Origin of the sequence: Leptospira ainazelensis (assembly GCF_016918785.1) — a bacterium.
Lineage (GTDB): Bacteria > Spirochaetota > Leptospiria > Leptospirales > Leptospiraceae > Leptospira > Leptospira ainazelensis.
The window spans coordinates 57,672-115,342 of sequence record NZ_JAFFPT010000013.1; the positions used below are offsets into that span (position 1 = coordinate 57,672).

The 57,671-nt window shown below is 41.4% G+C and carries 47 protein-coding genes, 1 tRNA gene, 1 other RNA gene and 2 pseudogenes (2 of these 51 cut by a window edge); 32 read left to right on the top strand and 19 right to left on the bottom strand.

The window, feature by feature from the left end; translation table 11 throughout:
* Together JWG44_RS03360 and prfA are read right to left on the bottom strand one after the other, a co-directional pair.
* On the bottom strand, positions 1 to 1,329 hold the 5' portion of the coding sequence (locus JWG44_RS03360; RefSeq protein ID WP_205273549.1) for a PLP-dependent transferase. 174 nt of this gene lie to the left of the window's left edge; 1,329 of the gene's 1,503 nt are visible here — the first part of the coding sequence; it begins with the start codon at positions 1,327 to 1,329; the stop codon falls past the left edge of the window.
* A 66-nt stretch (positions 1,330 to 1,395) separates the two neighbouring features.
* Positions 1,396 to 2,460, bottom strand: a complete 1,065-nt coding sequence (prfA, locus tag JWG44_RS03365; protein WP_205273550.1) for a peptide chain release factor 1 — start codon at positions 2,458 to 2,460, stop codon at positions 1,396 to 1,398.
* A gap of 40 nt (positions 2,461 to 2,500) precedes the next feature.
* On the opposite strand from prfA, the gene JWG44_RS03370 reads away from it, so the two are divergent.
* Complete coding sequence (locus tag JWG44_RS03370; protein ID WP_205273551.1) at positions 2,501 to 3,106, top strand: hypothetical protein; 606 nt, start codon at positions 2,501 to 2,503, stop codon at positions 3,104 to 3,106.
* Between the two features lie 26 nt (positions 3,107 to 3,132).
* Entirely contained in the window at positions 3,133 to 4,293 is a 1,161-nt protein-coding gene (locus JWG44_RS03375; protein ID WP_205273552.1) for a hypothetical protein, read from the top strand.
* A 3-nt stretch (positions 4,294 to 4,296) separates the two neighbouring features.
* Here JWG44_RS03375 and JWG44_RS03380 read toward each other — a convergent pair whose 3' ends face one another.
* The 4 genes and pseudogenes from JWG44_RS03380 to JWG44_RS03395 all read right to left on the bottom strand — a co-directional run bounded on the left by JWG44_RS03380 (position 4,297) and on the right by JWG44_RS03395 (position 7,308).
* Positions 4,297 to 5,343, bottom strand: a complete 1,047-nt coding sequence (locus JWG44_RS03380; protein ID WP_205273553.1) for a hypothetical protein — start codon at positions 5,341 to 5,343, stop codon at positions 4,297 to 4,299.
* Positions 5,344 to 5,354: 11 nt separating this feature from the next.
* Positions 5,355 to 5,789: an NUDIX hydrolase gene (locus tag JWG44_RS03385; protein ID WP_205273633.1), complete on the bottom strand. Its 435-nt coding sequence runs from the start codon at positions 5,787 to 5,789 to the stop codon at positions 5,355 to 5,357.
* A 164-nt stretch (positions 5,790 to 5,953) separates the two neighbouring features.
* On the bottom strand, positions 5,954 to 6,619 hold the full coding sequence (locus JWG44_RS03390) for a rhomboid family intramembrane serine protease (protein ID WP_205273554.1): 666 nt from the start codon (positions 6,617 to 6,619) through the stop codon (positions 5,954 to 5,956).
* Positions 6,597 to 7,308, bottom strand: a pseudogene (locus JWG44_RS03395) (TetR/AcrR family transcriptional regulator). Before JWG44_RS03395 ends, JWG44_RS03390 begins: the two are co-directional and overlap by 23 nt.
* A gap of 512 nt (positions 7,309 to 7,820) precedes the next feature.
* On the opposite strand from JWG44_RS03395, the gene JWG44_RS03400 reads away from it, so the two are divergent.
* Positions 7,821 to 8,624: an LA_3696 family protein gene (locus tag JWG44_RS03400; protein WP_205273556.1), complete on the top strand. Its 804-nt coding sequence runs from the start codon at positions 7,821 to 7,823 to the stop codon at positions 8,622 to 8,624.
* Between the two features lie 182 nt (positions 8,625 to 8,806).
* On the opposite strand, the gene JWG44_RS03405 is transcribed toward JWG44_RS03400, so the two are convergent.
* Positions 8,807 to 8,890: transfer RNA gene (locus tag JWG44_RS03405), tRNA-Leu, on the bottom strand.
* Between the two features lie 117 nt (positions 8,891 to 9,007).
* Here JWG44_RS03405 and hisB point away from each other — a divergent pair.
* From hisB to JWG44_RS03440, 7 genes are all read left to right on the top strand, one after another.
* Positions 9,008 to 9,589: an imidazoleglycerol-phosphate dehydratase HisB gene (gene hisB, locus JWG44_RS03410; protein WP_408611865.1), complete on the top strand. Its 582-nt coding sequence runs from the start codon at positions 9,008 to 9,010 to the stop codon at positions 9,587 to 9,589.
* Positions 9,586 to 10,218, top strand: a complete 633-nt coding sequence (gene hisH, locus JWG44_RS03415; RefSeq protein WP_205273558.1) for an imidazole glycerol phosphate synthase subunit HisH — start codon at positions 9,586 to 9,588, stop codon at positions 10,216 to 10,218. Before hisB ends, hisH begins: the two co-directional genes overlap by 4 nt.
* On the top strand, positions 10,215 to 10,940 hold the full coding sequence (gene hisA, locus JWG44_RS03420; protein ID WP_205273559.1) for a 1-(5-phosphoribosyl)-5-[(5-phosphoribosylamino)methylideneamino]imidazole-4-carboxamide isomerase: 726 nt from the start codon (positions 10,215 to 10,217) through the stop codon (positions 10,938 to 10,940). Before hisH ends, hisA begins: the two co-directional genes overlap by 4 nt.
* 93 nt (positions 10,941 to 11,033) lie before the next feature.
* Positions 11,034 to 12,254: a vitamin K epoxide reductase/DsbA family protein gene (locus JWG44_RS03425; protein ID WP_205273560.1), complete on the top strand. Its 1,221-nt coding sequence runs from the start codon at positions 11,034 to 11,036 to the stop codon at positions 12,252 to 12,254.
* 16 nt (positions 12,255 to 12,270) lie between these two features.
* Complete coding sequence (locus JWG44_RS03430; protein WP_205273561.1) at positions 12,271 to 12,795, top strand: zinc ribbon domain-containing protein; 525 nt, start codon at positions 12,271 to 12,273, stop codon at positions 12,793 to 12,795.
* A gap of 6 nt (positions 12,796 to 12,801) precedes the next feature.
* Entirely contained in the window at positions 12,802 to 14,214 is a 1,413-nt protein-coding gene (locus JWG44_RS03435; RefSeq protein ID WP_205273562.1) for a PP2C family protein-serine/threonine phosphatase, read from the top strand.
* A gap of 99 nt (positions 14,215 to 14,313) precedes the next feature.
* Positions 14,314 to 16,125 (top strand): DUF885 domain-containing protein, encoded by a 1,812-nt coding sequence (locus JWG44_RS03440; protein WP_205273563.1) that lies wholly within the window; start codon positions 14,314 to 14,316, stop codon positions 16,123 to 16,125.
* Positions 16,126 to 16,138: 13 nt separating this feature from the next.
* Here JWG44_RS03440 and thiD read toward each other — a convergent pair whose 3' ends face one another.
* From thiD to JWG44_RS03455, 3 genes are read right to left on the bottom strand one after another with little or no spacing between them, the layout of a single operon-like run.
* Positions 16,139 to 16,948: a bifunctional hydroxymethylpyrimidine kinase/phosphomethylpyrimidine kinase gene (thiD, locus tag JWG44_RS03445; RefSeq protein WP_205273564.1), complete on the bottom strand. Its 810-nt coding sequence runs from the start codon at positions 16,946 to 16,948 to the stop codon at positions 16,139 to 16,141.
* Between the two features lie 47 nt (positions 16,949 to 16,995).
* Positions 16,996 to 17,370 (bottom strand): MGMT family protein, encoded by a 375-nt coding sequence (locus tag JWG44_RS03450; protein WP_205273565.1) that lies wholly within the window; start codon positions 17,368 to 17,370, stop codon positions 16,996 to 16,998.
* A gap of 47 nt (positions 17,371 to 17,417) precedes the next feature.
* Positions 17,418 to 19,220 (bottom strand): sensor histidine kinase, encoded by a 1,803-nt coding sequence (locus JWG44_RS03455; RefSeq protein WP_205273566.1) that lies wholly within the window; start codon positions 19,218 to 19,220, stop codon positions 17,418 to 17,420.
* Between the two features lie 18 nt (positions 19,221 to 19,238).
* Between JWG44_RS03455 and rsgA the strand changes: the two genes are divergently transcribed.
* The 5 genes from rsgA (at position 19,239) to JWG44_RS03480 (ending at position 27,927) form a co-directional block, all read left to right on the top strand.
* Entirely contained in the window at positions 19,239 to 20,195 is a 957-nt protein-coding gene (gene rsgA, locus JWG44_RS03460; protein ID WP_205273567.1) for a ribosome small subunit-dependent GTPase A, read from the top strand.
* Positions 20,192 to 21,502: a hypothetical protein gene (locus JWG44_RS03465; protein ID WP_205273568.1), complete on the top strand. Its 1,311-nt coding sequence runs from the start codon at positions 20,192 to 20,194 to the stop codon at positions 21,500 to 21,502. The genes rsgA and JWG44_RS03465 overlap by 4 nt, the downstream gene beginning before the upstream one ends.
* Before the next feature lie 132 nt (positions 21,503 to 21,634).
* A complete protein-coding gene (locus JWG44_RS03470; RefSeq protein ID WP_205273569.1) occupies positions 21,635 to 22,564 on the top strand; it encodes a FecR family protein in 930 nt (309 codons plus the stop codon).
* Positions 22,565 to 22,717: 153 nt separating this feature from the next.
* Positions 22,718 to 24,337, top strand: coding sequence for an LIC10124 family lipoprotein (locus JWG44_RS03475; protein ID WP_205273570.1), 1,620 nt, complete (start codon positions 22,718 to 22,720; stop codon positions 24,335 to 24,337).
* Positions 24,334 to 27,927 carry a tetratricopeptide repeat protein gene (locus tag JWG44_RS03480; protein ID WP_205273571.1) on the top strand — a complete coding sequence of 1,198 codons (3,594 nt, stop codon included), beginning with the start codon at positions 24,334 to 24,336 and terminating at the stop codon, positions 27,925 to 27,927. The genes JWG44_RS03475 and JWG44_RS03480 overlap by 4 nt, the downstream gene beginning before the upstream one ends.
* A gap of 15 nt (positions 27,928 to 27,942) precedes the next feature.
* Here the strand turns inward: JWG44_RS03480 and trmB are convergent, their stop codons facing one another.
* Positions 27,943 to 28,596, bottom strand: a complete 654-nt coding sequence (trmB, locus tag JWG44_RS03485) for a tRNA (guanine(46)-N(7))-methyltransferase TrmB (RefSeq protein ID WP_205273572.1) — start codon at positions 28,594 to 28,596, stop codon at positions 27,943 to 27,945.
* A 49-nt stretch (positions 28,597 to 28,645) separates the two neighbouring features.
* Here trmB and JWG44_RS03490 point away from each other — a divergent pair, with 49 nt between their 5' ends.
* The 3 genes from JWG44_RS03490 to JWG44_RS03500 all read left to right on the top strand — a co-directional run bounded on the left by JWG44_RS03490 (position 28,646) and on the right by JWG44_RS03500 (position 30,867).
* Positions 28,646 to 29,584, top strand: a complete 939-nt coding sequence (locus JWG44_RS03490) for an MBL fold metallo-hydrolase (RefSeq protein ID WP_205273573.1) — start codon at positions 28,646 to 28,648, stop codon at positions 29,582 to 29,584.
* Positions 29,585 to 29,713: 129 nt separating this feature from the next.
* Positions 29,714 to 30,064 (top strand): PilZ domain-containing protein, encoded by a 351-nt coding sequence (locus JWG44_RS03495; RefSeq protein WP_205273574.1) that lies wholly within the window; start codon positions 29,714 to 29,716, stop codon positions 30,062 to 30,064.
* A gap of 125 nt (positions 30,065 to 30,189) precedes the next feature.
* Positions 30,190 to 30,867, top strand: a complete 678-nt coding sequence (locus JWG44_RS03500; protein WP_205273575.1) for a hypothetical protein — start codon at positions 30,190 to 30,192, stop codon at positions 30,865 to 30,867.
* Between the two features lie 8 nt (positions 30,868 to 30,875).
* Here the strand turns inward: JWG44_RS03500 and yihA are convergent, their stop codons facing one another.
* From yihA to JWG44_RS03515, 3 genes and pseudogenes are all read right to left on the bottom strand, one after another.
* Positions 30,876 to 31,541 (bottom strand): ribosome biogenesis GTP-binding protein YihA/YsxC, encoded by a 666-nt coding sequence (gene yihA / locus JWG44_RS03505; protein ID WP_205273576.1) that lies wholly within the window; start codon positions 31,539 to 31,541, stop codon positions 30,876 to 30,878.
* Positions 31,538 to 32,838 (bottom strand): annotated as a pseudogene (tilS, locus tag JWG44_RS03510) (tRNA lysidine(34) synthetase TilS). The gene yihA and the pseudogene tilS overlap by 4 nt, the downstream one beginning before the upstream one ends.
* A 20-nt stretch (positions 32,839 to 32,858) precedes the next feature.
* On the bottom strand, positions 32,859 to 34,898 hold the full coding sequence (locus JWG44_RS03515; protein WP_232371459.1) for a GAF domain-containing SpoIIE family protein phosphatase: 2,040 nt from the start codon (positions 34,896 to 34,898) through the stop codon (positions 32,859 to 32,861).
* A gap of 194 nt (positions 34,899 to 35,092) precedes the next feature.
* On the opposite strand from JWG44_RS03515, the gene JWG44_RS03520 reads away from it, so the two are divergent.
* A complete protein-coding gene (locus JWG44_RS03520) occupies positions 35,093 to 37,135 on the top strand; it encodes a sigma-54-dependent Fis family transcriptional regulator (RefSeq protein WP_205273578.1) in 2,043 nt (680 codons plus the stop codon).
* 775 nt (positions 37,136 to 37,910) lie between these two features.
* Positions 37,911 to 39,134: a DUF3095 domain-containing protein gene (locus tag JWG44_RS03525; protein ID WP_205273579.1), complete on the top strand. Its 1,224-nt coding sequence runs from the start codon at positions 37,911 to 37,913 to the stop codon at positions 39,132 to 39,134.
* Here JWG44_RS03525 and JWG44_RS03530 read toward each other — a convergent pair.
* Positions 39,123 to 39,521 (bottom strand): SET domain-containing protein, encoded by a 399-nt coding sequence (locus tag JWG44_RS03530; RefSeq protein ID WP_205273580.1) that lies wholly within the window; start codon positions 39,519 to 39,521, stop codon positions 39,123 to 39,125. The genes JWG44_RS03525 and JWG44_RS03530 overlap by 12 nt on opposite strands.
* A 54-nt stretch (positions 39,522 to 39,575) precedes the next feature.
* Positions 39,576 to 41,408 (bottom strand): ABC transporter ATP-binding protein, encoded by a 1,833-nt coding sequence (locus tag JWG44_RS03535; protein ID WP_205273581.1) that lies wholly within the window; start codon positions 41,406 to 41,408, stop codon positions 39,576 to 39,578.
* Between the two features lie 183 nt (positions 41,409 to 41,591).
* Here JWG44_RS03535 and JWG44_RS03540 point away from each other — a divergent pair, with 183 nt between their 5' ends.
* From JWG44_RS03540 to JWG44_RS03565, 6 genes are all read left to right on the top strand, one after another.
* Positions 41,592 to 42,206: an ACT domain-containing protein gene (locus JWG44_RS03540; RefSeq protein WP_205273634.1), complete on the top strand. Its 615-nt coding sequence runs from the start codon at positions 41,592 to 41,594 to the stop codon at positions 42,204 to 42,206.
* A gap of 158 nt (positions 42,207 to 42,364) precedes the next feature.
* On the top strand, positions 42,365 to 43,834 hold the full coding sequence (locus JWG44_RS03545) for an HD-GYP domain-containing protein (protein WP_205273582.1): 1,470 nt from the start codon (positions 42,365 to 42,367) through the stop codon (positions 43,832 to 43,834).
* 331 nt (positions 43,835 to 44,165) lie between these two features.
* Positions 44,166 to 45,647, top strand: a complete 1,482-nt coding sequence (locus JWG44_RS03550; RefSeq protein ID WP_205273583.1) for an HD-GYP domain-containing protein — start codon at positions 44,166 to 44,168, stop codon at positions 45,645 to 45,647.
* Between the two features lie 65 nt (positions 45,648 to 45,712).
* Positions 45,713 to 46,855 (top strand): chorismate synthase, encoded by a 1,143-nt coding sequence (aroC, locus tag JWG44_RS03555; RefSeq protein ID WP_205273584.1) that lies wholly within the window; start codon positions 45,713 to 45,715, stop codon positions 46,853 to 46,855.
* 163 nt (positions 46,856 to 47,018) lie between these two features.
* Positions 47,019 to 48,479 carry a 2Fe-2S iron-sulfur cluster-binding protein gene (locus JWG44_RS03560; protein ID WP_205273585.1) on the top strand — a complete coding sequence of 487 codons (1,461 nt, stop codon included), beginning with the start codon at positions 47,019 to 47,021 and terminating at the stop codon, positions 48,477 to 48,479.
* Positions 48,466 to 48,993, top strand: coding sequence for a NuoI/complex I 23 kDa subunit family protein (locus JWG44_RS03565; RefSeq protein WP_205273586.1), 528 nt, complete (start codon positions 48,466 to 48,468; stop codon positions 48,991 to 48,993). The genes JWG44_RS03560 and JWG44_RS03565 overlap by 14 nt, the downstream gene beginning before the upstream one ends.
* A 62-nt stretch (positions 48,994 to 49,055) precedes the next feature.
* Here JWG44_RS03565 and JWG44_RS03570 read toward each other — a convergent pair whose 3' ends face one another.
* Positions 49,056 to 49,304 (bottom strand): DUF433 domain-containing protein, encoded by a 249-nt coding sequence (locus JWG44_RS03570; protein ID WP_205273587.1) that lies wholly within the window; start codon positions 49,302 to 49,304, stop codon positions 49,056 to 49,058.
* Positions 49,305 to 49,922: 618 nt separating this feature from the next.
* Here JWG44_RS03570 and JWG44_RS03575 point away from each other — a divergent pair.
* From JWG44_RS03575 to JWG44_RS03585, 3 genes are read left to right on the top strand one after another with little or no spacing between them, the layout of a single operon-like run.
* Positions 49,923 to 50,447, top strand: coding sequence for an RNA polymerase sigma factor (locus JWG44_RS03575; protein ID WP_205273588.1), 525 nt, complete (start codon positions 49,923 to 49,925; stop codon positions 50,445 to 50,447).
* Between the two features lie 10 nt (positions 50,448 to 50,457).
* Positions 50,458 to 51,828, top strand: a complete 1,371-nt coding sequence (rsx, locus tag JWG44_RS03580; protein ID WP_205273589.1) for an LIMLP_03685 family anti-sigma factor — start codon at positions 50,458 to 50,460, stop codon at positions 51,826 to 51,828.
* A gap of 44 nt (positions 51,829 to 51,872) precedes the next feature.
* Entirely contained in the window at positions 51,873 to 52,805 is a 933-nt protein-coding gene (locus JWG44_RS03585) for a hypothetical protein (RefSeq protein ID WP_205273590.1), read from the top strand.
* 39 nt (positions 52,806 to 52,844) lie between these two features.
* Here JWG44_RS03585 and JWG44_RS03590 read toward each other — a convergent pair whose 3' ends face one another.
* On the bottom strand, positions 52,845 to 53,066 hold the full coding sequence (locus JWG44_RS03590; protein WP_205273591.1) for a hypothetical protein: 222 nt from the start codon (positions 53,064 to 53,066) through the stop codon (positions 52,845 to 52,847).
* Between the two features lie 173 nt (positions 53,067 to 53,239).
* Here JWG44_RS03590 and ssrA point away from each other — a divergent pair.
* Together ssrA and JWG44_RS03600 are read left to right on the top strand one after the other, a co-directional pair.
* Positions 53,240 to 53,590: a transfer-messenger RNA gene (gene ssrA, locus JWG44_RS03595) on the top strand.
* A gap of 300 nt (positions 53,591 to 53,890) precedes the next feature.
* Positions 53,891 to 54,541 (top strand): DsbA family oxidoreductase, encoded by a 651-nt coding sequence (locus JWG44_RS03600; RefSeq protein ID WP_205273592.1) that lies wholly within the window; start codon positions 53,891 to 53,893, stop codon positions 54,539 to 54,541.
* Positions 54,542 to 54,562: 21 nt separating this feature from the next.
* Here the strand turns inward: JWG44_RS03600 and JWG44_RS03605 are convergent, their stop codons facing one another.
* Positions 54,563 to 56,455, bottom strand: coding sequence for an adenylate/guanylate cyclase domain-containing protein (locus tag JWG44_RS03605; RefSeq protein ID WP_205273593.1), 1,893 nt, complete (start codon positions 56,453 to 56,455; stop codon positions 54,563 to 54,565).
* 198 nt (positions 56,456 to 56,653) lie between these two features.
* Here JWG44_RS03605 and JWG44_RS03610 point away from each other — a divergent pair, with 198 nt between their 5' ends.
* Positions 56,654 to 57,671: the 5' portion of a valine--pyruvate transaminase gene (locus JWG44_RS03610; protein WP_205273594.1), read on the top strand. The gene runs 236 nt beyond the window's last position; 1,018 of the gene's 1,254 nt are visible here — the first part of the coding sequence; its start codon is at positions 56,654 to 56,656; its stop codon lies off the right edge, out of view.

Consider the following 57,671-nt stretch of genomic DNA (forward strand, 5'->3'; position numbering starts at 1 on the left):
TTCGGTTCCAAAGCTCGGGCCTTTTAGCAGCGCCAATCGATCGTAAAATGTTTCCAATGGAATCGAAAGCTCGATGGATAAAACTCCCGCTTGAATTCCGGGAATTCTTGTAATCTTTGAAAAGTTATCCGAGGACTCGGAAGATCCCGTCCAAAAAACATTCTTGATCCCGGGTTGTTTGGAAAAGAAATCCGCTAATTTTATTACATTGCCGCTGATTTTACGAACACGATCTTCGTATCCTTTGATTTCATAAGCGAGTCTTTCACAATCGCGAATATAAGGACTTTCCACCAACTCTTTACAAATCGGAAGAATTTCCTGAAACCATTGGGAGTTTCGATTTAGAATCAGAGCTCCCATCATCAAATCCCCGTTTCCACAGGCGAACTTCGTAAGACTTTCTATGATTCCATCCACGTACGGAAGCACATCGATTACTGCGGATCCGGCGATGGAAATATCGGCGATCAATGGAACTTTATGTTTATCCACGATCGATTTTAGTTTTAGATAATCCGGAACCAAAAGAAGGGGATTGGTCGGGCATTCGGTGATTATGCCCGCGACACGATCTCCATTTTGATTCAGAAATTGTTCGAGATCATCCAAGTCCGTCGCGTTATGGATCACATAAGAATCGTTAGTGTATTTTTCCATGATGCGGATATTATCCACATACAACCAACCCAAACGGATCCAAATCGTTTTGTTCCGCTTTTTTTGAATTCGATTTAAGGCTTCGAATACGGTATAAACCCCGTTCATGCCGGAAGAAGAAAGTAGAATCTCGGGATTAGAATTTCCATAAAAGGAAGAAAGCGTGGAAATAATTTTCTGAATAGGATTTTCTTTTTCAACCTTCTCTCGAAAGATTTCCTGAAGAATTCCTTTTTTTAAAAGAAAGTCCTCCGCTTTTCTGGAGGACGCAAGACAACCCGTGTGTTGAATGAAGGATAGAATTTCTTTTTCCAATTCTTTGAGGTTCGGAATGACTAACGTGACGATTTCCTCGTCTTCTATGATTTCAAATTCTTGAATGGAGAATTTTTGGACGATCGTGTCCGCGGCTTTTCTGGAAGAAACGATAAACTGAGGAGTGGTGATCTTTCTGTTTTCGCGATTGTAATCTAAAATTCTCGCGATATAAGAATGCGCCACAAATCTAGGATAACCCGACTTCAATCGGGAAAGAGTTTCGGTTCTTTTTTCTTCGTAGCCGACGACGTCGATAAGATGAGGAAGGCTTACCGATACGGCATGAATGTTTTCGAACGGAATTCTCTCTCCGCAAAGAGTCCTATGTGGTTCGCTGATTTCTTTTAACATTTCTTTGATTCCAGTTCGAGATCGATCCGTGATTTTTCAACCTGTAAAATTCTAAGATTTAGCTCTTTAGCTTGGTTGTGTTTCTGAAATTTTCCGAATTCGATCTTCCTCAGTGAGAGCGCCTATGAGTTCGTCCAAGTCGCCTTCCATGATTGCGGAAAGATTATGACTCGTAAATCCGATTCTATGATCCGTACATCTTCCCTGAGGAAAGTTATAGGTTCTTACCCTTTCGGATCGGTCCCCGCTTCCGATCATTTGTTTTTTGATCGCATCCGAAGCTTGTTTTTTGTCTTCGGCTTGTTTTTCGAGAATTCTCGCGCTCAAAATTCTCAGAGCTTTGGCCTTGTTTTTGTGTTGAGACTTCTCATCTTGACAAGCTACTACAACTCCGGTCGGGATATGTGTGATTCGAACGGCGGAGTCCGTCGTGTTTACGTGTTGCCCGCCGGCGCCAGACGAACGGTAAACGTCGATTCTTAGATCGTTTTCGTTGATCTCGACTTCTTCCGCGTCCGCTTCGGGAAGAACGGCTACCGTTACGGCACTCGTATGAATTCTTCCGCCGGACTCGGTACTTGGAATTCTTTGAACTCGATGAGTTCCAACCTCGAATTTGAAAAGATCGTAAGCACGATCGTCTTCCAAAGCAAAAATAATTTCTTTCAAACCTCCGATTCCCGTAGGAGAAGAATCGATGATCTCGGTCTTAATTTTGTTCTTATCCGCGAAACGCGAATACATTCTAAAAAGATCGGCGACGAAAAGCCCCGCTTCCTCCCCGCCGGTCCCGGCCCTGATTTCAACGAGGATGTTTTTACCCGAATTCGGATCGGGAGGCAAAAGAAGAATTTCGAGTTCTTTTTCGAGTTGTTCGAGTTTTTCACCTGCTTGCCGGATTTCCTCCTTGAGCATCAGGTGCATTTCTTCGTCCTTTTCAGACTGGATCAATTCTTCCGCGTCTTTTTTATCTTTTGTAAGTTTGAGATATTCTTCCACCTTGAGATAGAGAGGCGTCAAACGGGATCTTTCTTTGTAAAGATTTTTTAGCGAAGACGGATCCTTCGCCAGATTTAACTCTTCGCTGATCCGAAGGTATTTTTCTTGTATTTTTTCAAGTCTATCTATCATTGAATGAACTCGACCTTTCCTTTGTAAATCAACCCACTCTATGGAAAACCATATTTCCGTCGCAGAAGCTTTTTCTGAAAAATTCTTAACCTTACTGACCGACCTCAGAGGATATCGCAGTCCCTTCGGTAAAACCGTGGGCGACCCGAGCGATTTGATCGAAGAATGCGTGCAGAAGGCCGCGATCCGAGCCGGGGCGGTCAGCGCCGGGCTTTCGATTCCTAAAATGCATTTGGGATATCTGACCTTATTACCCGAAATGATCTTGTTCTACAGAATCCAAGGTCATCTCGTAAAAGATATCGCCGCTCTTTACGGAAAGGAATCTCAGGTTTCCCCGGAGATCATGAGTTACTGCATTTTTCCGGATACAAACCACGCCCTGATTCGATCGATTGTTCGAGACGTGGGAAGCAGAGTCCTTGTTAGACCCGCGTCCTTGGAAATTCTTCGTTCGATCGGCTTTCATCTCGGCTGGAAATTGTTTCGTAAGAATGGGAATTCTTCTTCGAGATACGCTTGGCTTCCGTATTTGGGGGCGGTCTTGAACGGAGGAATTTCGTTTTTGGATACAAAAACCACCGGAAGAAGGGCGACCGAACTTTTTCAAAAAGAATTCGAATTTACAAACAAAATCGATGAATAGACCCCAAAGAGAAACTGAAACATATTATGAATATTGAATCCATTTTGAAAAATAAGATCGTATCAAGAACGTTTATCCTTAAGAATACGATTTTGATTTTGTTTACGGTTTCTTTTTTTAATCTCTGCAAAAGTAGCCACGAAACCTTTATCGAAGAAATTCAAGAGCTGGTAGAACAGGAAAAATACGAAAAGGCCGCGGACAAATTAAAGGACAAACTTCAATCGCCGAAAGATCGCGATGAAATTCTTTCCTCGGAAGCTCCGGATTCGGCAAGGGTGATCGAATTTTCAAATGATCGATTGAAGCTGGTTTGGACCGAAGATCAAAAAATATTCTATCAAGACCTCTCGGCAGGAGAAAACAATTCAAGAAGTTTGGATCAGGTTCCTTCAAATTTATCTCTTTCACAAAACGCAAATTATGCGCTGGTGGAATATCCGATGCAAACATCCGGAGGTTGTAGATACGTTGCGATTTCATTGAAGGATTCGAGTCTTTCTTACGAAGCGGGAGCTCAGGTCTCCTGCAAGAATCGCGGATCGATTCTTCCGGACGGGTCTAAAATTTATTACTTTGTGGATGATAATCTATACGAAGAAAAAACGGTGGAACCTAGAAAGCCGGTCTTAGTATTGAATAAGGAGAAAATCGTTTCTCCGTTTCCGAATTTAAAAACTCGTTCTCTCATGTATTCTTCCGGAAATTCTTTTTTGATTTTTTCCGGTAATGCAGGCGCATACAATCTTTACTGGTTTCATCCCACACAAAAGACCGCGGAAAAAATCGATAAGGATATTCTGAGTCCGATTCTTTATTACGGCAACGGTGAAAGCGCGTATTATATCGGCGGCGAAATCGGTAAGTTGCATCTAAGAAGAATCAACTTTTCTTCGAAAGGGAAACCTGCGATCACGAAACTATTTACGGTGAGCAGAAAGGAAATTTATCCTTGGAAATTGGCGAAGAAAAATGAGTTTCTTTCGGGTTATTCAGGCAAAGTTCATCTCTGGGGGCCTTTGAAAAAAAGTCAAAATCTCCCGATCCTTTGTGAAAGAGCTTATCTTTCCGGCGATGATCGGATCGTCTGTGAAACGGAACCCGGTCAATTGATTTTGAGCAAACTCGACTTTCAACCTGAAGATTGGAGTATCTGGAAACTCTACGAAGAAGTTCGCAGCAAATAAGGATTATAAGAATAGGTTGAGAATCAACGGCTCTTTGCTGTTCACGCCCGGAGTCGGAGCACCGTATCTCGTCTTTACGTAACTTCCGCCTTCGAAATCTCGATCGATCAACGAACCGGAAGGAATCACTCGAATCGTTGATTCGAAATTGGATTTAGTCGCCCATTCTTTCAGAAATGTCTCCGATGATTCTTCTCCGATCGCGATGATCCTGGAAACGAACGTCTTCTTGATCTTTTCTTGGAACTCAGTGTTTTTGAATTCTTCTAAATAAAAAATGCCGAATCTTGCAAATGGAAATTGATAGCTGATTAATGGAATGTCGTTCTCTTTCGGAGAGGAAAGATTGCTTTCCGTAAACTTGGAAAGATCTTTTCTCCATACTTCCGAAGGATTGTGGAATAGAAATTCTTTGGCGAGTTTTCCGTTCGGTTCAAAGAGAAACACAAATTCTTTCCATTCCCCTTCCGAATTCGAAATCAAATTTCCGTTTTCCAGATTTGCACCGGGCAAAAGGATCGAACCCGGCATAAGATAAACTCCATAGGTTCTGGAAAGATTAGAAAAGATTCTTTGATAGGTGGATGAAATTTTTGAATACGGATCGGTCCTTTGTCCCGTAATCAACCCGATCCAATTTTTAAAACGAATTTCCAGGCTCAAAAGGAAAAATGCTCTTTCTAAATTTGGGCTGGAGAAAACTTCCTGACGCGCATTTAGAAAATATAAAAAACTTCCGGAATGGGAAGGAAGGACGACTAACGTATTTTTTTTGATGAATCCTTTTTGTTTCGCCTGTTTGAGCGGATTATCCAGGGTTTTCAAAAATCTTTCTTCCGAAGAAAAGTCTTCGAGTCGCCATTCGGGCTGGATTACAAGAATATTTCCCGCGTTTCTGTCGTATCCGGCGGTAAGAATCTGATATTCTTTTTGTTTGAGTGCCGCGTATTGTTCCGAAGAAATTTCTTTTCCGGAAAAAATAGATGCGATTCCCAAAAAAATAGGAATCAAGATAAACGATACGATTGTGTTTTTCCAAAATGGAGTCATATTCTTTTTCTCTAATGAACTAAAGATGAGTATTCCTTGAGATAGAGATTGACCGCGTCGAGCATGTATTCCGAGAACAACGGACTCGGATTGTAAGAATGGACGTTTTCCCAAGCGATGTAGTCGTGTTCTTCGGAAAGTCGAATTTCCCCGCCTAAAAAATTCGCGTGATAGGCGACGATGATACAAGGAAAGTTGCCCTCGTTGACGCGGTGTTTGTGAATAAAAAGAGGTTTTGCTGAAACTTCGATTTGAACGTTCGAACCTAATTCTTCTTCGATTTCGCGTTCCATACTGAGTTTCCAATCTTGGTAAAACTCGTCCTCGTTCATTCTTCCGCCCGGCAGGTCTCCAAGGCCCGATTTTCGATCTCTGAGAATCAGTAATTCGTCTCCCTTTCTTAGAAATAGTTTTTGAGTGATTTGAAAGAAGCCGTGTTTGCTCAAGGATGATTCATTCTCCGAGTTTCCATACAGGGGCTGATAATTTTTCTTTGCTGACAATCATTTTTATCTTCGTCTCCTATTTTGCGTGCTGATCCGCAAAAGGAGTCAAAACAAGATTCTTAGATAATTATAAGAATCTTGTTTGTGATTTTCGGAGTTGGAACTTAACGATTGGAATAGAAGAACGCCAAGATTAAAGTGAGGACGATAAATATTAAGTTTAGAATAAAACCGGAATGAAGTTGTTTTCGTTCCGTCGGTTTTAGAAAATACGCGGCAAAGATGACGGATATAAATCCCCCTAGATGAGCCCAACGAGCTACTCCGTCGTCGTTAAATACATTGGTTATATCAGAGTAAACCATGATCCAAGCGACGAGAAATACGGGAAAGGGAATGTTCTTCTGATTAAAACGCAACGAGAAGGGGGAAAGAAGCGCTGCCACTGCGGCTATTCCGGAAATTGCGCCGGAGGCTCCGACTACGGGCGTCGAATCGTGTAATATAATTCCTCGAATGAAAGAATCCAAAAGGGAAGAAATTAAAGCTGCCATAAAAAAGAAAAGAAGCCATCTTCCTTTTCCGGCCTTGTATTCCACTGCTCTTCCGAGAAAAAAGAGATAAAACATATTTCCAAAAAGATGAAAGATGTTTCCGTGATAGAACACGGCTCCGATCCACGAGATCGGCTGGATATGTCCCGGATGATTCAGGAAATACTGCCGTATCAAATGTTCCGGTAAAAAAATGTTCACCAGAAAAAAGGTCGCGGTCATTAAAAAAACAAAAAAGGTCGTTAAAGGAAATTCAAAAAGAAGAATCCGAATCAAAGTGTTTCCTTTCCTCCGGGAAAATATCGAGTGAGATAGGATTTCAGAATGATCTTCAATTCGATGATCATTCTACTGGAAAATTCCTTATCTTTTTGCTCGCGTATCCAACGGTTCAAAATCGCATCCGTTACTTCCACGATAATTCTTGAGATGATATTATTTTCCGCAGGATCAACCTGAAACTGGGAAAGGATTCTAGAAACGTTCGCTGAGATTTTCAAATTGTTTTCCCGGTCAATTTCAATCAGCTCAGGATCCTGTTTCATGGAAGACCAAAGTGGAGCGAATCCCGGCTCGGTCAGATAAAAATTGGCAAAAGAATCGATTACGAGATCGATCAGCTCTTCCCAATTTTGCCCTGAAAGATCGGATTGAAAGATTTCGGAAAGCATTAGATTGACTCTTTCCAAATGTCTTTGGCCAACCGCATTCAAAACTGCGTGTTTATTCGGAAAGTATTGATACAAGGAACCGATTGGAATTTCAGCTTCTTGGGCAATCATATTTGTTGTGATTGCTTCCGCGCCGTTGCGTTCTAGCAAAACAGCTACTACGTCCAAAATTTTCTGAACGCGATCGATGGATCGTCTCTGAGAAGGTTCTTTTCGTGGATCCAAAAGAGACGGGTTTTTCGCTGATTCGCTATTTATAACTTTCTTATTCTTTATTGTTTTCTTTGAAATCAAAGCAAATCTCCACCGCAGAAACGGCCAGGTTCCATTTACAGATTTCATGGGAGAAATTCAAGAAAAGTATTGAGCGAAAAATGAATTGTTCTCAATTTCCGGTCGGAAAGTTCCTTTCCATTCATTTAAGAATTGAATGAAAAAAGTAGAATTCTCAAATGCAAAGATCCAATGGAGCTCAAAAGGATTCAAAATTGAATGATTCGAATTATAGTGTAACATCTGCATTCTTGAATTAGAGAATTGGGATTCCACTTTACCTGAAATTTGTTACACAGACTGGAAAAGAAATTATAGTTCGGAAAGGTTGGTGTGATAAATTATAAAATTCTAATTGATTCTTCCTAAAAATTGAATGAACCAAGTGATCTAAAAATTTTCAAAAAAAATTCACCTTTTTTAAAATAAGATAAAAAAATTCGCCATCGACAAGGCCCTTCTTTCGATTTCCGGAACCGTATTGTGGAGAAGGAAAAAATGAGCTTGAACTCGAAAGAAAGGAAGGTGCAAATATGGGAATGGATTTAATCCATAGAATTCCACGCAAGTTAGAAGAACTTTTGGGTCCGGAAGGAACGGATCAATTTGTGGTTTTTCTAAACGATGCTTTAACGGCTTCGAAAACATCCACTCTCGAATCGTCAGCAAATCTATTTGAAACGAGCTTTCTCACCGAGAGCAGAAACATATTCTTAAGTTTAGAAGCATTGAAAACAAGTGTTTCCACCGAGCTTGAAAAATTACGTTATGAAATCAAAATCGAAGCTACGGATATTCGAGGTGAAATTTCAAATTTTCGCGCTGAAGTAAAGATCGAAGTAGCAGAATTAAGAACGGAAATGGCCGAGCTTAAATCTGAATTTAAAACGGATAACGCCAATCATAGTAAAGAAATTTCAGAACTTAGAGAAGAATTAAGAATCGAAATCGTAGAACTTCGAGCCGATTTAAAATCTGAAATCATCGAATTGCGAACGGAGTTAAAGACCGAAATTGCGGAAGTAAAAGCCGAACTGAAAGAGGAAATTACGGAACTTAGGACGGAGTTAAAGACCGAAATTGCGGATGTAAAAGCCGAACTGAAAGAGGAAATTACGGAACTTAGGACGGAGTTGAGATCTGAAATTGCAAATGTAAAATCTGAAATTGCCGACTTTCGAACTGAGGTGAAAACAGAAATCTCGGATGTTCGAATCGAATTACAAAAGTCAATCGGTGATATTCATAAATCGATCGTTCTACAGACTCGTTGGATCCTTGGAGGCATGTTGGGAGTTGCTACACTTTCAGCGGCTTTAGGAAAAATTCTTAATTAATTTTTGCCGAAGAAGGGACTCGCCCCTCCACAGTCTCGCATCGTGCTCGACTAAGTTTCGGGGCGTCTTTCTCGCGCACTCATCCATCCTGGATTCGTGTCGCTTTTTTTCGCTTCTTACGGAAGCTCAAAACGCTCTCGCTCGAAAGCTTCGAGTCCAAGTTTGATTGTTCTATTACTTTTTGCCGAAGAAGGGACTCGAACCCCCACGACCTTGCGATCGCTGGCACCTGAAGCCAGTGCGTCTACCAATTCCGCCACTTCGGCGAGGTGGAATGCAGTTAGAAACTGCTCTTACAATCTCGAGAGGTTTGGCTTTTCCGTCATCCATTATTTTGGAATTCATTGACACGGAGGTCGTTCGGATTCTATGATCCAGGTAGAATGAAAGCTGAACGCAAAACCTCCGAAACCGAAATCAAACTGGAGATGAATCTCCGCGGAACCGGTAAGTATCGTTTTGATACTGAAATTCCTTTTTTTGAGCACATGCTTTCTCATATTTCCAAACACGGTTTGATCGATTTGGATCTCTGGCTGAGAGGAGATATTGAAATCGATTGTCATCACTCTGTGGAAGATACCGCAATTCTTCTGGGAAACACCATTCATAAACAACTCGGTGATAAGGCCGGAATTTTTCGATACGGACATTTTACTCTTACGATGGACGAGGTTCTCACCACGGTTGCCGTGGATCTCGGTGGTCGTTACTTTTTTAAATACACGGGCCCGGAACTTACCGGAAAATTCGGAATTTATGACGCCGAGTTGTCCCTAGAATTCTTACAAAAACTCGCTCTCAATGCGAAGATGAATCTTCACGTCGTCGTTCACTACGGCGACAACAGACATCATATTCACGAGTCTATCTTTAAGGCCTTGGGCAAGGCTTTGAGAATGGCGATTGCTCAAGATTCTGCGGCAGCGGGAGCGATTCCCTCGACAAAGGGAGTTCTTGAGTGATTGCAATTCTGGATTATGGAATGGGAAACATTCATTCCTGCATCAAAGCCGTTTCCCTTTATACAAATGACTTTGTTTTTACGAAGGATCGTGCTACGATTGAAAACTCGGACGCTTTGATTCTTCCCGGCGACGGTCATTTTGACAAGGCTATGGAGAATCTAAACGCGACGGGGTTGCGAGATACGATCGATAAACACGTAAGCGCAGGGAAACCTCTCTTCGGTATTTGTATCGGCTTTCAGATTCTTTTTGAATCTTCGGAAGAGATTGCCCAAGATACAAAAAAAGATCAGATCGAAGGTTTAGGTTATATCAAGGGAAAGATTCGCAAATTTCACGGTAAGGATTTTAAAGTTCCTCATATCGGTTGGAATCGTCTTCAGTTTCGTAAGAAGGATAAGAGTATTCTTTTGAAGGGAATTCCGGATCAGTCTTTCTTTTACTTTATTCATTCTTACAGGCCGACAGACGCGGAAGGAAACGCGATCACCGGACTCTGCGACTACTATCAGGAAAAATTTCCTGCGGTTGTTGAAAAAAATAACATCTTCGGCACTCAGTTCCATCCCGAAAAATCGCATACTCACGGACTTAAACTTTTGGAGAATTTTATTCAATCTGTATGATCATCATCCCCGCAATCGATTTATTAGATAATTGTGCAGTCCGTTTGTTCAAAGGAAACTACGAAGAAAAAAAAATCTATTCTTCAGAACCTTGGAAGCTCGCCGAAGGTTTTAGTAAGAATGGAGCTTCCTTGCTTCACTTGGTCGATCTCAACGGCGCGAGAAATCAGGTCGGCGTAAACGAACATTCTATCCTAAAAATCCGGGAAACGACTTCGCTAAAGGTTCAGTTAGGCGGAGGAATCCGAGATAAGGAAAAATTAGAATACTATCATAAAATCGGAATCGACCGCTTCATCATCGGGACCGCAGCCGTGACCGATCCGGATCTTCTAAAATTCGCTCTTGAAACCTATGGAAAGGATCGAGTCGTTGTCGCGGTGGATGCAAGAGACGGAATCGTTAAAATTTCGGGTTGGGAAAAAGATTCGGGCGTTCACTATCGGGATCTTTTGGAGAAGCTTGCAAAAGCAGGAATCGAACACGTGGTTTTTACGGACATCGCGCAGGACGGAACTCTGGCTGGACCAAATCTGGAAGCATATCGAGAAATTCTCAATTCGTTTCCTTTTCAAGTCATCGCCTCGGGGGGAATTTCTTCGCTCAAGGATCTTATGGATCTTTCTTCACTGGATACGAAAATTCCTCTCTACGGAGTGATCACGGGGAAAGCTTTATACGAAGGAAAATTAGATCTCGCGGAAGCGATTTCTTCACTCTAAGAAGGAAACGGAAGAAATCATCTGGATTTTTCTTTTCACTAAAAATGGAACTATGCATAAAGGTAAATCGATCTTACAGGATCGGGGAAATTCATGAATCAATTATCAAAAAATAAAATTTCGATCATTCTCTCTGCTTTAGGTCTGATCCTCTCCTTTCTTCTCATCCAAAAGTACTACGGAGATCCGAGCTCCGTCGGAGAAGCCCTTTGTAACGCAATCAGCGAATCCGGTTCCTGTGATAAAGTTTCCGAGAGTTCTTTTTCTGCGATTCGCAATGTTCCCGGTTTAGGAGATCTTCCAACCGCGCTTTTCGGCTTTATTTTTTACGGATTTGTAGGATTTCTTTTCGTTCTTTCAGAGATTAAAAAAGAAACTGCAGAATCGAATCTCCGTCTTGCATTTTACGTTTTACTATTGGGTTTGGTCGCGGATGTCGGACTGTTTATTATTTCGGTCGGTGTGATCAAAGCGTTATGCGGTCTTTGCGCCGCTACTTACGTGGTTACGATCGCACTGATTGTAGTAAATTATCCGGGGTTTAAATCGATCTCCGATAAATCAGTTTCCGCAGTAACAAACGGCCTAAACGGAAATTTTCTAAATCTTCTGATCGTAATTCTTTCTTTTTTTGTTTTCGGTTTTTACGGGGGAAGAATTTCTACCGGCGGCGGGAGTCTTGTTTCGGGTTCCGCTTCCGGTGAAAAAGCGATTCCAATTCTTCTAAAAGAATTCGAATCCACTCCTGCGGTTCAGATCGATCTAAAAGAAACTCCGATTGTAGGAGATCCGAACGCGCCGATTACGATCGTGAAATATGCCGACTTCAACTGCGGGCATTGTATGCACACGAGCAAAATTCTTAAATCCTTTCTCACCGAATACGACGGGATCATCAAAGTGGCTTATAAGAATTTTCCCTTGGACGGAAATTGCAATCGACTCGTTGGCAGAAAATCACCCGAAGCGAGTTCTTGTGTAGCCGCCAGCGCCGCGCTTTGTGCGAATCAACAAAACAAATTTTATCCGGTTTATACCGGTCTTTACGAAGACAATGAAACCGGTGTGATGCACACGGTTGCAACCGTAAGCAGACTTGCGGAGAAAAACGGTCTTAAAATGGATCAATTCCGCTCTTGTATGAGTTCCCCAAAAATCAGGGATCAAATCAATCGAGAAGTCGACGAAGCTGAAAAATTGAAAATCAATTCGACTCCGACTTTGTTTATCAATAATAAACCTCTTCCGAAAAGCGGAACTCCGGACGTAGACTTTTTGCGCCAATTGATCAATCAGCTTATCAGCCAAAGCTGATCGATTTTCGGAAACGATGGAGACGGAGAAACGATTTTGCAGGAATTGCGGAACCCATATTTTAGCGGATTCGCTTCAATGCGTTTTCTGCGGATCGTTTCAGTCGAGAGAGGGAATTCCGCTCTTACGTTTTCTTTCCGAAAGTAAATTTTTTAGAATTAAAATCCTATATCCCGGAATTCCGAGTTTCGGATTTTTTCTTCTGATATCGAGTTTCGTTTTTTGGAGAAATTTTATTCCCCTTTCCTTACCGATTTTATTTTTCTTTTGGTCGCTGGTTTTTTCCGTATCGGGCTGGATCGGAGAATTGATCCTGGATCTGAAATTCCGCGGAGACGTGAAGGATTTTCGAGAAGGTTTTATCGAATGGCAGAAACATCTCTATGACCGCTCCCCGTATCTTTCTTATCTTGGAATGATTTTGTTTGTCGCAACTCCCTTGATTCAATGGCAAAATTCTCTTTGGTTCTCTTTGGCTTCCGCTAGTATTTGGACCGCTTTGGTCTCTTTTATTTTTCTAGTCATCGTCCCACTGATTTAGAAATTTATGAATTTTTTTCATCTCAAAAGAACCTTTAAACTTCCGGTAACTCTCAACTGGATTTTGGGAGGAGGGTTTGTTTCCGTCCTTTTTTCCATTTTAAAATTTTTTAATACGGAAGGATTGGAAAAAGTTTCTTACGGCGAATTGATTCTATTTTTGGTAGTAAACGCAGTCACGGCTATTCCCTTAAATTATCAGTTGGCAAACGGACGCTGGAATCTTCAAAAATGGATGAAGATATCGTTTTACGTCTGGCATATCCCGATGCTACTTTTTAACGCCTGGCTCATGGTTCAAGTTCCGGATTTTATGGTCGTGATGCTCACGGCTTTGTACGCAAGTTATCTCGCGCCCTTCGGGATGATGGAAAGGCGGTATTTTATTCTTGGCGCGTTGATCTATTCGTTCTCTCTGTTTCTCTTTTATTTTACGGGCATTGCGGGAACCTCGCCTATTCGTCTGAGCGATAGAACTCTCGTGATTTTCTTTTTTATCTTCGTCTTAACGATTCTTTTGTATTTTTACTGGATGAGTATCGCTTCCGGTTTTCTAAAATCGCAAAGTTCAAAGGTTCAAAAACTTCTTCGAACTTCTCGAAAAGACAAACGCAAACTTTCCGAGGAGAGAAAGACCATCGAAGAATTGATGGCTCAGTTAAATAAGTCTTTTCAAATCATCAAAAAAGATCTGCTCACTGCCAAAAGAATCCAGAAGATAATGCTTCCTTCCGGTTTCGAACATTATTCCGATTTGGATATTCGCGCCGAGTATATTCCCAGAGACGAGGTCGGAGGAGATTTTTACGATATCACTCGCGTCAACGAAGGAGTCTATCGCCTCTTTTTGGCCGACGCAACCGGACACGGAGTTCAAGGCGCACTGATTACGATGGCGATCAAAGTCGGATACGAATTCTTAAAAAATTCAGGGAAACGACCGGGTGAAATATTAGAGATTTTGAATTCAGAGTTTATAGAAAAATTCAGATCTCTAAATCTCTATTATACTTGCATTCTTGTCGATCTTGATTTGAACAAAGGTGTCTTACGTTATTCTTCCGCCGGTCATCCAGATCAGATTTTGATGCAAAATTCGGAATTTATAACACTTTCAAATACGGGAAGAATGATAGGGCTTTCTCCCGCGTCCATCTACAAGGATAAAATTCTAAAGATTCATTCGGAAGATCAAGTTTTACTTTTTTCCGACGGTCTTTTCGAAGAACCGAATTTAAACAAAGAATTCTACGGTGAAAAAAGACTTCATAATTTATTAAAGAAGGAAAAAGAAAAAACATCACGGGAACTCGTAGATATTATTTTGGAAGACTTAGAAAAATTCACCGAAGGAACCGGTTTTCAGGACGATTTAACCGTAATTTGCTTACGAATTTCCAAGGATTCTTCGATCGGATAAACGTTTTCTTTTCCAAGGAAATAATAATTTTACCGAAATCCATTCGAGATACAAAAATAGAATTTTCATTCTTTCCCAGATCTTGTATTTTGTCACACTATGTTCAGTATAACGGCGCGAAAGCGGATCCTTTTCGGTTTTTTGTTTTTAATATTTCTTTCTTTCACCTTTCTCTTACATACCGTCTTCTTTAAACCGATAACACTCGGTCTTTTTTACGAAAAAGTTTTTTGGGAAGCCGTTTTAGACGATCCCGAATATCTTACGTCACTCGGTGTTCTCAACAATCTTGGGATCGACGGTTATCAAAAAAGACTAACCGATATATCGATTGAAAAACAAAAACAAGACCTGGAAAAAACAAAGAAAAATCTAGAAACTCTTCTTTCTTACGGAAAGGAGGGATTGGCGGATCAAGAACTGCTTTCTTTCGAAATTTTGGAATGGTCGCTTCGTCTTCGGATCGCGGGCGAAAGATTTTTGTTTCACGATTATCCAGCCAATCAGTTATTCGGAGTTCAAAGCCAAATTCCGACTTTTTTAGTCACACAACATCCGCTAAAGTCATCCAAAGACGTGGAGAATTATATCCTTCGATTGGGTGCGGTTCCTAAAAAAATCGATCAATTGATCGCAGGAATTTTACTTCGCGATCAGAATCGGATTCTTCCTCCTGATTTTATCTTAGATCGTTTGATCTCGGAGGTGTCGGGTTTTATTTCAGTTCCCGCGAGGGAGAATATTCTCTATGCAGCCTTTGAAAAAAAACTCAGAAAGATAGAATCCATTCCAAAAGAAAAACAAGACCTTTATCTCATTCAAGTTCAGAATTCTATCGTTACTCAGATTTTTCCCGCATATTCCAAATTGCTGAACTTATTTAACGAGCAAAAAAAGCACTCCGATTCAAGAGCGGGAGTTTGGAAACTTCCGGACGGAGATCAATACTATTCTCACGAATTAAAAAAACATACTACGACCGACTTAACCCCGGAAGAGATTCACAATATCGGTCTTTCCGAAGTGTCGCGAATTCAGACCGAGATGAAAACGATTCTAAAAGGACTCGGTAAAAATCAACCGATTCCGGCGGCAATGGCCGCGCTTCGAAAAGAATCCCAATTCTTATTTCCGGATACCGAAGAGGGAAAACTTCAAGCTTTAAAAGAATATAAGAATATTCTAAAGGACGGCGAGGAAAAAACCAAAGCCCTTTTTTTAAGAATGCCCGATGGAAAAGTCGAAGTGGAAAGAATTCCCGTTTTTAAAGAAAAAACGGCGCCGGGCGCTTACTATGACGAGCCTGCTTTGGACGGCTCCAGACCCGGAATTTTTTACGCTAATCTCAGAGATACGAAGGAGATTCCGAAATTTGGGATGAGAACCCTTACCTATCACGAAGCGATTCCCGGTCATCATTTGCAGATCGCGATCATGCAGGAACTAAAAGGGCTTCCTCGTTTTAGAAATACGATTACGTTTACGGCTTATGTCGAAGGTTGGGCGCTGTATGCGGAAAGACTTGCGAAAGACTATCGTTTTTTTGAAGACCCATATTCCGATTTAGGAAGGATGCAGGCTGAACTTTTTCGAGCTGTTCGTTTAGTAGTGGATACAGGGCTGCATCATAAACGTTGGACTCGGGAAGAGGCGATTTCCTATATGATGCAGAATACGGGAATGGCCGCTAAGGATGTTACCGCCGAAATCGAAAGATATATCGTTTATCCCGGACAAGCCTGTTCTTACAAACTTGGAATGTTAAAAATTTTAGAACTTAGGGAATCGGTTCGAAAAAACAAAAAGGAAAAGTTCGATATCCGCGAATTTCATTCCGTTGTTTTGGATAGCGGTTCTTTGCCTCTTACGATTCTTGAGAGGTTGGTAAAAGAGAAATTGTTAAGCGAATAAAAATAAACCGAATTCAGTCTGCAATCTTCGGCGTATGATTTAAGGTTCTATCCTTTCCCGCGGTATATGCCTGTTCGATGGCTGCGTGGAGGTATTCCTTCGCTTTACCCACGGCTTCTATAAGAGAATTACCTAACGCCAAATACGAGGTAATCGCGGAAGAATAGGTGCATCCGGTTCCGTGTGGATAGAATCCGCTTATGAAAGGTTTTTCAAAGTAAGAAGTTCCATTTCCATCGTAGAGAATATCAAGAGCGATTTTCTCGTTTTGTAGATGCCCGCCCTTTAAGAGAACGGGAACTTTAAATCTTTCGAAAATTTCTTTGGCAAGGTCCGGCATTTCGGCGCGGCTTCCGATTTTTTTTCCGGAAAGAATTTCGGCCTCGTCCAGGTTTGGTGTAATCAGTCCCGCCAACGGAATCAGCCGATTCAATAAAGCTTCGATTGCGGAATCCTGTAAAAGTTTAGCTCCACTTGTAGCGACCATCACGGGATCGATCACTAAAAAAAAAGTTTCCTTTTCCTTACGAGCCGATAAAAGGGAATGTGTTCTTTCAATAATCGCAGTTGAAAACAACATTCCCGTTTTGATCGCCTTGACCGTAAAGTAATCCATCACCGCGCGAATTTGTTTTTCTAAAAAGTCCGCGTTCACTTCTAAAATTCCGGTAACGCCCGATGGATTTTGCGCCGTTAGACAGGTAATCGCGGAAGTTCCAAAGGTTCCCAGCGCGGTGAACGTTTTGAGATCGGCTTGGATTCCGGCTCCGCCTCCGGAATCCGATCCGGCGATCGTAAGAGTGACAGGTTTGATTTTGTTCATGGATGACTTTCTTTGATAAGTTCGGACAGTTCTAAAAGAGGAAAACCTTATTTTCTTTTTTTACGCGGAGTCGATTTTTGTATTAGGTTTGGCCATCCAAAAACTTCGAGATCCACAATCTCGTTCACGCTGAATTTTATTCCTTCGTCTTCCAATATTTTTTTTTGAAGAATCGAACGTCCCGTATCTCCCCGAAAAGAAATTTTTCCCTGACTATTGATCACTCTTTGCCAAGGAACTTTTTGTTCCTGACTTTTGGAAAGCGCGTTGAGGGCATAACCCACCGCTCGAGCCGCCCTCGGTTTTCCAAGAAGTGAAGCGATTCTTCCGTAAGAAGTGACTTTTCCTTTTGGAACTTTTTTTACCAATGTATAAACTTCCTTAAAAAAAGAGGTTTCTTGAATGTCTGTTTCTTTTTTCACGTTACGCGCTTTTGGATTCTTTGTTTGAAATTATTTTTATCAAAATTCTAAGTTGCGACAAACTCCGGGTTTACGGGCAATTCTACCCGGAAAGTCGTTTTTCCTGGAACCGAAGTTAAGGTGATTCTTCCTTTGTGCTTTTCCACAATCCCTTTGACGATTCCCAAACCGAGTCCGGTTCCTTCTCCCTGATCTTTTGTCGTAAAGAACGGATCCCAAATTCGATCCTGAATTTTCGAAGGAATACCGGGTCCGTTGTCTTCGATTTGAACGATCACCAAATCTCCGGATTGAAAGACTGAGATTTCGATTCTTCCGTCGCCTTTGAGCGCTTGAACCGCATTCTGAATAAGATTGGTCCAAACCTGATTCAGCTCGTCCGGGTTGCATACTACCATCGGAATTTCCGAAAAATTTCGGACGACTTCGATTCCGTATTTCACCTGGTTATGAAGTATGACTAACGTTGTCTCCAAACCCTCGATTATATTCGCGGGAGATAAAGTTTTGGATTGATCCAAATGAGAATAGGACTTCAAAGCTTTTACGATCCTTACTACGTTTCGAATAGCGTATCGGATATTCTTGATATTTCGATTGATATGAGTCGCGTTTTTGAGCATCAAATAGCCCCGGTCGTCGTCCTCGATGATCACCTTGTAGATATATTTTCTTTCTTCTCCGATTTGATTTTCGATGATAAAATTGGAAAGTTCGGCGGAGATCGCCTCGCTGAAATTCATCCGTTTCATTTCTTCACGAAGTTGATTTTTTAAACGGAACTTCTCTCTCGAATCCAAATCGGATCTTTTTTTATCCCTTAGAAGGTGAAGAAGCGCCAACTCAAAATTCTTTCTTAGAATCCGATTTTCCGCCAAAAGAACGATGTCGAAAATATTTCTTACAAGATAGTTCATGTTCTGATCGAGATTGTCTGCTGCGCCGTTGATCACTCCCGCCGGAGTGTTGATCTCGTGAGCGATTCCTGCGACCATGATACCGAGCGAAGCCATTTTTTCGGACATGATCAATTGAGATTGTGCGTTCTCTAATTCTCTCGTTCGGATCCTAACCTTTTCTTCCAGTGTTTCAGTCAACTCGATCAAACGTTCGTAAAAGATCGCGTTGGAAAGGGACATCACCGATACGGAACGAATCTCGTTTAGTTTTTCGATTTCCGAAGAAGTGTATTTTTTTTGATTCTTTCTTTCTCCTAAAACGATCATTCCCAATAAACTTTTGTTCAAGATCAAAGGAACAACAAGCTCGGCTTGTGTAGTTGTAAAAAAGATTTCAGCGGACTTTCGAATTTTACTCAGATACGGATCGGTTTCAAATTCTTTAAAATTGTAAATTTTATCGTTTTCGGTGACCCAAAGAAGAAATGGATCGAAAATAAAAAATTGTATTTCGCCCGAGTCGGGAAACGGGGCGAATTTTCCCATTTCCTCTTTCCATAAAAAGATCGTAACTTTTTTTGTCGGAATTACGCTCTCAATGAACTTTAGAATTTTCTCACATACGAGTTCGGTTAGATTCGTGGCGATGAGATCGTTTTTAAATTTATCTAATACGGAAAGATACTTTACGATTTCTATGTTCGAAGATTGGAGAAAAGGAAAAATTCTTCCTAAGAATTTTCCGGAAACTCTTCTTAGAATTCGAATGGATAAAATATAGACTAAAAAACCTAGAAGGGCTCCCGGAATGAGAGTTAGGAATATTCTAAGAATTTCGAAAGAAAAGAAATGGAATGACTGCAAAATTAGGACGGAGATAAGCTGAAAACCAGCTATCAAGAGAATCAGATAAACGATCGGCCCTAAGGCGTTGAGTCGACGGGTAGGCATAGAAAACGCGTAAGAATCATGTTAGATCAGGATAAATCAGTCAAAGAGTTTTTTACCATTTCTCGTGTTTACGGGGCTTACTATGAAATTTATTCACCGGAACGGGGAACTGTAAGGGCTTTTCTAAGAGGAAAGTTGCGGACGATTGCCGCAGAAGAACGACATCCTTTTGTAGTAGGCGATCGGATTCTCGCGGAGCCGTCATCCGGTCAGGATTGGGTGATTTCCGAGAGAATGGAAAGAAAATCTTTCCTAACAAGAAAAAGCCGGGAAGGGGATACGCAGGTGCTTTGTGCAAACGCGGATCAAACCGCGGTCCTGGCCTCGCTCAAATCTCCCGAAACAAAAGACGGATTTATCGACCGTTGTCTCGCAGCGGTTTATACGTCCCGAACCAAACCTCTGATTTTATTCACAAAATTGGATTTAGTTTCGAAAGAAGAAGCGGAGGTTCGTTTGAAGGTGTATCGAAGTCTCGGATATCAGGTTCTTGGGGTTTCCTGTACAACAAACGAAGGAATTCCGGAATTGCAGGAATATTTAAAAGGAAAAGCGACATTCTTAGTCGGAAATTCGGGCGTAGGCAAGTCTACTCTACTCAATTTATTGACTCAAAAACAAATCCAAAAAACTTCCGGAATCAGCGTTTCAAAGGACAAAGGAAAACATACTACCACGAATTCTCTTTTGCTCGCATTGAACGACGGAACTACTCTGATCGATTCTCCCGGAATCAAAGAATGGGGAATTCTTCACCTAAAAAAAGAAGAAATAATGGAGAGTTTTCCCGAACTCTTTAGTCAAAAAAAGAATTGTGAAGAATCAAATTGTTGCATACTTTCATCCAATTGCGCGATGATTAAAACATTAGAAAGTGATCGTATTACGTTAGAAAGAAAAAAAAGTCTCGAATCTATGCTTGCAAGTCTTGATAATCCCCATAGAGTCACACGGAGAGATAGAATTTCAAAATGAAAGTGACCCATTCCAGTCTAGAATTCGATTCCATCGACGATCTTATCGATTTTACGAAAGAATTTGAAACCGGATCTATGATTCGTTTTCTTTCACCGATCGAAGACAATTCCGGAAACGTCTTAGTAAAGGAAGAGGTTCAAGTAAAGGAATCCGCGCTCACACGTCTGAGAGATATCAAAGGACAGTACAATCCGAAATTCGACGTTAAACTAAACAAAGAACTTTTGGAACAAATCCAGAATATTTTAGCGATCAAAGTCGTGGATCAGTTGAAAATTTCGGACATGAAGTTTCTGAAATTTATGTATGAGAATTCCATCTATAATTACAAAGGGATCATTCGAAATTCCTTACATTCCAAAAAAACGGTTCTCACACTTTTGAAGGCTTATAATCAAAACGCTAATTTTTTTAAATATATAAGCGAGTTGGGGCTTTTGTCCTTGGGGATCGTCATGATTCCCGATACGATGAAGTTTCGTTTGTTAAGAAGATACGCCTTTACTGCGGGAATTCTTATGGATATTCCGAGAATCCACGTGGTTCCATACGCAAAACTTCCAAGCGAAGACGGCGAAAAAGTTCGCGTCGCAAAAGGATGCTCCGATATATTACAAAAATTAGATCTTCAAGATTTTATTTATCCTGCGATCGCGAATCATATTCCTTTAGGAATGATGGAAAATCCCGATAAACCGATCTCAATCGAAAAAACGGGCCAGTCCGAAAGTCTGGATGAGACTTTCTTAGACGATATTCTTTCGAACGACGGGGAAAGCGATAGTAATCAATCTTCCAGTCGAGAAGACGCAATTCCGGAAAAGGCTTACGACTTTTTTCAAGCTTTGCTGACCGATACTCTAAAACTGGCTCGATACATCGCAAACGTTAGTCACAATGCGACTGACAAGGATTATGTGATGGAAGAATTGGTTTATTACATCGCTTATAACACTTCCAGAAAATACTTCGACGAATTGTTGGCAAATCCTTTGGTTTCCATTTTTAAGGAATTTGAAACCAACGTAAAACGATTGAGAAAGATAGCCGAAGTGGAAATGAAATGTATGTATCCTCCTTCCGCTTGGGCGTATCCAAAACCGAAATCGAGCCAGGTTCTTTGTAAAAATAAAGTTTGGGATTGTCCGAACATTGTCATGGGCTGGGATATTCATGTGATTACGGCGCAAGAAGCCTTTGGCTGGGTGGGGACAAGTTTACCGATCGATAATTATCCAAAATGCAAACTGGAAGAAGAATTGGACGACATTTCCATCGAATCGGAAAAACCAAAGAAAAAGTAGTTTTGAAGTCGATTGTTCCCAATTTTGTTGGAAAATTCTTCTTTCTTATGGTATAACTAAAACTGAGTTCTTGCAATTTTTTCCTTGTAAGTCTGTTAGTAAAAGTGCATCCTTTTGATGTTCGGGGGTAATATGAAACGTTCTCTATTAATAATGATCAGCTACGGTCTTTTGGCCGTATTGATGGCTTGTAGCACAAATAAATCTTCCGGTAGTGATCAGGTAAAAACTGAATCGGAAGCCGCAGTTGCAAGAATCGTTTGGGTTCTTGGCGACGTGAAAATTCTTTCCGATGCCGGGGAGAAAAAAGCGGAATTAGGCGTTGCGCTGGGCGCTACGGATCGTGTAGTAACGGGAGCTAACGGCGGCGCGGAAATCATGGTGGCCGAAAGTGGAATCATCAAGATGTCTAAAAATTCGGACATCGAAATTTCCAGTCTCATGAATCCGAATGGTTCCGATACAAACGTTCAGGTGAACTACGGAAAGATCGTAACAATGGTGAAAAAGGGTCAGAAGAACACCGAATTTACGGTTTCTACTCCGACGGCTCTCGCCGGAGTGCGTGGAACGTCTTTCCTAACGTCAGTGGAAAGTCCTGAAGGATCCAAAGTAAATTGTGCAAAAGAAAGCTGCACAGTTCGGTTTGCGGTCATCGAAGGAAGCATCGCGGTTTCCAAAAAAGGAGATTCTTCGGAAGTTATTCTCAGCAAGAATCGCGAGCTTAGAATCGAGAAGAATCAAAAACTCACCGACAAGCTGATCCGCTCGCTTCAAAAAGATTCTTTAACCGAAATGAAGGAACTGATCGTCCTTCATAAAAATGAAACTTTCGAATACGGAAAACTGGTGGAAGAATTGAAATCCTCCAGCGAGGAACTCAAAATCCTGAGTCAGTCCGGTTCCGTGGAAGAAGTAAAAGCTGAATTCCAGAAACGGGAAGCGACTCGAAACAATGCGGATGAAGTAACTAAAACCGCAAAAGCCGTGAACGAGACCAAATACGTTCAACAAGATGTACAAAAGGAAAAGTTAAAGTTAAATCCGAAAGAAAGCTTCTAGTCCTTCGACTTACCCTGAATTCGGTGCAAAACCGGGGAAATTTCCCCGGTTTTTTATTTTTAATCCGTTCTTCGAAAATTACGGATGATCCCTTCCGTTAAATTTTTTATACTGGATTTCTCATTCAACTTGGTGGAAAATAATTGAATTATTATGAAATTTATTTTTAAACCTTTCAGAGTCTTTACACTCTCTTTTTCTTTCTTACTGATTCTTATAGATTGTTCCTCGGTTCAAAAAATTGAAAATTTCAATTCGGTTTTGCAAGAGCCGGTCTATAAGGCTTTAAAAGAGGAAGAAGTGATTCTTGGAAACAGTTCCGAGACTGATTATAAAATTCGGAAAGAAGGAAATCCAACACCGATTTTCGCATTTGGTCCCATCGAAGTTCCTAAAGATATGGATCCAAAACTATCGGCGTTTTTATCCGATGAAGTGCGATTGATCTGGGCCAAAGTAAAAGGAAAACAAGTTCGTTTTTCGGATGCGGTTTGGAAGAATTCTATACGATTGACCGAAGAATTTAAGAAACAAAAGGTAGACGCAGTCGTTCGAACCGATATCCGGGAGTTGAACGGAAAATGGATCGTAAGTCAGAAGATCACGGATCCGGTAAACGAGATCGTCTATGGAAACGTTAGCGGTTCCTTTCAACCTCCTTTAGCGCAAACGGAAACTCCGGTCAATCAGGTATTCTACTTAAAACACGGTTCGGGAGTTCTTGCATTGGATCCGAAATCCTCTCTCGTTCCGATCTGGGAAAAATCTCTGAGTTCGGGGGAGATCGATTCTATCTTAAAAAAATCCGTTCAAGGTTATTTATCCTTTAGCGCATCTTCTGCCGATACGGAAGTATTATTCCAAGGGGAGAAGATCGGAATCGCTTCTTTTCGAAATTATCCGCTTCCGGAAGGGCTCCAGCAGATTCAAATTACCCGGCCCGGTCAGAAAGATATCAACAAATCGATTCAAATCCGCTCGGGACAAACCGTTACTATCTACCAAGAATGGAAAGAGGATCGGACCTTAGGCGGTCTTCGTATTTTGAGTTTCCCCGAAGCATTACAAGTTGCTCTGGACGGCTTTCGAACGGGAGAAACTCCTTTTTATCGAAGTAATTTGAGTCCGGGTGCGCTCCAATTGGAATTGGTTCGGGATACGGAAAACGGACCGCTTGTTTATTACGAAGGTCAGTTGGTCGTTGATGCCGACAAGGTTACGGAAATCGCGCTTCCATTCAAAACCGGGAACTTGGTTTCCGAGCCGGAATTTTGGAAATTATCCGGAGAAAAAGGATTTCAAGCGATTTCAGGAAATACATTAGATTTTAAGAATGTTTCGGCTTTGCCTCCCGGTTGGTTTGGAGTTTTTTCGACTCCGTTTGTTCCGGAAAGTCTTGAAATTCGCGGAATCATTCCGATCACTGCGGACTCGGATTCGGGGATTGTCGCTATTTCTTTTCATACCGCAAAAAAAACGGTAAGTTTAGAATATGAAAAAGAAAGACTCAGTCTTTATTCCTTTCCATCCACAGGGACAAATATCGGAACTTATAAGTTTATAAAGGAAGAAAAGGAAGAGGGGCGTCCGTTTCGAATCGTAACCGATACGAAAGAAGGAACGATTCGTTTTTATCTTGGTTATTCCAAAGTATTGGAAGATACGATAGAAGCTTCCGGAGTTTGGAGAATTTCGATTCTCACCAGAGGTGAAAAGTTCTCAAAACGAGCTCCGTTAAAAAATCTTCAGATAGAATACAAAGGATATAAATGAAAGGTTTGAATTTCATGAAAAGTAATATTATATCGATTCTCATTTTCGCATTGATCGGCGGACAATTTTTTGTTAATTGTTCGAGTAAGGATTTTAGAAAATCTCAGACACAAGACGGAGTTTTGGAAAAAGACGCCGCAACTCGTGAGAAGCTGAAAAGGGTTTCGAAAATTCTAAACGACGGAAATTCTTTTTTCCAAAAAGGAAATTTTGGAAAGTCTTTAGAAAAAGCCAATCTCGCGATCAATACATATCCCACCGCTCCCGGTTATTACTTAGCCGGTATTTCGGAATATAAACTCGGTAAAAACCAGGAAGCTCTTCTTTCTTTGAAAAAAGGAACGGAAGTGGATCCCGAAAACGAGCAAATTCTTCTTACGTTAGGCATCATTTATACGGCGGAAGGAAAGAACGAAAGTGCGATCGAAGTTTATGGAAAACTGGAAACACTTCCCGTAAAAGATAAATACAACTATTCATTCAAAAAAGCCGTTCTTTTAAAGAATCAAAACAAGTTTGAAGAAGCCTATTCCACGCTGAAAAAGATTCCTCCTAAAGATTTCGCATATCCGGCGCAGTTGAATATGCAGCTCGGAGACGCAGCCGTTCAGTTAAAAAAATACGAAGAAGCCGAAGTTTACTTTGAAGAAGCGAGAAAGAACGATCCTGAATTACTTTCTGCGAAAAAGTCTGCCTCTGTGACTCGTGTGGCGTCTGCCTTGGAAAGCGGAAATCAGGCGATGCGTCGTAAAAATTATAAAGAGGCCGCCGGGCATTTTCAAACTGCGGTTCAAAATGATCCAAAAAATCCGACTCCCTATATCTTTCTTGGAAATTCGAAAATTTTATTGGGAGAATTCGAATCGGCTCTCAAGGCATTTGAAACATCCCTTTCTCTCAAATCCGATTACCCCGAAGCGATTTCAGGAATTGCGGCCGTTCATTACAAAGCAGGCAACTTTCGTAAGTCGGTCGCCGTTTTAGAAAAAGCTACAACTCTTTTTCCGAACAACGCGATCTTTCAAAATCAAATGGGTTTGAATATGAAAGGTCTGGGTGAACCTGCGAAAGCCCTCGTGTATTTTACGAGAGCTCAGGAATTGGATCCCACATTTGCGGAACCTGTTACGAACTTAGTATTTCTTTTGATCGCTGAAAATCGTTATAAGGCCGCGAGAAAGGAAGCGGATTCTTTAAAATCGGAAGCTGAAAAAAAACAGATCGTTGCATTTATCGACGTTTCGGAACAAATCTACGAAGGGGATCGACATCTCAGAAAAGGCGATACAAAAGGAGCAAAAGTTTTTTATGAAAAAGCTAAAAAAGCTTCTTCCGAAGAACCTTCCGTCTATAACGCTTTCGGGCGTTTGTATTTCATCTCCGGAGAACCGAAAATTTCCGAAGAAAATTTTAAAAAAGCACTCTCGATCGATAAACAAAACATTCCCGCGCTTCAAGGGTTGATCCGACTTTATTCTTCTCAGAAGAATCACAATCTGGTAAATCAATACACAAAAGAGCTCGAGAATCTTACCGGCAACGATCCCTCCGCCGCGATCGTTTTAGGACGAACTTACGAGGATAAAAAAGAATACGATAAGGCTGAATCGGTTTATAAAAATCTTCAGAAAAAATTTCCGAACAACGAAGCGGTTAACTTTCGTTTGGCGATGTTGTATTATAAAATCGCTTTGGAAGAAAATGAAAAGAGCAATCATGATTCGGCGATCAATTGGATCGGAAAGGCCGAGAAATTATCGAAGGATATTCCGGAGATCGCCGAAACTCGTAAAACGATTCAGGAAAACCAAAAGTTTGCGACCGTAATTCCGACCATTCAAAAAGCGAACAGACTTTTCGATACGGCTCATTATGAAAAAGCGATTCCTCTTTATCAGGAAGCGTTTCAAAAAACGGGCAAGCTTACTCTTTACGTTAAGATTGCCGAATGTTATCTCGCGCTTGGAAACGAGGAAAAAGGGATTTCTATGTTGGAAAATCCCCCGCAAGGAACGAGAAACTTACAAAGTCGCGAGGCAATCTACGCGTTCTTATTGAGAAAGGGTGAAATTGATAAGGCCGAAGAAGGATTTAAAGAAATTCTCGCGAAAAAACCGGATTCTTATTATAGCCATTATCAGATGGGAATCATTCACCTTCAGAAGAAAAAATACGAAGCTTCGATCGATTCGTTTGATCGTTCGATTCTACTCAACACGGATTTTGTGGCTGCGAGAATCGGAAAAGGAATTTCAACGTATCATTCCGGAAATAAAAAACTCGCGAAGGAAGAATTTGAAGCCGCGATGCAGCAGGATTCCGATAACGAGCTCGCTCCTTACAATATCGGAATCATTCTCTTTAATGACAATCTTTACAACGAAGCGGTGACGATCTTTAAAGATATCATTCAAAAGAATCCGGATTTCCCGGACGCTCACTACGAACTTTCCTATATCTTCTATAAACGCGGAGATTTTGAACAGGCTGAAAAAGAGATTCGCCGGGCTTTGGAATTGGAAAGAAGCGCGAGAAATATTTTTGCGCTCATTCGAATCCTCTCCGAACAAAAAACGAAAATGGCGCTTCCTGCAATCAAAAAAGAAGTACTGGATTTAGGAAGAGAGATCGCCGAAAAATTCCCAACTTCACCTTACGCAACGCAGGCGGAAAGATTGGTCATCGCCGACGATAATAATCCCGTTATCCTTCAATCGTATCAGAGCCGGGGAAAGTTGATCGGGGTTCCGATTCTCATTAATAATTCCGTAATTCTAAATTATGGGACGAGCGTCGAATCCTTGGATAAGGACCGCGGAATTCGTAACTGGAGAATTCAAACTTCCACTCCATTGAAGTTTATCTTCGCCGATAAACGATTGGTCGGTATTTCCGAAAAGAAAATAGAAGTATTGGATCTCAAAACGGGAATCGTATTAAGAGATTCTAAACTTCCTTCGGGAGAAGTAAGAAAGGCGGCCATTTCCGGAGAAAATATCTTAGTCGAAATCGTTTCCGGAAAAAATTCTAAAATTTATAGTTTTTCCGATCAACTTGAGCAGAACGGTTCCGTTGTCTTTGAAGGTTCTTTTTGGTCGGGAATTAAATCGGGAACATTATTTATCGTTAGTAATAAAAACGGAATCGAAGCGCAGGTTTATGATTCTTCATTAAAAGATTTGAATGCGAAAAAAATTCAGCAGAAGGGGACCGGAGATCTTCGTTATCTTGGTTCTTACGAAACGGGAATCTTTTTTCTCTCCGGTAAAAAAATCGTTTCGATCGACGACAAAAACGTTTCCTCCGTTGATCTTCCGGCGGAATCTGCTTCACTCTTTGTGGTTCGTTCGCCTTATCTTTGGTTTCATTCGGGAAAAACCGTCTACCGAGTCGAGTCGGGTTCTTTGAAGTCGGTTTCGTTTAACGTAGAATCTTCCGATATCGAAGGAATTCTTCCGGGTAAAAAAGACGACAGCATAGTTCTTTTTAGATCGGGAAAGGCGATTCGTTACGGTTTGGATGGAAAGCCGCTCTGGACTTATCCGCTGAAAGACGAAGAGGGAAAGATTTATTCCTTAGTCTATCGTTGATGACCGAGAGGATTTTTATTTCTTAATTAGAATCTGATCTATGTAGTAGATTCTTTTCCCTTCTTCCCGTTTCTTTCTCTCGAAGTGAGAAACGGGAATTTCCGATCTTTCCAATCTGAGCTCAAATTGTTCCGGGCGAAACATACTGGAATCGCGAAAGAGTCGAATTGCTTTTCTTGCGTAAGGTCCGTAATCGGTCGCGAAAGAAAATTTTCCCCCTTCAGGAAGGAGAGTTTTTAAAGAATGAAGAAACTTAGGATTCATCGTTCTTTTTTTATGATGTCTTCTTTTTGGCCAAGGATCGGGAAAGTTTAATAAAATTTCGGAAAAAACGTTCTCTTCAAAAACGTCTTCTAAGAACCAATTGAAGTTAACACAGAGAATTTTTACGTTTTCGAGCCGGTTTCTTTCGATGGCGCGCATCGTGTGTCGAATTCGGTCGAATTTTTTCTCCATGAGAACAAAGCCGGTCTTCGGTCTTTCCAGGGCCAGCGCGATCGCCACTTCTCCCCAACCGGAACCGAGTTCTAAAAAATATGTCTCGAATTCTTTTGGGAATAAATTTTCTTTTTTCAGTTTCCTTACAGGGCTAGCTTGTAAAAAATATTCAGAAGCGAATGGAATCCCTCCTGCAATTGACCAAAGTTTTTGTTCGAGATCTTGGATCATGGGTTATCGTCAGAGAATTTTACACATTTCGTTTGTCTAATCTAATACAGTGAAAGTAAAACTATACGGCGTAAGGGGCTCTCTTCCCACTCCCTTGGGCGAATCCGAATATCGGGAAAAAATTCTCAAAATTCTAAAAGCGGCCCACACTGAAATCAAACAGAAGAACGGAAGTTTCTCGGAAGAAGAATTCTTAGATTCTTTGGATCCTTCGCTTTCGAGAACGGTCGGTGGAAACACGACTTGCGTTTATATCCAAGCTCAATCCGGAGATCGTTACGTAATCGATTGTGGTTCCGGAATTCGTCAGCTAGGAAACGATCTTATTGCGGAAGGTCTTAAACCGGGAGACAAGATTCACATTCTCATCACGCACACTCACTGGGATCATATTCAAGGATGGCCTTTTTTTAAACCGGCTTACTTTCCCAATGTAGAAATTCACTTCTATTCTACCATACCAAATCTCGAAGAAAGGTTCGAAAGACAGCAAAACGAGGAAAATTTTCCGCTTCCTCTTTCAGGAATGATGTCGAAAAAGACCTTTCATCTTCTGGAAAAAAATCAAGATCACGAAATCGGATCCGTTAAGATAACTCCCTTCCTTCTCAGACATCCTGGGAATTGCACCGGTTTTCGTTTTGAAGAACTGGGAAAGAGTTTTCTCTTTTGCACCGATGTGGAAGTGCAAGAACCCGATTTAGACGAATTCCAAGATTTGAGAAAAGCCTTCGGAAAGACTGATATGCTGATTATCGACGCTCAATACAGCACGGAAGAGGCGGAGAAGAAGATCGGCTGGGGACATACTTCGGGAAAAGTTGCGGTACGATGTGGTGAAATTTTAGAAGTGGATCGATTGGTCCTTACGCATCACGAGCCGGACCATAAGGATGAGGAGATTTTGAAAATCTTTCAAAAAGAATCCGGCGCTTCTCCAAAAATGAACGTTCTTCTGGGACGTGAAAACGATTCCTTTTCTCTCTAAGGTCTTTTATTTTTTTAATGCCGTTTTCGATGTGGAAACTTTTTAAAAAAAGAGTTTTGTGTTCTTATTCTTGTCTCATTCTAAAAATTTTCTTTTCATTCAGCCAAATTGAGTTATCCTGGATGCGCTATGCAAACTGAGATGGGACAACAAAAAAAAACTGCTAGCGATCCTCTATCCGATAAACGTTTTTATAAGCGTTTTCGTAAGAATAACCTAGTGAAGATGATTCTTGGTAAGAACGAGATTCTTGGAAATTTAGAAGATATCAGTATGATCGGAGCTTCGATCAGCTCTAGGGAAGAAATACTCCTTGGTCAGCGTATTCGATTTATGTCTCCAATACTTTCCATTGAAATTGAAGCGGATATCATTCGCAGAGATTTAGTTCAGGAAACGTATAAGTACGGTCTGGTGTTTCACGATCTTTCCGATGCAGCCATTGTTGAAATTTTGAATAAGATCGCTTCTTCCGATTGAGAAGGCTTTTTTAGTTTCGAATTTCATAATCTTTTTATCATAGAATTGGATCGGTTTTAAAATTTAGAAATATTTTATAAACAAGCCCTTAACTTGGGTTTGTTGCGGTCGACACTAGTATTAGAATGAGAATCGGCGGCGAACATAGAATGCAACTCGGAATTCCCCGGGACGAATCCTTGCATTATATCGGTCATGGACAATTGGAAAGTTCTCCTGCGTCCACGTCGATTCTTCACGTAATCTCGCACGAATTGGGGCATGTCGCCGAATTTCGCTCTGAAGCGATGCGGGATCGCGCGGACATTCGTTCCATGAATATGAAAATTCATTACGAGTTTCGAAACGGCAAATTGGTCGCCGTTTCGGGAGAAACCGAGGCGGTCACCGTAAAAAAATCGGAAGAAAAACCGAATCGAGACGAACTCGTAGAATCACATACTCCGAAAGAAAAGGAAACCGTTGAAAAGGAAAAAAAAGCCGAAACTTCCAAGGCGGACTTAGAAGATAAGGAAAAGCAGATTCTTTCCGAGATTCGCAAAGTAGAATCGGAGCTCAAAACCTTTGACTCCGAAAAAGATTCCGAAGAGGACAAGGGAATCCGTTCGACTCGGAAAGTCGAGTTGGAAGAAAGAAAGAGAAAGTTGGAAATGTCTCTCAACCAAGAAAAACTGAAATCCATTTTGGAAGAAACTCTGGATACGTTTAGCGAGTTGATGGATAAACAAACTCGGATGAGTTTGAGACTTTTGAGCGCCGGGAATTCCGACAAGGTCGGAAAACTTTTGGATACAAAGGCTTAAATTCTTATTTAAGAAATTTCCTCTATTCTTTCCGTAAAAGACTCCATCGGAGTTCCGACCATTCCAATCAAAGAATCCACTATCTTTCTTAACTCAAGTAGTCCTTTTCCGGACTTATTGGAAACAAGAACAGTTTCCAACATCGGATACAACTCGTGAATGTTTTTCATTTTTTTTCTCAACTTGGAAAGATCGCTCTGATTGAGTTTATCGATTTTTGTTCGAATTAAAACGGGTTTGATGTTTCTTTCAAAACAGGTGCCGATCAGTTCCAATTCTTCTTCGGGAAGATCTCTTTGAGCGTCACAAACTAAAAACAGGGATTTCAAATCCTTTGCATGATTTAGATAGTCCATGAGTAGATCCATCATCGCTTCGTGATCTTTGTGCGAATTTGCAGAATATCCAAAACCGGGTAAATCCACTAAATAGATGGAACGATTTACAAAGAAAAAGTTAAGAAGTTTTGTTTTACCGGGAGTGGACGAAACCTTGGCTAAGGATTTTCTTTCCAGAATAGCGTTGAGAAGAGAGGACTTACCGGCGTTGGAACGACCGGCAAACGCGATTTGCGGGATCCCCTTAGAAGGGATCTTGCTTGCTTCGCCATAAGACGAGTTAAACTCCACGTCTTTGAAAAATGGCTCATCCTTTTTTTGAGGATCCTCGTTCATCTTCCGGGCTCCTGAAAGTCAGGTAGTATTTCTTTTTCCCTGTCCGCTACGATGTCGCTAATCTTAGAATCCCATAGACTCAGACAGATCACATCAACTTTCCCTTCCCCGTAAAGAATGGGTAGCATTTTTCTGATCGGAACCGGAATCTCTTTCTGTCTCAGGATCTCGGAAACTTCAACACTCATCCCATTTTTACGGATTTTTGCGCCCGGCGGACAAAAATCAGGAACAAATCCGGGGGGAATTTTTTTCTGCTTCCCGTTCCATCTTAAGATCATTTCTCTCGGTTCGAATCGAAACTCTTTCAGAGCGAGTGAATTTTTCGGAATTAAGTAGAGATCCGAGCTTGCCGATTTCCAAAACCAGGCTTCCTTGTTTTCGAGACCGAAAGAATTCTCGCGTTGAAGACAATCGCTTAAGTCTTCGAAAAAATTCCGGGTTAAGGGATACAAATCCATGGAACGCAAATAACGATCTAAGAAGAATTTTCGCTCCCTATGGGACAAGTCGTTTAACAACCAGACGTCGATTTTCAAAAAGGTAGGAACTTTTTTTGGATTGAGTTTTGACGAAAGAATCCCAGCGACCGGTTTTTCCATTCTATGAAAGTTTTTGTATATTCGATCCGGATCCGCTCCTTCTTGGAGCAACAACGGAACTATATGATTTCGAATTCTATTTCTAAGATATTCGTCGCTTTGATTGGACTCGTCTTCAAAAACGGGCCAAAACTCGGATTGTAAAATTGTTTGAATTTCGTTTGTAGCAAATGCAAAAAGAGGTCGAAATCGATTCTTTTCGTACCAGCCCAAGGTTCGCAAAGAATTCCATCCTCCTCCTCGGATTAAATTGAGAAGAATCGTTTCTAAATAATCGTTAGAATGATGTCCTGTAACGATGTAGGCGTCGTATTGATTGGAAATTTTTTCCAAATCCTTATAACGAAACGCTCTTCCGGTTTCTTCGATTGTCTTCCCTAACTTACGCGATAGGAGAGGAACGTTTTTTTTTTAAACATTCTCGGAAATGGAAATGTGCTTTCGGCGTAATCCAGAATTTTCTTTTCCTGATCCAAGTTGAATCGAATCGAATGATCTAGATGATAGATACAGGGTGCGGGAATTTTTTTTTCAACCCAAAGCCAAAAGTAAAAATGAAGCAGGATGGAAGAATCTTTTCCGCCCGAATAAGAGATAATTGCCGGTCGAGACAAAATCATTTCCTGAAAAGGTTGAATTCTTTCCCAAGCGGCTTCGAAAATCTTTCTTGTTGTCTCCGAGATCTTATCTCTCATAGGCGATCGCAAATGCAGTTCTAACGGATCCTCCGGATTGCGGCAAGAGTAATATCGTCCATCTGTTCTTGGTTGCCCGTAAATTTACGTATTTCGGAAACGATTCCGTCTAACATCGATTGTAACGGTTCTCCTTCGAATTGAAGAATCGATTTTTTGAACCGCTCCGATTCGAATTGGATTCCATCCTGATTGGAGGCTTCCAGAACTCCATCCGTACACATGATCAGAAGATCGCCGGGTAACATTCGAAATTGATTTAGATTTTCAAACTTGGAAATATCGGGATCGATTCCTAAAATGATTCCGCCGGTTGGAATCTCTTCCACTTTTTGAGCCGCTTTTCTTAGAAGATACAGAACTCCTTGACCCGCTCCGCTAAAAAGAAATTCATTTCGATTCATTTCCCATTTGATTACGGTCATGGACATAAAACGCGGAGAAGCGGAATCGTTGTAGTTTTGAAAGATATAAGTGTTTACGGTATTTACGATATCCCAAGGGCTTACCTTCTTACGGACTAAAGAGTGGATGATCGTCCTTACGGTCGCCATCACGATTCCCGCAGGGACACCTTTTCCGCTGACGTCTCCGATGCAGATCACGGTTTCCGTGTTAAAAGGATCCGTGATAAAATCATAGTAGTCTCCTCCGACACCTCTTGCGGGGACCATCGTTCCTGCAAATTCATAACCTCCGTGTTCGGGCATCTTTCGAGGAAGTAATGATTTTTGAAGTTCCTTCGCGATCTCGATTTCTTTATCGAGTCTTTCTTTTTGAGCTCGTTGATCAAAGAGGTGATAATTCTGGATCGAAATTCCCGCTTGGATCGAAAACGCATTCAAAACTTCTAATTCTTCCGCGTTAAAATGACGATCCTTTCGTTTTCCGAGTATGATTACGATATCCGATTTGTCAGTGTGTACCACGGGAAGAATTGCTAGATTCAATCCCCACATTCCGAATTTTTCCAGTTCCGGAAAATCCGAGGAGAACGCGAGTTTGGATTCCGAAAGTTCAAAAACCTCCTTTAGAAAAAATTCATATCGTTTGATCGGGATCGACATTTCTCCCGGAATCGGTTCGAGTTCTTTCCGGGATATTCTTCTTTTGTAATCTCCGATCGTTTCCGTTTCATCATCGGTTGTTTGAATTCTTACTCTAAACGTAGATTGCCGCGCCATGTCGACATCCATTCTGATCTCGGGGCTTGTAATGTTACCGGTAAGAAAATGACCGAAGAGAGTGTGATTGTCCTTGTTCCATTCAAAGAGAGAATACAAATCGTTTTCGGAAAATTCAGTCAGGGAAAGAAGAATCACTCGAAAGATTTCAACCTTATATTTAAAACCTAAAGAGGAGAGCCGAAGCGCCGCAGAATGAAGAGATCTAAAATTTCTGGATTGGGTTTGTGATACTTCGAATAGAATTCGGTTCTTTAGCGTTACGGCGAATTGTGCGGCGAGGAGTTCTAAAAAGTATCGATCGTTCTCCGCTTTTTCGGGATCGTCCCTGTTATAATCGACCGTTATGATTCCCAAAACCTCCCCGTTGAGATGAATCGGAACCGCGAGTGCGGCAACCGTTCGATTGAGCCTCGCATACTGTTTGAAATGTTTGTGTTTTTGATCCGCAAACTTGTAGTAAATCGATTTGCAGTGTTCGATACACTCGGTGAGCGGACCGTTGTCTTCTCCCTTCTTGATTTCAAAGTGTTGGGCGACCCTGGAAAGAGAAGACTTCTGATTCTTCACCGACATCACAGTCATTCGATCCAGGCGCGGTTCATAGATCATCACGCTGACGCCGGGAATTCCTAATTTGTAAAATGCAAGAGAAGTGAAACTTTCTAAAAGATGGATTAAGTTCGGACTTGTGTTGAAGAGCGATAAGAACTCGAGAAGGATTTCGTTGCTAAAATTCGTGTCCGTCGGTGGTTGAAGACGCGGGTTCTTTCGCTTTTCTAAAATCCATTCTCTACCGCAGGATCGACAGAAAAAACGTCCATTCCGGAACAAACCATCTGGAGTCTTAAATTCTGAGCAAAATGCACAGGTCATAGACGTAAAATTATAAAAAATACGGTTTGTTATGATACAAATAATTTGGAAATAAACACAAAAAAGACGCTCTTAAATTAAGCGAATTAAAAAAAATCGATTGACCTCAAAACCATCAAATCGCAAGAATTTTAAGCATGTCAGGATATGTGAAGCCAAGTCCATTAAGATCTATACAAGAAGTTGCGACAGCGATGAATTCTACTTTGGATCCGGACAAACTCCTGGATTTGATTTTGGAACGTTGTATTCAGATTTGCGAAGTCGGTTCCGGATCCTTGATGCTCATCAACGAAAAAGAGAACCTCCTCGATATCGTTACTTTTCGTGGAATGAACCCTTCCATCCGAACAAAAGTAAAACTGAAAGTCGGGGAAGGGATTACCGGGATCGTAGCCGCTTCCGGCGAAGGGATGATCGTCAGCGATGTTACCGCCAATCCGCATTATATTTCTATCAAAGACGATATTATGTCCGAGCTCGCGGTTCCTATGATCGTGGAAGATGTGGTCATCGGAGTTATCTCTTTGGATTCCAGCCGTAAGGGCGCTTTTAACGATGAACATCTCGAAATTATTTCTACTCTCGCAAATCAAGCTGCTCAGATTTTTAAGAATTTGCAGATATTCCGACAACTTGAACAGAAGAATAAGATCCAACAAGTACTCATCGATATATCCAGAACGGTTACTTCCACTTTGGTTCTTCAGGAAATTTTCGAAGATATCATGGATCGTCTGGAAAAATCTCTAAATCTCGAAAGAGGAAGTATCGTCCTTTTTGAAGCGGAGAAAGCGATTCTCAGATTGGAAGCCGCTTCCGGTTTAACTGCGGAAGAGATGGAAAAGGGAGTTTATCTTCCCGGTGAAGGTGTGACCGGAAGGGTTTTCGAAACAGGGGAACCTATCATCGTAGAATCGATCGCGAACGACGAAAACTTTTTGAATCGTGTCGGTAACGCGGCGCATTTTAAGAATAACCCCGAGAACGTTAGTTTTCTTGCCGCGCCTATCAAATCGGATACTGATGTTTTAGGCGTCGTGAGCGTTTACTTTGTCCATAAGAAATACATCGACCTGAAAACTTATTTAGATTTTTTGCAAGTAGTTGCGTCCATTATCTATCAGGCGATCCGAATCCAAAAGTTGATCGACGAAGAAAAAAGAGAGATCTCCAGAGAAAACGTCCTTTTGAAGCGGGAGCTGAAGAATAAATATAAGTTCGGTTCTCTGATCGGAAAATCGAAACCGATGGAAAAGTTGTTCGAAATGATTCACCTTGTTTCGGATTCTCGAGCTTCCGTTTTGATTACCGGAGAATCGGGAACCGGAAAGGAGATGATCGCCTCCGCGATTCATTACAATTCTTCCCGTTCCGATAAACCTTTTATCAAAATCAACTGCGCAGCGATCCCTGAGAATTTATTAGAGAGCGAACTTTTCGGTCACAAAAAGGGATCTTTCACCGGTGCGGTCGCGGATAAAAAAGGAAAGTTCGAGATGGCCGATACGGGAACGATCTTCTTGGATGAAATCGGTGAAATGGATTTGAACCTGCAATCCAAACTTTTAAGAGTCCTTCAGGAAAAAGAGATCGAAGCGGTCGGTTCCGTTAAACCGAAGAAGATCGACGTTAGAATCATCGCGGCAACCAATGCAAATTTGGAAGAACTGATTTCCGAAAAAAAATTCAGACCGGATCTTTTTTACAGACTCAACGTAGTCAATATGATAACGCCTCCTTTGAGGGAGAGAGCGGACGACATTCCTCTTTTGATCAATCACTTCATCGCAAAATACGCCGAAGAAAACGGAAAAAAAATCAACGGCGTAACGAGAGAAGCTCATAAACTTTTGATGAATTATAACTGGCCCGGAAACGTTCGAGAACTTGAAAACGTGATCGAACGCGCGGTCGTTCTTTCTCAATTGGAGATGCTTGATATCCAGGACTTTTCCGAAATCAACGGAAGACTTCTTTACGGAGACGAAGAATTTGATCCGGAAGTCGGAGATTCGGACGCTTCCGTCGAAATCGCGAATTCTCGATTTTCTTCTTCTCATTTGGACGCCCTGGACGGAAGGGCCATCGAAGTTGTGGTCGGAGAAGTGGAAGCCCGTCTGATCAAATACGCGATGAAGAAATTCAAATACACGAAGACAAGAGTGGCGAAATTTTTAGGAATCAATCGTAACACCCTCGATAAGAAAATAAAGGATCTTAAAATCGATTATTGATCGGAGTTCCGTCCAACCGGATCGTATCGATTTCGTAACAATACCTCTTTTGGTCTTTCGAAAACGAATCGAATCTTTACTCGTGCTTCACTTGTTTTTGAAATTTCAACTACGGCAAAGTTGGATTCGGTCTTTACGTTTCGGATTATTTGAATTCCATTCTTAAAATCGATTTTCTGTCGAGTCCATAACCTTACTAACAGGTCGGAAAGTGATTGAGAATAAAAAAGATTCCAATGGGAATGTTTGTAGGAATTCCTACATGGGATTTTTTTCTTGCAAAATTATGATTTTCTGATAGAGCAAAGTCACCCGGAGTCTTCCGCCACCCGCCCCACCACCCGAAATTTGGGCGGGGCGCGCGACTTTTACGGAGGATCGTCGTTGTTACGACAGATTCTTTGAAAGATTTAACCCACTCGTGTGTACGGTTATGGTCGAGTCGTATGCGAAACTGACTTAAAGGCCGTTTCCAAATTTTTCTTTGAATTCCGTTTTTCGGAACAAGGATTGAATCCCCGATTTTATCGGTTTCTCATCCGAGATCGAAAAGTCGATTACTGATTCTTAGAACGACTCTTTCTTCAGGTCGTAAAAAAAACGTTTAATTTTTTTAAAAGCGTCTAAGAATGGTATCGGCTTTTGTTCAAAACGATTGTTGATGAAAGTGTAAGTTGCGGATGAAAGAACTTTCCGTTTTTGTAAAATTCGGAACCGCAAAACTTACAAACGATCCGATTCTTAGATTAAAAAATATCGAATTAGGTGAGCGAGAATGATCCAGACCGCGGATAAAACGCCAAGTGTAAATACCGAAAACTTTTATAAGTATCTCCCGTTTCTTTCTTCTTTTACCGAAATCATTGAGCCATCTAATTATTACACGGTGCCCGATGATTGGAACTTGATCGTTACCGATGTTGTGAATTCTACGGAAGCGATCCGCAACGGGAATTACAAGGACGTGAATATCGCAGGCGGGGTGACTGCGATGGCGGTTTCCAATTTGATGGGGGATATGGATTATCCGTTTTTATTCGGCGGAGATGGAATGACTTTACTTTTACCGAATAGCGTTCTTCCCGGTGTGAAAGATGTTCTATTCTCCATTCGAGAATTGGTAAAAAATAATTTTGGTTTAAAGTTAAGAGCGGGAATCGTAAACGTCGGAGATCTCAAAAGATCCGGAAAAGAATTAAAACTTTGTAAACTTAAAATTTCGGAATTTTATAACCAAGCGATTCTTACCGGCAGCGCGTTGGACGCGGCGGAGAATCTCGTGAAGAACGACGATTCTTCCAATCCGTATATCATTCCTTTGACTCACAAGGCAAGGATCAAACCGGATTTTACGGGATTCACCTGTCGCTGGCAAGACATTCCAAGTCATCGGGGTGAAACGGTTTCCTTTATCATAAAATTGAATCCGATTCAGGCGTCTTCGGATCCCGGTTTGTTGAAACTGATCCTGGATCAAATCGGAATTCTTCTCGGAAACGATACACAGATCCATCCTTTGACCGAAGAAGGAATCAACGTTGATATGAGCGGCAAATACTTTAACAAAGAAGCGACCGTTCATACGGAAAACAGAAAGGGATTCTTACATTTTTTAAGATTTCTCAAAATCAAAATCGAAGGTTTTGCGGTAAACTTCGCCGTAAAAACACAATGGAAATTCGGTCCCAAGGTCAACGGAGTGGAGTTACGAGAATTGAGAAAGTCCCAGATTATCGCGTCGGACTTTCGAAAATACGACGGAACCTTAAAGATGGTGGTCGCCTGCGATACGAAGTCTAGAGAAGCGTTCATCGACTTTTTACAGGGACTTTACAAAGAAGGTAAGTTATACTTCGGTTATCACGTATCCGATCGAGCTCTTATGACTTGCGCTTTGCACGAGGGGTCGGTAAGAGAAGTGCATTTTGTGGATTCTGCGGACGGCGGTTATGCTCTCGCCGCGATTCAGCTGAAAGAACAAATCCGTTTAGGAGGTTGATCCGAGTTTCACGTTCCAATTTTCATCGAAGAGTTTATAATTACAGGTAAGCTCTTCTCCAATTCGAATCAATCTCGTCGCGCTGTCCTGTCCCATAGGATTGGTTTGATCGCTCGTAAAATCCTCTTTGGTATTCGGATCGTCGCTGTGATTCATAAACTTGGAATTATCGGAGCAATAGAACCATTTCCCGTCGGTTTGATAAGAATAAGTACGGAACATTTCTTGAACGGTGGAAGGAAGAGAATTGAGTTCTTGATCCGTTAGAACCCAAACGGTTTTCGGATGATATTTCCAAACCAATTCGCCTTTTTGAATGTCTCTTCCTGCGAAAAGACCAAAACCTCCGATCGGAGAATCGGCTATGTATGTGGGTACTAAAAGCATTTTGAAAATCTAAAATAGCCGGGAAAAAAATTGCAAGTAAGAAACGGAGGTTCTTTAAAGAACCATCGCATGTTGTTCCGGTTCCGGAACGGCGAATCTTTCGAGTTTTCCGTTTCTGATCTGAAAAACCTGATCCGCTTCCCGAATCGTGGAAAGTCTGTGAGTAACCGAAATTACGGTTCTTCCCTCTCTCAAGAAAGAAAGCGTTTTCATGATTCTCGCTTCGGTTACGGGATCCAAAGAAGAAGTAGCTTCGTCCAAAAGAAGAATTTGAGGATTTCTTAAAAAGGCGCGAGCGATCGCGATTCTTTGTCTTTCTCCGCCGGAGAGTTTTGTTCCACGATCTCCCGTGTTGGTTTCGTATCCCATGGGAAGCGAAAGAATCAGTTCGTGAATTTCGGCGCGTTTTGCGGCCTCGATTACTTCTTCCAGAGAAGCGCTCGGTTTTCCGATTCGGATATTTTCGAAAATTGTGGTATTAAAAAGAAATGTTTCTTGGAACACAACGCCGACCAAAGATCGAACCGAACTTCTGGAGACAGAATTCAAATCGATTCCGTCGAAATAAATTCTTCCTTCGTTGGGTTGTACCATCCCGAGGAGGAGTTTGATAAATGTACTTTTTCCCACACCGGAACCTCCCACGATCGCGGTATAACTTCCTTTTGGAATCGTGAGCGATATATCGCTTAGATTTTTTGAACGGCCTTTGTAACGGAAGTGAACGTTTTCAAAACGAATCTCTTGTTTTAATTCGGGAATGGACGATTCTTCCAGGTTCGATTCAAAAACGGGGGCCCGCAATAATTCTAATATTCTTTTTGCGGAACCGCTGGCATGATTCAAGGCGGGGAGATACTGAGAAAGATAAAGTAAAGAATAACTTAAGTTTAAGAATGGGGGTAGAAACGCCGCGAGTGTTCCTATGCTCAGAGCGTTGTTATAGGCAAACGCGGTTCCCGCCAGCAGAAGAACTCCTTGTAGAAGAAGAATCCCGGAACCGGCCGAACGTTCCAGATAGGAGTTTGTAAGTCCTAATCTCAATGAAACCTGAAAGAGTTTCTCGCAGTTGTTTTTAAATCTACTAAAGAAATAATCGCCTAAGTCGTAAGCCCGGATCAAATTTTGAGCTGAGATGGATTCTTCCAGCATACTCAAAACTTGAGCTTCCTCTAATTTTCGGGAATAACTGATCTCGGTCGACTTTCTGGAAAGAAAACCGGGCCCTAAAAATGTGATAGGCCAGATCAACAGAGCGATAAGCGCCAATTTCCAATCCAAAAGAAAAAGAAGAATGGTTCCAAAAAGCGCTTCGAGCAAAGGACCAAGCCCCCAGGGTATAAAGGCGAGTAACGCGTGTTCCAAAGAAGCGAGGTCGTTAAAAAAACGCGAAAGAATATCGCCCAATTTATTGTTCGAGAAAAAATCAAGACTCAACTGATCTAAATGTTCATACATCTGTAATCGCAGATCTTGGATAATCCTGGAAGAAGCCCAGTTGTATAAATAATCTCTAAGTGTTCCGAGAATCGCGAACGTCACCGTTCCTACCGCTAAGTAAGCGCCGATCCAATAGAGTGCGTTTTGATTTCGATTGATGAGCGCTTCGTCGATGAGATACTTAAAACTAAAAGGAATACTCGCATAGAATCCGATCTCAAAACAGAGAAGGGCGATGATGATAAAAATTCTTCCCTTGTATTTTTTTACGAAACGGAAAAGTCCAAAAATCAATAAACCGGGAGCGCCCTCGTTTTCGGAAGCGGGTTTCTCTTTTTTGAGGTTGGGAGCTTTCCATTTTTTTGCGGATCCTTTTTCCTTATCAAGAGGTAAGGGTTCCGATTTTTGGATCAGCTGCTCCGGGTTGTATTCGAGAGGTCTTTTCATTCCGTTTTTGGAAAATGCAGTCCTTTTATTTTCGGCAAATATCTTTCATTTCCACTCTACTTTGACTGTTTTTCCGGGAAAGTCCGAGGCAAGAATTTTTCAACCGATAAGAGACAGAATCCACCCGGAAAAGACTCGTTTTTTTAGAAACCGACTATTATGCTAGTAAGTAGGCTCAATGCGATGATTAACTTTCACTACAAAGAGGAAAACGGACTTTATACTGTGACCCTCAAAACGTCCGAAACGGCTCCGGGTACTCTTCATAAGATGGTGAAAGCGATGTTCTTTATGGGTTGGGAAATCGTTTCCGGCGATATCCAGACGATCGAAGAAAAAGGACAGTTGTACAGTTACGACGTTTTTACTTTGAAATCGGAAGAAACGGATTCTAAAATCAAAGCTTCCAAACTGGGGATTCTAATGTCCTCGGTATTTACGGAAGATTCGGCTCTGGAAGAGATCATTCATCATTCCAGCGAAATCGATCTTAGAAATACCTACCACCTTAGCAACGATTCTAAACTCGATTTTGAAGATGTAGAAGGCGGAAATAAAACAAAACTATATCTGGAAGCTCCCGATCGTAAAGGACTTCTCTATTTTGTTACGGGCGTTCTAAAAGAAAACGGAATTAACATTCATTCCGCTACGATCCGAACGGATCGAACCGGAAACCAAGCTCAGGATACGTTCATTTTGTCGGATTCAAAAGGGAGCGGTTTTGCCGGCTCTTCCCTGGAAGAAAGAGTGAGCAGAAATATTCTCGAAATCAGTCTGAATTCTTCCTGGAAGTAGTTTGGAAAATATTTTTTTCGTCACATAAGAAAATATTCGGTGCAATGGGCGCATTCCTGCCTTTTATTGGATTAAGAACGGAATTCCGAAAAGCGTTTTTTTCACGTTATGTAACCTTAACCACTTCTTAGACAAATTTCAATTTTACGACGATTTGCATGGACGCACAAAAAGATTTACAGAAGTTCGATTTCACTGAAGAAATCATTCAGCATTTTAAGATAAACAGCGTCATTCCTGTGGACTTTTACAACAGGAACGGTCAGATCCTCATTCATAAAAAGGAAAACGCAAACGGCGAAGACATAACCAAACTTCTCAAGTTTGAAAGTCAGGGGATTTATTTTCTCAAATCCGAATATGAAAAAATCTCGGGTGGTAAACAAGCCTCCGGACCCAATAGCGTCAATGGCCGCGAAGTAAGTTTTTCTAAACTCGTAAACTCCGAACTCACCGTCGATCTTGCAAAAAACGCGGCGGGCTTTTTATCGGAGCTGAAAAAATTTCCGTTAAACGGCGGTCAAGTCAGACAACTTTCCAAATCGATCGACGGAATCTTGGACGATTTCCGATCCACTCCGGATATGGAAAACGGTTTGGTGAACATCATCGAAGTTATGAGTTCTGCCGGTGTTCCGATGGATTCCGAAGTGCTGACCAAACGAACGGTAATTTCTATGGCGATGAAAGTAAGAGCCGGAAAGGCTTTTACCAAAGTCGACATGGAACAAAAAAAAATCGATCAGATGAATTTGATGATGTCCTCTTATTTAGCGGACGTCGGTTACACTCAAATGAAAATTCCGGTGCAGAAAGATCTGAAAACTGAAGAATTTGAATATATCAAAAATCATCCGATTATAAGTTATCTTATGGTCGCAAATCTTCCCGATCTTGACGACAATATCAAAACTTTGGTTCTCAATCACCATCGTCCTCACAAAGGCGAAGGGATGAATAATAATTATCCTCAACCAAAGGTTCTCGTTCAAAAACTAAATCTTTACAAAGAAAAATACAAGGACGATCCGAAACGTACCGTTTTAGTCGCGGATATCCAGAAACAGATTCGAAATATTCTTACCAATAACCTTCCGATGGACGATATCGGCGTGATTTCGATCGCCGGAGAATTTGCCTCTCTAACCACGAAACAGGAGTGGAGGGACGCATACGAACCTTTGGTTGCGATGAAACTGATATTGAATAACAGTTTTTTTGCATATAATGAAAAAACCCTCCGGGACTTTTACGATCATATCGGATTGTCGCTCTGCAACAACCAGCCGTTTATCAGGGAAGGCGACTTTGTTATCGTAGTAACGCAGGATTCCAATCAAAAGATCTTTTTCGAAGTTTGTATTATTCGCGAGATGTATCGGACTCAGATTCGTCCTATGCTCGAAAGAATCGGAACGATTCGTCCAAACTTCAGCAATATGGGAAAGCTGAGGATTTCAGGTTTTGATCTAAATTCATTCAAACTGGATCGAAGAAAGGCGATCTTTAATCTGGAGAAGAATCAGGATCCAAGAAGAATCATCTACGTCCTCGACTCCGAAATGGACGGAAAGCTTTATGAAGAACTGATCAAACAAACCGGTGAAATCCCGAAAGAAAGCGCGTAAGGTATTTCCGAGTCTCCTTTGAAAAAGAACGTTTGAATTGTTTCAAAATTTCGATTCTTTTTGGTTTTATCGGGATCGATCGAAAAGATCGTTATGCGACACCGCATTTCCTATCGCCTGCTTAAATAGTGTACATTCGTCCTTAAATCGGATCTTTCCGAAACGGATTTTTCCCTTAAGAATGGAAAATAAAATCGTCTTCGAAGTGTCATAAATAATTTTTTTCCAGTCATATATTCCAATCGCTAAGAAAGGGTTGCCTTTACCTTCTATGGTACGCGATTCTCTCCCAAACCAACGCCTACGGGCAATTTAAAAGAAGAGTTGTAATATGAGCGTTAACTCACATTCTGTAAATAAAGAACTCCTAGAAAAATTTGAATTCACTTCGGACGTAATCAAGAGTTTTGTAAGCCAGAGCGAAATCCCCGTAGATTTTTATAATAAGAATGGTCAAATTCTAATCCACAAAAAGTCGGATGCTTCTGAAGAAGACATTACCAGACTTCAAAAATTCGAAAGCCAAGGTATCTTTTTTCTTATATCAGAAAAAGATAAAATAGTTAAGAATAAAAAACCGGACTCGATTCACGGTCGTGGAGTTTCTTTTACGAAACTGGTCAATACCGACCTAACGATCGCGCTCGCAAGAGAAGCCTCGGATCTTTTGGAAGAACTGAAACATTTTCCTCTTAATAACAACCATATCCGAAAAGTTCAAAAAGGAATCGATGATATCCTCGTGGACTTTAAAGCGAGCTCCGATATGGAACTCGGACTTGTAAATGTGATCGAAGTTATGAGACAAGCCGGAGTAAAAACGGATTCGGAAATCATGACCAAAAGAACCGTAATCTCTATGGCGATGAAACTCCGCGGAATGAAAGCTTTGAATAAGGCTGAAAACGATCTTCAAAAAGCGAAACAACTAAACGTTATGCTCGCTTCCTATATGGTCGATATCGGAAAGTCCAGGATGAAACTTCCGAATCATTCCAATCTCAGACCGGAGGAATTCGACTATATTAAAAATCATCCGATCATCAGCTATCTTATGATCGGAAACCTTACCGGAATCGATTCCGAAGTTAAATCGGCGGTTCTCAACAGTCATAGAACTTTTCGCGGGGAAGGTTTGAACAACAATTATCCTTCTACGAATATGTTGATTCGGAAATTGACCGAATATCTTCAGAAATACAAAGACGACAAAACCAAACAAACGCTCATCGAAGATATTCAGAGACAAATTCATCACTTGTTGAACAGTACTTATACGGATGAGGATCCGGGAATCATTTCCATCGCAGGAGAATTCGCCTCTCTCAGTTCCGAACAGGATTGGCGCCCCGCTTTTAACGCTCTCACTTCGATGAAATTGATTTTAAACAACAGTTTCTTTTCTTATAACGAAAAGATCGTTCGCGACTTCTTCGATCTAATGGCGCTGAGTCTTTGCGAAAACCAGAGCGTACTCAATCCGGGGGATTATATCATCGTAGTTTCAATGGATTCTCAGAGAAAGGTTCATTTTGAAACCTGTGTCATCAAAGAAATTTACAGACACCAGACTAGACCGCTTTTGGAAAGAATCGGAACGATTCGACCGTTGATTACGAACAAGGGTAAGATCAAGATCGAAGGATACGATCCCCATTCTTTCCGTGAAGATAAAAGAAAGGCGGTTTTCAATTTGAACAACAGCATGGATCCAAGAAGAGTCATCTATATGATCGATCCTGAATTAGAGCCGAGTCTTTTCGAGAAGGTCGATCAGAATTTTAGAGGAACCGCGCCTCGTTCCGTCGCCTGACAAAACTGAAGGATTCTTCCAGAAACGCGCTTTATCCCTAGGGTTTACCTTGTTTTCTTGGTATTATGCCTTCAAGTTGGGGAAAAATTTTTAAAGTCAGTACGTTTGGAGAATCTCACGGCGAGTCTGTGGGCGTTGTCGTCGAAGGAGTTCCGGCCGGAATTCCCATTCGTTTAGAAGAGATTCAAAAAGACTTAAACCGACGAAGACCGGGTCAGAGTAAACTGACCACTCCTCGGGACGAAGCCGATACCGTTCGTGTTGTCTCCGGTGTTTTCGAAGGGAAGACGATCGGAGCCCCTATTGCGTTGATCGTAAACAATCAAAATACGATTTCAAAAGATTACGAAAATTTAAGAACCGCCTTCCGACCTTCCCACGCGGATTATACATACCAAGTAAAATACGGGTTTCGCGCCCACGTCGGCGGCGGTCGCTCTTCAGTACGAGAAACGATCGGCAGAGTAGCTGCGGCGGCCATAGCAAGAATGATACTCAAGGACGATTTAGGAATCGAAACCGTAGCTTGGGTCGATTCGATCGGGCCGGTTCAATCCAAGATCGGTGAGAATTATCCGAAGTCGCGGGAAGAAGTCGATCAAAACGAAGTTCGTTGTCCCGATGAGTCCAGCGCCGATACGATGCGAAACTTGATTCTTAAAATGAAAGAAGCGGGGGATAGCGTCGGAGGAACGATCAAATGTGTTTCTTACAATCTTCCACCCGGTCTGGGCGATCCAGTTTACGATAAGCTGGATGGGGATCTTGCAAAAGCGATTCTTTCGATTCCCGCATGCAAAGGATTTGAAGTGGGTTCCGGTTTTTCGGGAACACTTCTCACAGGAAGCGCGCATAACGATGAATTTTATGTCGAAGAAGGAACCGGACGTGTTCGAACCAAAACCAACAATTCCGGCGGACTTCAAGGCGGAATCTCCAACGGGGAAGAGCTCGTGATCCGGGCTGCATTCAAGCCGACTTCCACGATTTTTAAAAAACAGAATACGGTAACTCTCAAGGGAGAAGAAACTACTTTGGAAGCAAAGGGCCGTCACGATCCTTGTGTTCTTCCCAGAGCTGTTCCTATCATCGAAGCGGTAGTGAACTTGGTTCTTGTCGACGCTTATCTCTACCAAAGGGCGATCAATCCTCTCTGGTTTCAGAAATGGGCGACCGTTCCGGATTATTACAAAGACTTAGAGCTTTAAGAATCAGTCTCAAAATTGACGCAAGACTTTCCGATTTTTCCGAAGAAATGGAAAGCGGAAGAGCGAAAACAGGGAACTTTTAGAAACGGGTTGCCAGAATGAGAACGGTACGTTTCTATAGAATTGTTTCCCAATACCCGGGTTTAATCAAAAGGATGATTCCATGGTAAAAATCAAAATCGACGGAATCGAGTACGAGGTGGATGAGAAAAAAAATCTTATCTCTGCTGCGAAAGACGCCGGAATAGAAATTCCTTTCTTCTGTTATCACCCTAAACTTTCCATCGTAGGTATGTGTAGAATGTGCCTCATAGAAATTGAAGGGGTTCCAAGACTCCAGGCAGCCTGCAATACTAAGGTCACCGAAGGCCTCTCCATTTTTACAAAAAACGATCGAATCAAAGAAGCGCGCGAAGGAACGATGGAGTTTCTTCTTGCAAACCACCCTTTGGATTGTCCCGTATGCGACAAGGCCGGGGAATGTCAACTTCAGGATAACGCATTCAAAGAGGGAAAAGGAAATTCCAGATTTACATTAGAAAAACGGAATGTTCCACAGGAAGAAATCGGATCCAATCTCATCATCAATCACAACCGTTGTATAGTTTGCTACCGTTGTGTTCGATTCGAGGAAGAGATCGTGGGAGAATCCAATCTCGGACTGTTCGAAAGGGGATATCATTCGATTATCGGACTTGCGAAGAATGAACCGATTCATCATAATTTTCAAGGCGCCCTCGCGGATCTTTGTCCGACAGGAGCTCTACTCAACAATAAGACATTATTCAAATCGAGAGTTTGGTGGTATAAAACCGCCGAATCCATTTGTCACGGTTGTAGCACCGGCTGCAATATCACTACGAACGTAAGAGACAACAAAATGTATCGTTATATGCCGCGGATCGACGAGGAGAAGGATATGTATTTCCTCTGCGACAAAGGTCGTTTTGATATCGATTGGCTGAATGAAAACCGTCTTTTTGCTTATTATCAGGAAGGAAATTCTTCCGAAAGCGGAGTTGTTCTTCCTGCGATAGCGGAGAAAATCAAACAGGCAAATCGGATCGCTATTTTGGGCGGTGCGTCCGAATCCAATGAGAATTTGAAATCCATTCTGCAAAGCGCCGGGTCATTCGGAAAATCCATAGTTTTCGAAGTCCGCGTGAATTCCGCTCAATCCAAAGCTCCCGAGCAGAAGGATTTTTTAATGACTACCGATCTAAGACCGAATACAAGAGGCGGCGTGGACGCGGGGTTCATTTCTACGCAGGGAATCGAATCGATTCAAAAGTCCGTTGAATCCGGCGATATCGACCTTGTTTTCGTAATTAAGGAAAATCTAAAGGAGGTCCTTCCTTCGATTTCTCCCAAGACAACCGTTGTCGTCTTGGATACGAATTTGACTTCGGATCTTTCGGACGTCGCGTTTGGAGTTCCAATTCAGACTTTTGCCGAACAAGCCGGTTCTTTTACGAATAAGAACGGTTTGAATCAGCGTTTTCAAAAAGCGATGGATCCTCCTAAGGGATTGTTGAGTTCCGGAGCCGCCTTCCAAAGACTCTCAGAATTAGTCAAAGAATCGACTTCTTCTCCAAAGGAGGTTAGCTCAATTGGGAACCGTTAATGTAATTCATGTTGCAAGCCGACATAAGCTCACCTGGTATGAGAAATTCTATTTTTATTCCATTGGAAAGGGACTTTGGATCACTCTCAAACATTTTATCAGAGCCACTCTTCTAAGGGGCGCGGTTACGATAGAATTTCCCGAAAAGAGAAGAAAGTATTCTACTCGTTTTCGCGGAATGCATACGATGAAACGCGACGAACAGGGAAGAGAAAGATGTACGAGTTGTTTTTGTTGTATGTGGATTTGTCCTGCGGATGCGATTTATATCGAAGCCGCGGAAGTAACTCCGGAAATTCAACATCTGCATCCCGAAGATAAATTCGCCAAAAAATTTGAAATCAATTTGTTGCGTTGTATTTTTTGCGGTTTGTGTGAAGAAGCTTGTCCGAAGGGAGCTATCTATTTGGACGGCCCTGGAGAGATGGCAACCGATAATCGGGAAGATTTGATTCTCACAAAAGAGAGAATGATGCAAAAAGTAGGCGGGCCGATTCTAGGAGAAAGGGTTTAAAAACTTTCTCCTAGTTTAAGAATTAAATTATAGATTAGTTTTCTAACAAGGATTCCAAACTCTTAACTTACTTTCTGTTTTAAGTATTCGTTTTGTCTGGCAATTTCCAACTTAGCTTCCAAATAAGCAACGGTCGCGTCAATGTCGTCATTTGAAATTCCGGGATATTCGCGAAGGATTCCTTTTCTAGACATTCCCGATAAAAGCAAGTCTAGTATTTCTAAAACACGGACTCCGGTTCCTTTGATAAAGGGTTTTCCGCCCAAATACCCAGGAATCATTTCAATCGAAGTAAACTCGTCGTTACTCATATATACTCAATAACAGTGAGACCCTCTAAAATTTGTAGCGGAAAAGTTTTTTTCGAAATTCGCTTCCTCTTTATTTTTTTGTATACTGCATTTTTGAAATTATATTTCTCTTTCGACTTGTTCCCCGAATTTTAAGGAACATAAGCTTTCAAAAAATCTCCTAAAAATTACTTTGATGAACTGCTCGAAGAAGAGGAGGAAGAGGAAGATTCGGAAGGACATTTCGGGTAAAACGCTTCGCAAGAAAGTAGAAAAACAATTCCTTGATTGGAGGTGCAGAAATTAGTGATCGGTTTGTCCGTGCTCATCGTATTGAAAATGCAGTATGAGAATAGTTTTTCGTAACATTCACTCCTCTTTTTGTTTTTACCTGCACAACTCGAACTTTGCGGTTCGAAATCGTGGGAAGCGCATTGTAAGAGAAAAGAAATTAGGAGAATCAACCGCAACCGATTGAGAAAACCTTTACTTGGCAGAAATGGCTCATTTGCGGATTTTTGTGACATAATTTTAGGAGGCTTCGATAAACAAAGGAACGATTTAATTTCTTTTTGTGCTTTTAGGATCAGAATTTCTTTGAAAAATTGCAAAAAACCCCGGTTTCATTGCATTTTATAAATGGTCCATTCCGATTCTACAGATTTTTCAACCCTCTACGAAGAAAACCATAAGACTGTTTACCACTTTCTTCTCAAAATATCCGGCGATCCGGAAGTTTCGGAAGATCTTACACAAGAAGCCTTTCTAAAAGCCTTCACTTTTTTTGCAAAGTTCGATCCGAATATTGCTTCCTTTAGCACTTGGGTTTGTTCCATTGCAAAAAATTTGTATTTCAAGCATTATAATAAACAGAAAAAGGAATTTGGAAATCTTAGCATCGGTGATCTGGTCCTAGATATAGAAGTAAATCCGGAAATTCCTGAAAATTTAGAGAAAGCTTTTTTAGAAAAAGCAATAAAAGATTCAATTGAGAGTCTTCCTGAGCCCGAAAAGAGTATAATACTATTTAAGGAACTAGAAAGGAAAACCTTAAAAGAAACCGCGTCGGCGCTTGGAATCTCGGAAAGGACAGTCAGCAGAAGATTGATTTCTGCCGTCTCTTTACTAAGAGAGAAAATGGAAAAACAAGGACTACAATTCTAAACTCTACACTATGAAGTTGAAAGTTGATAACATAGAACAATTCGAGGACCTGCTGGGGAAATATCTCTTTGGCGAATTGAATGCGGAAGGTAAGAAAGAATTACTGAATTTCGTACTCAAAAACGAAAAGGCCCGTTCTATATATCAGGCTACGACTCAAACAAACTCAATCGTAACCTACGCGCTTTCGGATTTGGAAAAAGGGAAGGGGTCAGGTTCCGGGGAGAATCGTTTCGGAAAACTATTAGAATTCAGAAATTCCGTATTTCAATCCGGTTGGATCGTTTCCAGTTTAGCCGCTGCGATTTTTCTTGTCTCCGGGGTTTCGATCTGGCTGGGTTTTCAGTCCGATTCAAGCGCAAAACTGGAACAAGCATTTATCAATTCTTATGGAGATTGCAAGATCGACGGAATTGCTTCTCAACCCGGGGCCAATCTTCTAAATCGTAAATTGGTCTCCGGCAACTATTCAATTTGTGAATTCCAAGTGGAAGGGGCAAAGAGCGTAGCGGTGCGCGTTCTCCCGGATTCGGAAGTTTCCGTGACGGGGGATCGAAAAAATTCTTCAGTAATGGTGGATCGTGGATCGGTGCTCATTGACTCCGTAAAAAGTGAAACGGATCCATCGGAGGGTTTGCTCTCGATTCTTTCTCCGGATGTGCGCGCTCTTTTAGTCGGTACAAAAGTCGTTTATTCTCGAAAGATCGGAGAATTTCATTCCGATTTGGATTTGAATGTTTTGGACGGAAAAGTCGAGATTGAAACCGGTCCTTCGGTTGCCTTTGAAAAAACCGCAAACACTCTGACCGAAGAGGAAAGGGAATTTTTAAAACTCAATTTCCCGATTTTATTTCAAAGTAAAAAAGTCGAAATCAACCGGGGACAATCTTTATCTTGGAAAGGGATTCCGGAATCCGGTCTCAAAAAAATCCGATCCCTGGAAAAGAGTATCGAAGAAGCGAAAGCGAAAGGAATCAAAGTCGAAGGCGATTTCGTTTTCGCACTTTCGTCGGACGTTCAAAAATTAAACGGAGATCATATTTTTGCGATCGATCAAAATTTAAGTAAGAAGATTAAGAATCTCCTTCCAAGCGAAGAAAAAGATCTTACGGCTAAATTCAATTCTATGGTTCGTTTTCCGCCGACCGATTTACACGAAGTCGAAAAGTTAAAGTCCTTGGTCGCAAAATTGGACAATACTCCTCTGATTCAAATTCTAAAAGATAAGAATCAGCCGGACATTGAAAGAGTCATCTATTTCAAGGACGGCTCGAAAGTGAAAGGTTTTGTCTATCAGCACGATAGCTTTTATATTCTTCTGAAATCGGACGGAAATCTATTGTTTCCAGTCGATGCTGTCGACTCGATCGATTTCGAATAAAAGACTCGATCATTTTATACAATTCTCTGAAATTATCTATAAGTTTGATTCGTATCGACGAATTTAGCAAAACCATGCGAAATCAATCGAAACTATTGTTGTGTCCCAAAAAAAACAATATCTGTTTTTTCATTTTTATCCTTTGTGTTTCGCTTTTTTTCCCCTGTTTTTTAGAGGATTTATCCGCGGATAACGTCATCCTGAGAAACGGAATCGAATATAAAAACGTAAAGACCGTATTAGGAAAATCCTCGGTTACGATTGAATCCGAAACGGGTTCCGTGATTCATATCCCCATTCAGTCGATTAAGTCCATTAAGTCGGTTCCGATTCAATGGACTAATACATCTAAGAATTCTTTGACGTCCGAAGACGAGAATGCCGGCAACGGGAATGATTTATCGAAAGATTCGAAAACGAATTCGGACCCGCGGTCTTCGGCTGGAAGTAATTTCGAGACTGCAAAACAATCGGTTCGAGAGGCTTTTCCAAGTTTGATTCCCGGATGGTCGGGTCTCTATCTATTAGGTTATCCTTCTTTAGGCGCCTTGTTCTCCCTTACCGAACTTTATCTTGTTCACTTGATTTCGTTGTATTCGAAACCGGCGCCCCGTTTTTTCGATGATCCGGCAAATTTCCTTTCTGCATATGCGAATCTTGATTCTAATATTTCCTCCGAAAATCCGAAATTTATCAGTTTGGTGTTTACTTATGAAAATGCTTCTTTGGTAAAGGATCCGATTTCAGGCGGGTATACAACCGAAGAGAAAATCAAAGAAGGGAGAGAGAGAGCGGTAACCGGATTGATTTCCGTTTTGCTTTTGGATTTTTCCGTTACTCAAGCGATTTCTATGGTAAGTAAGAGGAAAGATAAAATTTCTATGGAGAGCGGTTCTTTTGAACTTAAATTCGGAAGTCGTTTTAGGCCTGAGGTAGGAGAATCGGAATCGAAGTTTTCCTTGGTTTATTATTTTTAGGAGGGCCCCCGTTTTTATTCTGGGCAGCCCTCTTTTTTATTAAGCAGTTGCGGAATCTCTTCCTATCTTTCCTAAGAAATATAAAACTACGCCGACGGCCACTAAGCCTGCACGAATTGCCCAACCGGTCGCTACTCCCCAGTTGTCGATCCACATTAAAATCTTTAAGTTGTAGTTGAAAAAACTCAAAGCTCCGGAAACGATTCCCGCGAAGGAAAGAAAAGCTCCAAACGAGGAGATCTTATCCTTGATTTGATCCATAATATTTGCACCCCTTTCAATGAATTAACTACAAGGTTAACAGCTGAAATCTTCTTTTTTCTCCTTTTTTAATTCAAAGTCTTCTTTCTTTCCTATAAAATTCTTGTTTTGATAAAAAACTTGCGAGCGCTTCTAAGTTTTTAAATTCTGACAGTCTAATTAAAAGATAACTCGGGGACGAAATTGGTTTCGACTGTTGTTGTCAGGGATTATGTGGCGTGTAGAGGTTGTAGGCTCCTCTCAAAACCTTCAAACAATAACCGCTAATAACGAATTAGCCCTAGCAGCTTAATCTCTGCTACGGAACCTTGGTTCTTTCTCCTGAGGGCCAAACGTTCTGACACTTTTCGGGAGGCGTCTCTTTTGGTTTTCGGTTCCTGAGAGAGATCGTATTTGAGCTGAATAGGAAAGAGAGTCCTGTCTGTGGGTTAAACTCAATCCGACAACTTTATACATAGACTACACACGTAGAGGCTAATCTGGGGCGCAATAGGACGCGGGTTCGAACCCCGCCGTCTCCATCGCATTCATTTGAATTGATTGTATCGATTTTAGAATTCTCTCGGTCCGGATTTTTTCCATCACTTCGATGCACTTTTCTTTTTCCAAAAAATATGGAAATCTCGAAATTCTCCATCTAAGATCTTCCCTTCGAAATTTGAATTCTAAACGCTTTATGTTTGAACCGTACCCGACTTTCAGAAGTCTGATACTTATAAGATTCGATTTTGTTAGGAACCAAGAAAAATAAGCCTCACATTCTTATCAAAGAACCGCAATCATTGGATTTAATTTTTTTCCTTTAGGGAGTTAGGAGATGGAAATTGGAAACTAAAATTTCAATTTATTCGGACGTCGTTTGTCCTTGGTGTTATATCGGAAAAAAAAGAATCGAGGAAGCGATCGAACTTCGTAAAAAGTCCCATCCCGATGATAAGATTGAAATTGAATGGAAGGCTTTTCAACTCAATCCAGATCTTTCCAACGAAGGTGAAGATCGAGTTTTACACATGACCCGAAAGTTCGGTTCTTTGGAGCGGGTCAAGATGATGGTGCAAAGAGTAGCCGATATCGCGGTTGCCGAGGGTCTTCCCTTTTCTACGGAACAACAAGGTCATCAGCCGAATACGTTCTTATTGCACGCGTTGATTCGAAGAGCGAAAGACAAGGGAAAGGCATCCGAACTTGCCGGAATCTTCTTCAAAAATTTCTTTGCGGAAGGCAAGAATCTTTCGGACGCGAACGTAATCTTGGAAAGTTTGAAACAAGCCGGTTTGGATGAGGAAGACTTCAACTACATTAAAGAAAATGAATCTCTTTTAAAAGAAGTTCAAGAAGAAGAATTGAGAGGACGGCAATTGGGTGTTTCCGGAGTTCCATTCTTTGTCTTTAACGAAAAATACGCCGTTTCCGGAGCGCAGGAATCCGGCGTATTTTTGCAAGTTTTCGATCAACTGGCGAAAGAAACTCCTTAAAGGAAAAAACTTTCTTTGTGTTTATTTGAGATCGTAGACTAGCTTATAAGCAACGTCTTCTTCCTTTGACCAGGGTAATTGGAAAGGAACCTTTCTTACTTTTAGTCCGGCTTCTTTCAAATAATTCCGAATTTCACTGTCCCTGAAAATCGCTTCTGAAAAAGCGATTTCTCCCGAATCTGTGATTCCCTGGAGTTTAGAAGCATAGTTTACGGTGTTTCCAAAAAAATCGATATTGCTGTTTAGGTTTACGGCCAGACATGGTCCTGTATGGACGCTGATTCGAATTTGGATTCGATTTTCAGGAGATATCTGAAATACCTTCTGCAATTCAACGGAGGCTAATAAAGAATCCAACGGGCTTGAAAACGAAGCCATCACCGCGTCTCCAATCGTTTTTACAACGGCCCCTCTGTTCGCTTTGATGATACGAAAAACTTGTACGAAGTGTTCTCTTACTTCTTTGAACGCCCCCGTATCACCCTCTGAAATATAGAATCGAGTGGAGCCAACAATATCCGTAAAAAGAATCGTTTGAACTCCGATATCGAGTTGAAGATCGGAAGCGATTGCCTGTTCCGTAAATAAATCGCGGAATTCTTGAAAGTTAAATAATTCCGCAGGCCTTAGGCTGTAAGCGTCTTCTTTTTTTTCTTCGATGACAAATGTTCGCGGAGAAAGTTCGCTGTTGTAGATTTGTACCGTGGGTCCGGGGCTTGCCGTAAGTTCTTGTTCCGATTGGTCGGCGGTCCAGCGAATCGTTTCGTTCGAGGACGGTTGTAGTTCCAGAAGATTGTATTTTTTTTCCCCCGCGATTCTAAGACGATAGATTCCGTCCGTTAATAATAAATTTGTAATGTATTCCGCTCCGGGCGGAATCGTCCTTTGAAAACGGATATGGGACTTTGTAGCCGGTTCCGCGGCGCAAAAATATCTTTTTTGAACTTCTCTTATCGAAGGGTGAATGTGAAACGTAATTTCGATCGTATTGAGTTTGGAAGATTCAAAATCGATTCCACAGACGTCGCAGGAGTCCTGCGATGGAACGTCGCCCAGGTTGTTGAGTTCGGACCTTACACCTCTACAATGCGGACAGATTACGTCCCAGGAAAGAGTAAAAAGACCCTGTCTACAACCGTGCAAAAAAAGCAGCAAAAGAGTTTCCAAGGGGATTTTCCAATCCAACGCCAACTTTTTAATTCGAATTCGATAGAGTTCGTTTTCATCCTCGGAAAGAATATAATGAATGACTCGATCGATCAAAGATTCTTCGATTCCTTCCCGCACTAAATTGTCTCTGATTTGTTTTAGTTTTAGGTTTTCCGCGGCCGGCTCCGATTTTTTCAGAGCGTTATTAAAGTCTATAATCGAATCGTTTCTTTTTCTGGTTTTGATGTCTTCCAGAACTCCCAAAAGTCCTTTTTGGTAGTCCTGAAAAAGTTGTTTCATTCCGATGGGAAGGATGAGCTTTCCTAGAATTCCTCTGGGGATCCAGCCGAAATACACTGTGAGTTTTGTTTTGTTAGGCGAAAGTTTTTCCGTTAAATATCGACATCGAACGTATTTACCGAATCCTTTACTATAGATTCTTGCGTTATTCAAACCTTTGCAATATTCCCATTCCCAAGGAACTTCCTCCCATTCCATGAGTATGCCCGCGTTTCTGGAACGACCGAATAACTTGCCTTCCTTTTCCACGTATTTCATTTCGGGAATGCCGATTCTTTTGTTAAACGAAGAGGTATCGATGAGCCAGGGCCAAAGAGATTCTAGGTCGATATCCAATTCGAATTCCCAAAGTACCTCCACCGGTTTTCCCGATCGGGTCCATTCTTCGTCCCAAGGATATTGTTTTAAGAATTCGCCGAGATCTAAAATTTCTTTGGATTTGATTTTAGTCTGATTAGTTTCCATGTCGATTCTCCGGTTCCCGTAAAAAATTTGTTTCTATAATTCGTGATCATAAATTCTGCAAGAGTGTTTTAGACGATTCTTACAATCATAAAAGGAATGGGAAGACGATCCGATTCTTCGTAAAAAGAATCCACAAAATTTCTCTTTTCGATTAGATTCTGTTTCCTGCTTTAGAGTTTGGAAGAAATTTGGTACGGTATGGAATATTCTCAATTTGGACAAAAATTCAAGAAGCAAACCGGAATCGGACAACTGATGGATGATTTGGGCAATCCTCCGGCCGGCGCGTGTATGCTGGGAGGAGGAAATCCCGCTTCGATCCCCGAAGTCGCGGAAGTTTGGAAAAAAATTCTGTCAAAACAAATCGAATCCGGAAGTTTAAAAAGAATTCTCGGTAGTTACGAATCTCCGGCGGGAGTTCAAGAGCTACGAGAATGTGTCGCGTCCATTTTATCCGAAGAATCCGGAACTAATATCTCCGAAAATCAAATCGCTATCACCAATGGAAGTCAGAACGCATTCTATCTTTTGTTAAATTTTTTCTCGGGCAAATTTCAAAAAGGCAAAAATAAAAAAATTCTTTTTCCCATTCTTCCGGAATACATAGGATATACGGATCAGACTTTGGAAGCGGATTCTTTTTTATCGTTTCAGCCGAAAATTCAAGAGATCGATTCTTATTCTTATAAATATTTTATCGACAAGGAAAAGTTTGAAACCGTGCCCGATTGGAAAGAACAATCGGGTTGTATCTGCGTCTCTCGGCCTACGAATCCTACCGGAAACGTGATAACCGATGCGGAATTGGAATTTCTGATTTCAAAAGCGAAGGAGGCCGACATACCTTTGTTAGTCGACAATGCCTACGGTTTTCCTTTTCCAGGAGTTGTTTTTGCGGAAAGTTCCTTCATTCATAACCCCGGGATGATTCAGGGATTCAGTCTTTCCAAGCTGGGACTTCCCGGAGTGAGAACCGGATTTGTTTTGGGCGATCCGGAAACGATAGAACTTTTGCACAAAGCCAATTCGGTTATCAATTTGACGAGCGGAAGTCCGGGCCAGTATATCGCACTCGAACTTTTCAGTTCGGGAGAATGGAAACTTTTATGTAAGAACGTTATTCGGCCTTATTATCAGAGGAAGTCCGAGTTTGCAAGAGAGGTGATTCGCCAAAACTGGAGTTCGAATCTGGATTATAGAATTCACCAAAGCGAAG

What these genes read in the sequence shown, in the direction of transcription:
- prfA (WP_205273550.1), bottom strand. Translation starts at nt 2,460, where the DNA reads ATGATAGATAGACTTGAAAAAATACAAGAAAAATACCTTCGGATCAGC.
- JWG44_RS03370 (WP_205273551.1), top strand. Translation starts at nt 2,501, where the DNA reads ATGGAAAACCATATTTCCGTCGCAGAAGCTTTTTCTGAAAAATTCTTA.
- JWG44_RS03375 (WP_205273552.1), top strand. Translation starts at nt 3,133, where the DNA reads ATGAATATTGAATCCATTTTGAAAAATAAGATCGTATCAAGAACGTTT.
- JWG44_RS03380 (WP_205273553.1), bottom strand. Translation starts at nt 5,343, where the DNA reads ATGACTCCATTTTGGAAAAACACAATCGTATCGTTTATCTTGATTCCT.
- JWG44_RS03400 (WP_205273556.1), top strand. Translation starts at nt 7,821, where the DNA reads ATGGGAATGGATTTAATCCATAGAATTCCACGCAAGTTAGAAGAACTT.
- hisB (WP_408611865.1), top strand. Translation starts at nt 9,008, where the DNA reads ATGAAAGCTGAACGCAAAACCTCCGAAACCGAAATCAAACTGGAGATG.
- hisA (WP_205273559.1), top strand. Translation starts at nt 10,215, where the DNA reads ATGATCATCATCCCCGCAATCGATTTATTAGATAATTGTGCAGTCCGT.
- JWG44_RS03425 (WP_205273560.1), top strand. Translation starts at nt 11,034, where the DNA reads ATGAATCAATTATCAAAAAATAAAATTTCGATCATTCTCTCTGCTTTA.
- JWG44_RS03430 (WP_205273561.1), top strand. Translation starts at nt 12,271, where the DNA reads ATGGAGACGGAGAAACGATTTTGCAGGAATTGCGGAACCCATATTTTA.
- JWG44_RS03435 (WP_205273562.1), top strand. Translation starts at nt 12,802, where the DNA reads ATGAATTTTTTTCATCTCAAAAGAACCTTTAAACTTCCGGTAACTCTC.
- JWG44_RS03440 (WP_205273563.1), top strand. Translation starts at nt 14,314, where the DNA reads ATGTTCAGTATAACGGCGCGAAAGCGGATCCTTTTCGGTTTTTTGTTT.
- thiD (WP_205273564.1), bottom strand. Translation starts at nt 16,948, where the DNA reads ATGAACAAAATCAAACCTGTCACTCTTACGATCGCCGGATCGGATTCC.
- JWG44_RS03455 (WP_205273566.1), bottom strand. Translation starts at nt 19,220, where the DNA reads ATGCCTACCCGTCGACTCAACGCCTTAGGGCCGATCGTTTATCTGATT.
- rsgA (WP_205273567.1), top strand. Translation starts at nt 19,239, where the DNA reads ATGTTAGATCAGGATAAATCAGTCAAAGAGTTTTTTACCATTTCTCGT.
- JWG44_RS03465 (WP_205273568.1), top strand. Translation starts at nt 20,192, where the DNA reads ATGAAAGTGACCCATTCCAGTCTAGAATTCGATTCCATCGACGATCTT.
- JWG44_RS03470 (WP_205273569.1), top strand. Translation starts at nt 21,635, where the DNA reads ATGAAACGTTCTCTATTAATAATGATCAGCTACGGTCTTTTGGCCGTA.
- JWG44_RS03475 (WP_205273570.1), top strand. Translation starts at nt 22,718, where the DNA reads ATGAAATTTATTTTTAAACCTTTCAGAGTCTTTACACTCTCTTTTTCT.
- JWG44_RS03480 (WP_205273571.1), top strand. Translation starts at nt 24,334, where the DNA reads ATGAAAGGTTTGAATTTCATGAAAAGTAATATTATATCGATTCTCATT.
- trmB (WP_205273572.1), bottom strand. Translation starts at nt 28,596, where the DNA reads ATGATCCAAGATCTCGAACAAAAACTTTGGTCAATTGCAGGAGGGATT.
- JWG44_RS03495 (WP_205273574.1), top strand. Translation starts at nt 29,714, where the DNA reads ATGCAAACTGAGATGGGACAACAAAAAAAAACTGCTAGCGATCCTCTA.
- JWG44_RS03500 (WP_205273575.1), top strand. Translation starts at nt 30,190, where the DNA reads ATGAGAATCGGCGGCGAACATAGAATGCAACTCGGAATTCCCCGGGAC.
- yihA (WP_205273576.1), bottom strand. Translation starts at nt 31,541, where the DNA reads ATGAACGAGGATCCTCAAAAAAAGGATGAGCCATTTTTCAAAGACGTG.
- JWG44_RS03515 (WP_232371459.1), bottom strand. Translation starts at nt 34,898, where the DNA reads ATGACCTGTGCATTTTGCTCAGAATTTAAGACTCCAGATGGTTTGTTC.
- JWG44_RS03520 (WP_205273578.1), top strand. Translation starts at nt 35,093, where the DNA reads ATGAATTCTACTTTGGATCCGGACAAACTCCTGGATTTGATTTTGGAA.
- JWG44_RS03525 (WP_205273579.1), top strand. Translation starts at nt 37,911, where the DNA reads ATGATCCAGACCGCGGATAAAACGCCAAGTGTAAATACCGAAAACTTT.
- JWG44_RS03530 (WP_205273580.1), bottom strand. Translation starts at nt 39,521, where the DNA reads ATGCTTTTAGTACCCACATACATAGCCGATTCTCCGATCGGAGGTTTT.
- JWG44_RS03535 (WP_205273581.1), bottom strand. Translation starts at nt 41,408, where the DNA reads ATGAAAAGACCTCTCGAATACAACCCGGAGCAGCTGATCCAAAAATCG.
- JWG44_RS03540 (WP_205273634.1), top strand. Translation starts at nt 41,592, where the DNA reads ATGATTAACTTTCACTACAAAGAGGAAAACGGACTTTATACTGTGACC.
- JWG44_RS03545 (WP_205273582.1), top strand. Translation starts at nt 42,365, where the DNA reads ATGGACGCACAAAAAGATTTACAGAAGTTCGATTTCACTGAAGAAATC.
- JWG44_RS03550 (WP_205273583.1), top strand. Translation starts at nt 44,166, where the DNA reads ATGAGCGTTAACTCACATTCTGTAAATAAAGAACTCCTAGAAAAATTT.
- aroC (WP_205273584.1), top strand. Translation starts at nt 45,713, where the DNA reads ATGCCTTCAAGTTGGGGAAAAATTTTTAAAGTCAGTACGTTTGGAGAA.
- JWG44_RS03560 (WP_205273585.1), top strand. Translation starts at nt 47,019, where the DNA reads ATGGTAAAAATCAAAATCGACGGAATCGAGTACGAGGTGGATGAGAAA.
- JWG44_RS03570 (WP_205273587.1), bottom strand. Translation starts at nt 49,304, where the DNA reads ATGAGTAACGACGAGTTTACTTCGATTGAAATGATTCCTGGGTATTTG.
- JWG44_RS03575 (WP_205273588.1), top strand. Translation starts at nt 49,923, where the DNA reads ATGGTCCATTCCGATTCTACAGATTTTTCAACCCTCTACGAAGAAAAC.
- rsx (WP_205273589.1), top strand. Translation starts at nt 50,458, where the DNA reads ATGAAGTTGAAAGTTGATAACATAGAACAATTCGAGGACCTGCTGGGG.
- JWG44_RS03590 (WP_205273591.1), bottom strand. Translation starts at nt 53,066, where the DNA reads ATGGATCAAATCAAGGATAAGATCTCCTCGTTTGGAGCTTTTCTTTCC.
- JWG44_RS03605 (WP_205273593.1), bottom strand. Translation starts at nt 56,455, where the DNA reads ATGGAAACTAATCAGACTAAAATCAAATCCAAAGAAATTTTAGATCTC.